Origin of the sequence: Microtetraspora sp. AC03309 (genome assembly GCF_020826795.1) — a bacterium.
Lineage (GTDB): Bacteria > Actinomycetota > Actinomycetes > Streptosporangiales > Streptosporangiaceae > Microtetraspora > Microtetraspora glauca.
The window spans coordinates 1-56524 of record NZ_JADDIL010000006.1; the positions used below are offsets into that span (position 1 = coordinate 1).

The 56524-nt window shown below is 69.9% G+C and carries 50 protein-coding genes and 1 pseudogene (1 of these 51 cut by a window edge); 20 read left to right on the top strand and 31 right to left on the bottom strand.

The features are described 5' to 3' along the window. Positions 1 to 533: 533 nt before the first annotated feature. Together IMZ11_RS04680 and IMZ11_RS04685 are read left to right on the top strand one after the other, a co-directional pair. Positions 534 to 1598: an AI-2E family transporter gene (locus tag IMZ11_RS04680; protein WP_228637831.1), complete on the top strand. Its 1065-nt coding sequence runs from the start codon at positions 534 to 536 to the stop codon at positions 1596 to 1598. A 61-nt stretch (positions 1599 to 1659) separates the two neighbouring features. Then, complete coding sequence (locus IMZ11_RS04685; protein ID WP_228637833.1) at positions 1660 to 2070, top strand: hypothetical protein; 411 nt, start codon at positions 1660 to 1662, stop codon at positions 2068 to 2070. Positions 2071 to 2131: 61 nt separating this feature from the next. Here the strand turns inward: IMZ11_RS04685 and IMZ11_RS04690 are convergent, their stop codons facing one another. Next, complete coding sequence (locus IMZ11_RS04690; protein ID WP_228637835.1) at positions 2132 to 3427, bottom strand: hypothetical protein; 1296 nt, start codon at positions 3425 to 3427, stop codon at positions 2132 to 2134. Positions 3428 to 3546: 119 nt separating this feature from the next. On the opposite strand from IMZ11_RS04690, the gene IMZ11_RS04695 reads away from it, so the two are divergent. Further along, on the top strand, positions 3547 to 3729 hold the full coding sequence (locus tag IMZ11_RS04695) for a hypothetical protein (RefSeq protein ID WP_228637837.1): 183 nt from the start codon (positions 3547 to 3549) through the stop codon (positions 3727 to 3729). Here IMZ11_RS04695 and IMZ11_RS04700 read toward each other — a convergent pair. From IMZ11_RS04700 to IMZ11_RS04730, 7 genes are all read right to left on the bottom strand, one after another. After that, on the bottom strand, positions 3687 to 5276 hold the full coding sequence (locus IMZ11_RS04700) for a cellulose binding domain-containing protein (RefSeq protein ID WP_228637839.1): 1590 nt from the start codon (positions 5274 to 5276) through the stop codon (positions 3687 to 3689). The genes IMZ11_RS04695 and IMZ11_RS04700 overlap by 43 nt on opposite strands. 34 nt (positions 5277 to 5310) lie before the next feature. Beyond that, positions 5311 to 6918 carry a chitinase gene (locus tag IMZ11_RS04705; protein ID WP_228637841.1) on the bottom strand — a complete coding sequence of 536 codons (1608 nt, stop codon included), beginning with the start codon at positions 6916 to 6918 and terminating at the stop codon, positions 5311 to 5313. Between the two features lie 5 nt (positions 6919 to 6923). After that, positions 6924 to 7088: a hypothetical protein gene (locus IMZ11_RS04710; RefSeq protein ID WP_228637843.1), complete on the bottom strand. Its 165-nt coding sequence runs from the start codon at positions 7086 to 7088 to the stop codon at positions 6924 to 6926. Positions 7089 to 7638: 550 nt separating this feature from the next. After that, a complete protein-coding gene (locus IMZ11_RS04715) occupies positions 7639 to 8262 on the bottom strand; it encodes a Uma2 family endonuclease (protein WP_228637845.1) in 624 nt (207 codons plus the stop codon). A gap of 191 nt (positions 8263 to 8453) precedes the next feature. Continuing rightward, on the bottom strand, positions 8454 to 9494 hold the full coding sequence (locus IMZ11_RS04720) for an MvdC/MvdD family ATP grasp protein (RefSeq protein WP_228637848.1): 1041 nt from the start codon (positions 9492 to 9494) through the stop codon (positions 8454 to 8456). Between the two features lie 232 nt (positions 9495 to 9726). Beyond that, positions 9727 to 10329, bottom strand: coding sequence for a hypothetical protein (locus tag IMZ11_RS04725; protein ID WP_374462105.1), 603 nt, complete (start codon positions 10327 to 10329; stop codon positions 9727 to 9729). Next, positions 10326 to 11714 (bottom strand): selenium-binding protein SBP56-related protein, encoded by a 1389-nt coding sequence (locus IMZ11_RS04730; RefSeq protein WP_061259113.1) that lies wholly within the window; start codon positions 11712 to 11714, stop codon positions 10326 to 10328. Before IMZ11_RS04730 ends, IMZ11_RS04725 begins: the two co-directional genes overlap by 4 nt. 179 nt (positions 11715 to 11893) lie before the next feature. Between IMZ11_RS04730 and leuE the strand changes: the two genes are divergently transcribed. Together leuE and IMZ11_RS04740 are read left to right on the top strand one after the other, a co-directional pair. Further along, complete coding sequence (gene leuE / locus IMZ11_RS04735; protein ID WP_228637850.1) at positions 11894 to 12547, top strand: leucine efflux protein LeuE; 654 nt, start codon at positions 11894 to 11896, stop codon at positions 12545 to 12547. A 236-nt stretch (positions 12548 to 12783) separates the two neighbouring features. Next, on the top strand, positions 12784 to 13428 hold the full coding sequence (locus tag IMZ11_RS04740; protein WP_228637852.1) for a VC0807 family protein: 645 nt from the start codon (positions 12784 to 12786) through the stop codon (positions 13426 to 13428). 425 nt (positions 13429 to 13853) lie between these two features. On the opposite strand, the gene IMZ11_RS04745 is transcribed toward IMZ11_RS04740, so the two are convergent. Together IMZ11_RS04745 and IMZ11_RS04750 are read right to left on the bottom strand one after the other, a co-directional pair. Further along, positions 13854 to 14522 carry an SDR family oxidoreductase gene (locus IMZ11_RS04745; protein ID WP_228637854.1) on the bottom strand — a complete coding sequence of 223 codons (669 nt, stop codon included), beginning with the start codon at positions 14520 to 14522 and terminating at the stop codon, positions 13854 to 13856. A gap of 85 nt (positions 14523 to 14607) precedes the next feature. Next, on the bottom strand, positions 14608 to 15867 hold the full coding sequence (locus IMZ11_RS04750; RefSeq protein ID WP_228637856.1) for an FAD-binding oxidoreductase: 1260 nt from the start codon (positions 15865 to 15867) through the stop codon (positions 14608 to 14610). An 86-nt stretch (positions 15868 to 15953) separates the two neighbouring features. Here IMZ11_RS04750 and IMZ11_RS04755 point away from each other — a divergent pair, with 86 nt between their 5' ends. Further along, positions 15954 to 19145, top strand: a complete 3192-nt coding sequence (locus IMZ11_RS04755; protein WP_228637858.1) for an AfsR/SARP family transcriptional regulator — start codon at positions 15954 to 15956, stop codon at positions 19143 to 19145. Positions 19146 to 19610: 465 nt separating this feature from the next. Here the strand turns inward: IMZ11_RS04755 and IMZ11_RS04760 are convergent, their stop codons facing one another. Beyond that, entirely contained in the window at positions 19611 to 20936 is a 1326-nt protein-coding gene (locus IMZ11_RS04760) for a hypothetical protein (RefSeq protein ID WP_228637860.1), read from the bottom strand. Between the two features lie 967 nt (positions 20937 to 21903). Here IMZ11_RS04760 and IMZ11_RS04765 point away from each other — a divergent pair. Continuing rightward, positions 21904 to 22125, top strand: a complete 222-nt coding sequence (locus IMZ11_RS04765) for a hypothetical protein (protein ID WP_228637862.1) — start codon at positions 21904 to 21906, stop codon at positions 22123 to 22125. A gap of 122 nt (positions 22126 to 22247) precedes the next feature. Here IMZ11_RS04765 and IMZ11_RS04770 read toward each other — a convergent pair whose 3' ends face one another. Further along, positions 22248 to 22658: a hypothetical protein gene (locus IMZ11_RS04770; RefSeq protein ID WP_228637864.1), complete on the bottom strand. Its 411-nt coding sequence runs from the start codon at positions 22656 to 22658 to the stop codon at positions 22248 to 22250. A gap of 147 nt (positions 22659 to 22805) precedes the next feature. On the opposite strand from IMZ11_RS04770, the gene IMZ11_RS04775 reads away from it, so the two are divergent. Both IMZ11_RS04775 and IMZ11_RS04780 read left to right on the top strand, forming a co-directional pair. Beyond that, positions 22806 to 23492 carry a TetR/AcrR family transcriptional regulator gene (locus tag IMZ11_RS04775; RefSeq protein WP_228637866.1) on the top strand — a complete coding sequence of 229 codons (687 nt, stop codon included), beginning with the start codon at positions 22806 to 22808 and terminating at the stop codon, positions 23490 to 23492. Positions 23493 to 23821: 329 nt separating this feature from the next. Continuing rightward, positions 23822 to 24484, top strand: a pseudogene (locus tag IMZ11_RS04780) (IS3 family transposase); the annotation flags it as partial. Between the two features lie 42 nt (positions 24485 to 24526). Here IMZ11_RS04780 and IMZ11_RS04785 read toward each other — a convergent pair. From IMZ11_RS04785 to IMZ11_RS04810, 6 genes are all read right to left on the bottom strand, one after another. Further along, positions 24527 to 25735 (bottom strand): ABC transporter permease, encoded by a 1209-nt coding sequence (locus IMZ11_RS04785; RefSeq protein WP_228637868.1) that lies wholly within the window; start codon positions 25733 to 25735, stop codon positions 24527 to 24529. Then, positions 25729 to 26412, bottom strand: a complete 684-nt coding sequence (locus tag IMZ11_RS04790; protein WP_228637870.1) for an ABC transporter ATP-binding protein — start codon at positions 26410 to 26412, stop codon at positions 25729 to 25731. The genes IMZ11_RS04785 and IMZ11_RS04790 overlap by 7 nt, the downstream gene beginning before the upstream one ends. Continuing rightward, positions 26409 to 27506, bottom strand: coding sequence for a peptidoglycan-binding domain-containing protein (locus tag IMZ11_RS04795; protein WP_228637872.1), 1098 nt, complete (start codon positions 27504 to 27506; stop codon positions 26409 to 26411). The genes IMZ11_RS04790 and IMZ11_RS04795 overlap by 4 nt, the downstream gene beginning before the upstream one ends. Positions 27507 to 27517: 11 nt before the next feature. After that, a complete protein-coding gene (locus tag IMZ11_RS04800) occupies positions 27518 to 28036 on the bottom strand; it encodes a hypothetical protein (RefSeq protein WP_228637874.1) in 519 nt (172 codons plus the stop codon). Between the two features lie 174 nt (positions 28037 to 28210). After that, positions 28211 to 29719, bottom strand: coding sequence for a cell wall metabolism sensor histidine kinase WalK (locus IMZ11_RS04805; protein ID WP_228637876.1), 1509 nt, complete (start codon positions 29717 to 29719; stop codon positions 28211 to 28213). 14 nt (positions 29720 to 29733) lie between these two features. Further along, entirely contained in the window at positions 29734 to 30444 is a 711-nt protein-coding gene (locus tag IMZ11_RS04810) for a response regulator transcription factor (RefSeq protein ID WP_228637879.1), read from the bottom strand. A gap of 818 nt (positions 30445 to 31262) precedes the next feature. On the opposite strand from IMZ11_RS04810, the gene IMZ11_RS04815 reads away from it, so the two are divergent. Continuing rightward, positions 31263 to 32231: a pirin family protein gene (locus IMZ11_RS04815; RefSeq protein WP_228637881.1), complete on the top strand. Its 969-nt coding sequence runs from the start codon at positions 31263 to 31265 to the stop codon at positions 32229 to 32231. 109 nt (positions 32232 to 32340) lie between these two features. Here IMZ11_RS04815 and IMZ11_RS04820 read toward each other — a convergent pair whose 3' ends face one another. After that, positions 32341 to 32865 (bottom strand): hemerythrin domain-containing protein, encoded by a 525-nt coding sequence (locus IMZ11_RS04820; RefSeq protein WP_228637883.1) that lies wholly within the window; start codon positions 32863 to 32865, stop codon positions 32341 to 32343. Between the two features lie 297 nt (positions 32866 to 33162). On the opposite strand from IMZ11_RS04820, the gene IMZ11_RS04825 reads away from it, so the two are divergent. Continuing rightward, positions 33163 to 33387 carry a hypothetical protein gene (locus IMZ11_RS04825; RefSeq protein ID WP_228637885.1) on the top strand — a complete coding sequence of 75 codons (225 nt, stop codon included), beginning with the start codon at positions 33163 to 33165 and terminating at the stop codon, positions 33385 to 33387. A 179-nt stretch (positions 33388 to 33566) separates the two neighbouring features. Then, positions 33567 to 34292 (top strand): SDR family oxidoreductase, encoded by a 726-nt coding sequence (locus IMZ11_RS04830; RefSeq protein ID WP_228637887.1) that lies wholly within the window; start codon positions 33567 to 33569, stop codon positions 34290 to 34292. A gap of 17 nt (positions 34293 to 34309) precedes the next feature. On the opposite strand, the gene IMZ11_RS04835 is transcribed toward IMZ11_RS04830, so the two are convergent. Continuing rightward, a complete protein-coding gene (locus IMZ11_RS04835; RefSeq protein WP_228637889.1) occupies positions 34310 to 34966 on the bottom strand; it encodes a response regulator transcription factor in 657 nt (218 codons plus the stop codon). Then, a complete protein-coding gene (locus tag IMZ11_RS04840) occupies positions 34963 to 36549 on the bottom strand; it encodes a sensor histidine kinase (RefSeq protein ID WP_228637891.1) in 1587 nt (528 codons plus the stop codon). The genes IMZ11_RS04835 and IMZ11_RS04840 overlap by 4 nt, the downstream gene beginning before the upstream one ends. 134 nt (positions 36550 to 36683) lie before the next feature. Between IMZ11_RS04840 and IMZ11_RS04845 the strand changes: the two genes are divergently transcribed. The 6 genes from IMZ11_RS04845 (at position 36684) to IMZ11_RS04870 (ending at position 43086) form a co-directional block, all read left to right on the top strand. Continuing rightward, the gene (locus tag IMZ11_RS04845; RefSeq protein ID WP_228637893.1) at positions 36684 to 37361 is read left to right on the top strand and encodes a DedA family protein; all 678 of its coding nucleotides are present in this window, start codon (positions 36684 to 36686) and stop codon (positions 37359 to 37361) included. Positions 37362 to 37488: 127 nt separating this feature from the next. Beyond that, positions 37489 to 38346, top strand: coding sequence for a DMT family transporter (locus IMZ11_RS04850; RefSeq protein ID WP_228637895.1), 858 nt, complete (start codon positions 37489 to 37491; stop codon positions 38344 to 38346). Positions 38347 to 38370: 24 nt separating this feature from the next. Next, positions 38371 to 39618, top strand: a complete 1248-nt coding sequence (locus IMZ11_RS04855; RefSeq protein ID WP_228637897.1) for a glycosyltransferase — start codon at positions 38371 to 38373, stop codon at positions 39616 to 39618. Beyond that, positions 39615 to 40295 carry a DUF998 domain-containing protein gene (locus IMZ11_RS04860; protein WP_228637899.1) on the top strand — a complete coding sequence of 227 codons (681 nt, stop codon included), beginning with the start codon at positions 39615 to 39617 and terminating at the stop codon, positions 40293 to 40295. The genes IMZ11_RS04855 and IMZ11_RS04860 overlap by 4 nt, the downstream gene beginning before the upstream one ends. Before the next feature lie 9 nt (positions 40296 to 40304). Further along, the gene (locus tag IMZ11_RS04865; RefSeq protein ID WP_228637901.1) at positions 40305 to 41186 is read left to right on the top strand and encodes an aryldialkylphosphatase; all 882 of its coding nucleotides are present in this window, start codon (positions 40305 to 40307) and stop codon (positions 41184 to 41186) included. Positions 41187 to 41211: 25 nt separating this feature from the next. Beyond that, positions 41212 to 43086, top strand: a complete 1875-nt coding sequence (locus IMZ11_RS04870; RefSeq protein WP_228637903.1) for a propionyl-CoA synthetase — start codon at positions 41212 to 41214, stop codon at positions 43084 to 43086. A 45-nt stretch (positions 43087 to 43131) separates the two neighbouring features. On the opposite strand, the gene IMZ11_RS04875 is transcribed toward IMZ11_RS04870, so the two are convergent. The 6 genes from IMZ11_RS04875 to IMZ11_RS04900 form a co-directional block, all read right to left on the bottom strand. Beyond that, the gene (locus tag IMZ11_RS04875) at positions 43132 to 44526 is read right to left on the bottom strand and encodes an FAD-binding oxidoreductase (RefSeq protein WP_228637905.1); all 1395 of its coding nucleotides are present in this window, start codon (positions 44524 to 44526) and stop codon (positions 43132 to 43134) included. Positions 44527 to 44679: 153 nt separating this feature from the next. Further along, complete coding sequence (locus IMZ11_RS04880; protein ID WP_228637907.1) at positions 44680 to 45459, bottom strand: ABC transporter permease; 780 nt, start codon at positions 45457 to 45459, stop codon at positions 44680 to 44682. After that, on the bottom strand, positions 45456 to 46319 hold the full coding sequence (locus IMZ11_RS04885; protein WP_228637910.1) for an ABC transporter permease: 864 nt from the start codon (positions 46317 to 46319) through the stop codon (positions 45456 to 45458). Before IMZ11_RS04885 ends, IMZ11_RS04880 begins: the two co-directional genes overlap by 4 nt. Next, on the bottom strand, positions 46316 to 47575 hold the full coding sequence (locus IMZ11_RS04890) for a spermidine/putrescine ABC transporter substrate-binding protein (protein ID WP_228637912.1): 1260 nt from the start codon (positions 47573 to 47575) through the stop codon (positions 46316 to 46318). Before IMZ11_RS04890 ends, IMZ11_RS04885 begins: the two co-directional genes overlap by 4 nt. A 27-nt stretch (positions 47576 to 47602) precedes the next feature. Further along, positions 47603 to 48745 carry an ABC transporter ATP-binding protein gene (locus IMZ11_RS04895; protein ID WP_228637914.1) on the bottom strand — a complete coding sequence of 381 codons (1143 nt, stop codon included), beginning with the start codon at positions 48743 to 48745 and terminating at the stop codon, positions 47603 to 47605. Between the two features lie 48 nt (positions 48746 to 48793). After that, the gene (locus IMZ11_RS04900) at positions 48794 to 50227 is read right to left on the bottom strand and encodes a gamma-aminobutyraldehyde dehydrogenase (protein WP_228637916.1); all 1434 of its coding nucleotides are present in this window, start codon (positions 50225 to 50227) and stop codon (positions 48794 to 48796) included. A 222-nt stretch (positions 50228 to 50449) separates the two neighbouring features. Between IMZ11_RS04900 and IMZ11_RS04905 the strand changes: the two genes are divergently transcribed. Next, entirely contained in the window at positions 50450 to 50938 is a 489-nt protein-coding gene (locus IMZ11_RS04905; protein WP_061259087.1) for an Lrp/AsnC family transcriptional regulator, read from the top strand. Positions 50939 to 50982: 44 nt separating this feature from the next. Here the strand turns inward: IMZ11_RS04905 and speB are convergent, their stop codons facing one another. From speB to IMZ11_RS04925, 4 genes are all read right to left on the bottom strand, one after another. Beyond that, positions 50983 to 51933: an agmatinase gene (gene speB / locus IMZ11_RS04910; RefSeq protein WP_061259086.1), complete on the bottom strand. Its 951-nt coding sequence runs from the start codon at positions 51931 to 51933 to the stop codon at positions 50983 to 50985. A 67-nt stretch (positions 51934 to 52000) separates the two neighbouring features. After that, the gene (locus IMZ11_RS04915; protein ID WP_228637918.1) at positions 52001 to 52672 is read right to left on the bottom strand and encodes a cyclase family protein; all 672 of its coding nucleotides are present in this window, start codon (positions 52670 to 52672) and stop codon (positions 52001 to 52003) included. Between the two features lie 45 nt (positions 52673 to 52717). Then, positions 52718 to 54244 carry a cytosine permease gene (locus tag IMZ11_RS04920; protein WP_228637920.1) on the bottom strand — a complete coding sequence of 509 codons (1527 nt, stop codon included), beginning with the start codon at positions 54242 to 54244 and terminating at the stop codon, positions 52718 to 52720. Positions 54245 to 54757: 513 nt separating this feature from the next. Further along, complete coding sequence (locus IMZ11_RS04925) at positions 54758 to 55555, bottom strand: MHYT domain-containing protein (RefSeq protein ID WP_228637922.1); 798 nt, start codon at positions 55553 to 55555, stop codon at positions 54758 to 54760. Between the two features lie 278 nt (positions 55556 to 55833). On the opposite strand from IMZ11_RS04925, the gene IMZ11_RS04930 reads away from it, so the two are divergent. After that, positions 55834 to 56524: the beginning of a PucR family transcriptional regulator gene (locus IMZ11_RS04930; RefSeq protein WP_228637924.1), read on the top strand. It continues 764 nt past the right edge of the window; the window shows 691 of its 1455 coding nt (coding positions 1-691); it begins with the start codon at positions 55834 to 55836; its stop codon lies beyond the right edge, outside the window.

Consider the following 56524-nt stretch of genomic DNA (forward strand, 5'->3'; position numbering starts at 1 on the left):
TTGTGCATCATGCACTGGCTTTTAGCACACTGTTGAGTTCTCAAGAAACGGACGCGACCACCATCACCTCAGACTCGAAACCGAGCCATCCGCTCCGGGGCGTTTACGCTTCATTCTGTTTTGCTTTGTTCTTTACTCTCGCTATTCTTTCAGGCCGCCCGGTCCGTGTCAAACCGTCCCATTTCGGAACACTTGACCCGAACCCTGCAACCCGAGAGGAATCGCAGCCGCCCCGTCTCCGGGGCAACCCCTCTAACTTACCAGGTTCCTGTCCGCTTCGCGAACCAACTACCAGAAACTGATCGTTTGAGGAGGCTTGTCGAGTTTAGCCCACGCCGTCCCATGCCTGAACCGCTAAGCGGAAGGGGAGGGAAGGCGCCGGGCTGCGCCGACTGGACAAGATTAACAGCTCGCTCAGAGTGATCGAGCCGCGAAACGCCGGGACAGGTCGGGCGACAGCCGTACCTGCCGGGAGGAACCCGCGGACAGGAGCACCGATCGATCTTTCCTTGTGGATCAGGTAGAAACAGGTAGTGGCTGAACAGCGGTTACCTCGTGCCCTGATCGTTCTGGTCTGCACGGCTGCCGCCGTCATCGTTCTGGCCGGCATTCAGGCAGTCCAGTCGATCGTCGGGCCGGTGGTCCTCGCGCTGACCCTCGTGATCGCCGTCTCTCCGCTCCGCGACTGGCTCTACCGCCGCAATGCCCCCGTGTGGGTGCTCGTCGCGGCCCCGTTGCTGGTCCTGCTGGTGGTCCTCCTCGGCATGGTCGCCGTTCTCAGCTTCGCGGCGGCCCAGTTGGCCATCCTCACGCCGACGTACGCCAACCAGTTCAACGAGCTCATCGCGAATCTCCAGAAGTGGGCCGCGTCGCTCGGCTACGGCAGCGAACAGATCAACAAGGCCCTGGCCTCCTTCGACCCCGGCAAGCTGATCGAGCTGGCCCAGAGCGTGCTCTCCGGCCTGCTCGGCGTGTTCTCGCTCCTCTTCCTCATCGTGGTCATGCTCCTCGCCATGAGCCTGGACGCTCCGATCTACTCGAGGATCCTGACGGCCGCCCGTGCGGAGCGCCCGGCCCTGGTGAACGCGTTCACCACGTTCACGCACAAGACGCGGCGTTATCTCATCGTCTCGACGATCTTCGGGGTTATCTGCTCGGCCTTGGACATCGTGGCGTTGTACGCCTTGAGCGTGCCGCTTCCCCTGCTCTGGGGAGTCTTCGCGCTGATCACGAACTACGTACCGAACATCGGATTCATCCTGGGGCTGATCCCGCCCGCCCTGTTGGGGCTGCTCTCAGGCGGCCCGAAGACGATGGTCCTGGTGATCGTCGCCTACATTGCGATCAATGTGGTGATCCAGTCCTTCATCCAGCCGAAGTTCCTTGGAGACGCGGTCGGCCTGTCCACCACGATGACGTTCCTGTCGCTGATCGTCTGGACCTGGGTGCTCGGACCGCTGGGCGCCCTGCTGGCGATCCCGCTCAGCCTGCTCGTACGCGCGTTGCTCGTCGACAGCGACCCCAACGGCAAGTGGGCGGCCTCCCTGGTGTCCGGACGGTTGCCCTCGGACGACGGGTCTCCGGGCTCCGCCGCCTGACCTCGCCGGACGTACGGCGGGGCCGCACAGACGCCGCACCGGCGACGCGTATGGTCGAACCATGCGGCGATGGGACATCGACGAGCGGCAGACCGGGATCGCGAACGGCTCGGCCATGGATCCGCAGGTCCAGCGGCTGACGGACTGCATGAGACGGGACGGCTGGGTCACCGAGGAACCCGAGGTCCATCTGCTCCCGCACCTGCGCCGGGCCTGCGGTTCCGAGTGGCTGCTCACCGGGCAGCGGCTCCTCCAGGACGGCGTCTACGAGGTCACGGTCTCGCTGGCCGGTGACCGGGAGGGCGTGGACGTCCACCGTGACGCGATCCGCCTGCTCTCCTCGATCGCCGAGACCGCCTTCTTCGTACGGCAGAGCGAGCCCGGCGTGTTCGACTGCGTCACCGGGGTGCTGGACGGCGATCCGCCCGGGTTCAAGAGCCACGGGCACCTGATCCGGCTGATCGTCAGGTGACGGCCTGACGATCAGGGTGACGTCCGACCCTCCGGAGCGGCCGTGACCCCGGACCGCGCCGTCACGCGAGCCTTCCCTCCATCGCGACGCGCCGACGCCACGGCATCCCCGCGATGAGCAGCGGGAACAGCACTATGGAGCTGATCGCCCATGGAGCGTGCAACTCGCCCCACTCGGCGCCGGTGAACTGGGTGAGCACGAGATACCCGACGGCCGCCCAGAGGGTGCTGCCGATGATCACCGGCCAGGCCCAGCGGGTGGGCCGCGCGACGAGGAACGGCATGAACCACATGAGGTACTGCGCCCCGAGCCTCGGCGTGAAGATCATGAAAGCCAGCACGATCGCGATGGTGACGTCGATCGGGTCGGCCTTGCGCCACCAGATCACGCAGGCCACGAGAGACGCGTAGATGAGGTACTGGCCGATTTTGAGCGAGGTCGGGCTGAGCACCCAGTCGCCACCGTTGAGCACCGCCGTCCAGCCCCAGTCACCGGTGATCGGCCGGACGTCGCTCGGGCGCAGACCGATCGTCTTGAGCACCTCCGGAAGCTGGTTCCACGCGGTCCACCCGCCGATCGGCAGAGTGAGCAGGAACAACACCGGGGGTACGCCGACGGCGATGAGGGAGACCACGCGGGAACGCAGCCCGGGCAGGAGCATCAGCATCCCCGGCACCAGGATCACCGGCCAGCTCTTCGCGCAGAGCGCCATCCCCATGAGCACGCCCGCCCAGACGGCACGCCCGGTCGCCGCCCGGTCCGCGTCCGTCGGATGGATGAGGCGGCTCAGGAAGTCGGCCGGCCGCGTCCACGGCAGGGGGGCGGGGAGCGTCCAGCCGTTCGGGCCTCGGGCCACGACGTACGCGGCGACGGCGAACACCAGCGAGACCGGCTCGACCTGGCCGTGCACGGAGGCGACGAGGACCGCGAGAGGGTTGCAGGCGTACTGGAACGCGCGGAGTCTCTCGGTCGACCCGCCCGCCAGCTTGCCCACGAGCGGGATCAGCACGATGTCGGAGACGACCGTGACCAGGCGGCCCGCGACCTCCCAGGGGATGCCGAACCAGAGCAGCAGCCCGTACACGTACGGGATCGTCGGGAGGAAGTGCCAGCCGCCGTTGCTCTCCAGCACCGGATCGCGGTGGTTCAGGATCGCCTCGCCCGCCGGCCGGAAGCTGTTCACGAAGTCGATCGGCTGCCAGCTGTCCTTGGCCGACAGCACCATGATCAGGACTCGGAAGCCGATGCCGATCGCCAGGGTGACGGTGAGCGACGGTTTCCATCCTTTCCGTTGTGCGAGCAGAGCAAGGAGCACACCGGAGACGAGAACGAGGCCCGTGGGAATCGCGTAATCCATAACGGTCCCAAGACTGCCCGATGGGTGGCTCTGTCGGCCACTTGGGGAAGGAAGATTTCGGGGATTTCCGCGACAGAGTGTCGCGTCACGGATGCGAAAAGTGATATCGGGGAGAAGTCATGAAACTGCGGTTGTGGATCGTGCTCGGAGTCGCGACCTTCGTCGGCATGGTGATCGGTTTCCTGTCGCCGTCGCGGAGCGACCGGCACGATGTGGGGCGCTGGGCCGCCTACCGTGCCGGTCGCCGTACCGCGTTCGGTCAGAATCCCGCGGTCACCTTGGTGAACTCCCAGTCCGCCTGAGCGATGCCGCTGCAGTTCTCCGCCACACCGCCGCCGGGGCAGCCGCGGTCACGGTTGACGGACCAGAAGGCCAGCCGGCCGAGCCCCTTGGAATTGGCCCAGTCGCGGATCTGGGTCCAGGTCGCCACCGAGGTCAGCTCCTGCTGGTCGGACAGACCGTTCATGCCGGAGATGCCCATGTGGGCGTAGGCCTGCGCGTCGGTCCAGCCGTTGGCGGACTTCAGCGCGTTCTTCAGGCCCTCGGCGGCGTTGACGGTGTTCTGGTACATGTTCGCGCCGCCGCCGAAGTCGAACGGCATGATCGTGTAGTTGTCGATGTCAACGCCGAGCGCCTTCGCCTGGTTGATCAGCCGCGTGCCGTAGTACGTCGGCCCGGTGGTGCTGGTCCCGAAGGTGACGACGACCTTGACGTTCGGGTTGTTCTGCTTGACGATCTTGAGGGCGCCGAGAATGCGGTCCTGCACCGTCGTGTTCTCGAACTCGTCGGTGTTCTCGATGTCGAAGTCCACCGCCGCGGGGGCGTAGGCGTTGATGACCTGCTGCACCGCGGAGGCGTAGGCCGCCGACGACGAGCAGTTCGGGCCGAGCTTGTTGCCCTGCCAGCCGCCGAAGGAGATCTGTACGTTGCCGCCGGCGGCCTTGATCGTCGAGATCGCCTGCGCGTCGACGCCTCCGGTCAGCGGGCGCTGCCCGTCCCAGGCGGGCGTGCAGCCGCCCCCGGACAACATGAACGCCATCGTGAACGCCTTGACGCCGGTGGCGTTCATGACCGTGGTCGGGCTCGGCGGATTGCCCCAGCCTTCGTAGAGGTACGGCGCGCCGGGGAGCTTTCCGCTGGTCGAGCAGCCCGTCGTGGTCCCGGTCGCCGCCCCGCTCGCGGCCGACTCGCCGTTCGCGTTGTACGCCTTGACGGTGTAGGTGTGCGACGAGCAGGCGGACAGGCCGGAGATCGTGGCGGACGTACCGGTGACCTGGGCGACCTGCGTGCCACCCTCGTAGACGCGATAGCCCGTCACGGTGCCGCTCGACGCGGACCAGGACAGCGAGATCGACGCGTTCGTGCCGCCGGTCACCGTGGGCGTGCCGGGCGTGCCGGGAGCGCCAGCGGACGGGGACGGGGAGGGGCTGGAGGTGCCGCCGCCGCAGGACGCGCCGTTCAGCAGGCAGTTCGAAGGGGTGGCCCCCGCGCCGCCCGGACTGCCGTTGAAGCCGAAGCTCGCCGTGCCGCCGGCCGGGATCGTGCCGTTCCAGCCGACGTTCGTGAACGTGAAGTGCTGGCCGTTCCGCGTCATCGCGGCGTCCCAGAACGAGCCGACGGTGGAGCCGGCGGGCAGGTCGAACTCGACCTTCCAGCCGCTGATCGAGGAGGACGTGCCGTTGGTGATCACGTACTTGCCCTCGAAACCGGTTCCCCAGTCCTGGGTCTTGGTGAACACGGCGGTGGCCGACGCCGCGTCCGCGGGCGCCGCGGCGATGACGCCGCCGACGAGGGCGAGCGCGACGGCCGCGACCGCGGCTCTGACGCGCGTGCTTGATCGGAATCTCATCGTTCCTCGCAAGGATGGTGGGGGGTGGGGATCATCAGAGCGCGTCGAGGTACGCCCGATGGCTGCGAGAGAACTCGTAGCCGTTGTACTTGTCCCAGTTGACGGACCACGTCATCAGGCCGCGTAGGCCGGGGAAGACGCCGTGCGGCCGGTAGGAGCCGCAGCCGGTCCCCTTCGCCAGGCAGCCGAACGCCTTCTGGACCTCGGCGACCGTGGTGAAGCCGTTCCCGGCGTAGGGCGCGGCCGGTAGGCCGATCGCCACCTGGTCGGGACGGAGCGCGGGGAAGGTGGTGCCACCGGCCACGGGGAAGCCGGTGAGCAGCATGTCGGTCATCGCGACGTGGAAGTCGGCCACGCCCATCGTGTGGTACTGGCCGTCGAGGCCCATGATCGGCCCCGAGTTGTAGTCCTGCACGTGCAGCATGGTCAGGTCGTCCCGCATGGCGTAGATCACCGGGAGGTACGCGCCGGAGCGGGCGTCCGCGGCGCCGTTCGGCCCCGGGCCGTAGAACTGGTAGCCGAGCTGGACGAAGAAGGTCTCGGGCGCCATCGTCAGGACGAAGCCCGAGCCGTACCTGGCCTTGAGGGTCTTGAGGGCCGAGATCAGGTTGACGATCACGGGCGTGGTCGGGTTCCTGAAGTCGTTGTCGCCCGAGTTGAGCGACAACGAGTGACCCTCGAAGTCGATGTCGAGGCCGTCCAGGCCGTACTTGTCGATGATCGCGGCGACGGAACGGACGAAGGCGTCGCGGGCGGCCGTGGTGGTCAGCTGGACCTGGCCGTTCTGCCCGCCGATCGAGATGAGGACCTTCTTGCCCGCCGCCTGCTTGGCACGGATGGCCGCGATGAAGTCGGCGTCGCTCTCGACGGTCGGGCATTCGGCCACCGGGCAACGGGTGAACCGGATGTCCCCTGAGGTGACGGAGGTGGGCTCACCGAAGGCCAGGTTGATGAAGTTCCATTCGGCGGGCACATCGGCCATCCGGACATATCCGGATCCGTTGGCGAAGGACGCGTGGAGGTAGCCCACCAGCAGCCTGCCACCGAGTGGGGGGCTGGTGGGAGACGCGCTCGGGCTCGCTGAAGGGCTCGCCGAGGGACTGGCGGACGGACTCGCTGACGGGCTCGCCGAGGGACTCGCCGACGGGGACGGACTGGTCCCCGGCCCGTCCAGCACCACATCGTCGGCGTAGTACGCGCCCTGGCCGTACCAGCCGTTGACATAGATCGACACGTTGCTGGTCGAGGATCCGGTCGTGAACGACGTGGTCACCTGTGTCCACGCCGCACCCGGCGCCGCCCAGGTCTGAACGTTGACGCCCGTGCCCGTCGCACCGAGGAACACGTAGTTCCCCCGCACCCACGCCGACAACGTGTACGCCGTGGACGGCTTGACCCCGATCGACTGCTCGCAGCGGGCCGTGTCACTACCCGCCGGAGAAGCGGACAGCGCCTTCGACCCGCCATGCACAGGGGTGGAAACCGCCTGCGCTCCCGACGTGGCCGAGCAGGTCCAGCCGGACAGCCCCGACTCGAACCCGGGATTCACGGCGATGTTGTCGGCGTACGCCGTACCTGACGTGGAGAGGAAGCCGGCGGCGGCGAGCAGCATGGCCGCGCCGATCGTGATCAGTTTCTTCATGGGCGTCATCCCGTGTACGAGGCGAGGATCGTGGAACGCGTGTGGCGTGGCCGCGCGACGTCGGCGCGTCCGCGGAGCGCGCCGGTGCGCCCGCGTCGGCCGGGGATCATCTCCCTGAACGTGGACAGGAGGGACGCACCGGAAAGCGCCGGGGTGAGCGCGGTCGTCATGGCACGGCCTCTGATCGAGTGGGGAGGTTCCTCGGATCGGCGGCGTGTGGTGCGGAATGCGGGCGGAGAACGCTTCTGACAGGAGTCGAAGGGTGTCGTCGGGGGGCGGAGTGAAGGATTCTTTTAATAAAGTTTCCTAAGAGTTGTGGGGATCGTAGCTCCGCGTACGACCAGCCACAAGGCCTAATTCGCCGGGCACTGCCGACCGGAGTCCAGTCATCGCAGCCGGCATGTAACAAATGACGTAGACCGCCCGCTATTTCGGGCGGTCTACGTCAAGCTCATACGGCCGCTCGTGGATCTTCGGCCGGAGCGGGCGTACGCGCGCGAAAAGAGCCGTCGGCCGACACTGGGGAGCCTCGGACCGAGGACATGTACGCCCGAGCGCCGAACGGCAGGCGACACCTGACAACGTGGAGCGAATCAGCCGGGAGCCTCCGTCGATCGAGGCGAGTCGGGCGGAGTCCACGATCAGACTGCAGAGCAGGAGTCAGGCGGCGACCGGCACCAGATCTCAAGCCAGGAGTCGGGCGGAGCCCCGGACCAGACCTCAGGCCAGAAGCTGGGCGGTGTCCAGAACCAGATCGAACGGCGCAGGCAAGGAGAGCTTCTCTCCGAGAGGAACCTTCACTTCGTCGTCATAGCCGTCCTCGGTCGGCTGACTGAGCAACCGCACGATCTCCTGAGCAGGATCGATCACCAGGTAGAGCGGAACCTTGCCCTTGGCGCACCGCCCCGGCTTGTACTCGTGGTCGTCCTGAACGCTGCTGGGCGAGACGACCTCCACGACCATCAGCGCCTCGTCCGCATGGACGTGGTCATCGCTCCACATCCGCGGCTCACGCGGTACGACCGTGAGGTCCGGACGGAAGCGGTCCTCATGGACGCCGAAGAACAGGGTGATGTCCCCCCAGCCTTCCCAAGCCCTCTCCGCGAGCAGCGGCATCAAGACCCTGAGCAGGGCGAACACGATCTGATTGTGGATCTTGCCGGGCATGGGTTTGATCACCACCCGGCCGTCGACGAGCTCGATCCGACGCTCCGGATAACGCTCGACCGCGTAGGCCCACAACTCCACCGGCGGCGACACCACCTCGACGGGTTTCGAAGCCGGCAACGGCGACCTCCTGAAACGATGGATCGAGTGCTTGCGCTTGACCACGAGCCTGGCCATGCGTCCATCATCCCCTCTCCCCCTTGCAACGCAACGCATTCAATGCCTCACGCAAGGTATCCGACCCCGCCGACACTCCCGCTGCGCCCGGACAGCCCAGGTGAAGGCTTCTCCCACCGGGAGTAATCCGTACGCGGATCGCCCCTCTAGCGGGCAGCGTGCGGGCGGTCGCACGGACACCGAGGCCGCTCTCAGGAACGGTCTGGCACCTCATCGCCGGCTTCGGCTCCCCGGCCCTGTTCGGCGTCCCGGCTTTGTCCGGCGTTCCGCGCGGCGGTCGCCAGCCAGTCGGCGACGGCGTCGCTGATCGGCAGGCCGGTGTTCGTCTCCAGCCAGCCCCATTCGCCGTTGGGGTCGATCTCCAGGAAGACGTACTCGCCGTCCGGCCGCAGGATGAGGTCGATCGCGCCGTAGGCGAGTCCGAGGTCCACGACCAGGTCCACGCAGCGCCGTTCGACGTCCGCGGGCAGGGTGTGCACGGCGTACCGCACGCGGGTGTCGTCGTGGTGCCGCCGGTCGTCGTGGGCCGCTCGCGCGTTCCGCGCGTCGATCTCGACGGCGAACACGCGGTCACCGACCACCGTGACACGCAGTTCCACGGCCTTGGGAACGTACGGCTGCAGGATGACCGGCTCATGCTGTACGCGGTGACGGGAGGTGAGTTGCCGTCGGGTCACCGCGGTGGTGTGGACGCGGTGGTCCTGCCCGTCGAGCAGGAACCGATGGGAGTCGAAGAGCTTGGCGATCAGGTGGCCGTCGCTTCTCGCGTACGCGGGGACCAGCGCGGCCGGATCGTTCGTCATCACGGTCTCGGGGATCGTGAAGCCCAGCCGGACGGCCCGGTCCAGGTGGACGAGCTTGTTGTGCGCCCTGTCCACGGCGGGTGGGCGCGCGGGGAACCATGGGACGGTCAGGAGGTCCCAGAGCCCGGCCATGAAGAACCGGGAGACCCGCTCCACGTGCGCGCGCTGCGTCGGGTCGGTCATGTTCACCGCCGCCGTGGGCGCGTTCGGCCGCCTGACCCACACGGCGGTCACGTCGCCCAGGTCGAGGTCACGGTCCTCGGTGGCCAGCAGGAACGAGGGCTCGTCGCCCTGGAAGGTCACGGTGACCCGGCCTCCCGAGGGGAAGTCGCCCGGATCCCACCACACGACCGGCAGGCCACGGCTTTCGATCTTGGGGAGGACCATGTCCACGGTGACGTCGCCGCGGTCGCTCAATATCAGCAGCATGTCGCTTTCCCTAGCCTTCGCGCTCCGCCCCGGCGACGACGCGCGGTGCCCGGGGAGGCCCTTCTCCGCCGCCCGAGGACCTCGGCGTCCACGTTCCTCCCATACGGCGAGAAACTGACACCACCCGATGGCCCCGCTGATCGGTTGAGCACCTGAGGAGAAACCTAGAGATCACACCTTGGCCCGGACTGCGTCATGACTTGGATCACACTTGGGAACGGCTGCACGCCTGTCACCAGGTCGCCTGGACGAGGGTGACCACCCCGGCGCCGACCAGTGCGGCGGCCCACATCCTGTCGAGGTTGAACCAGGCCCTGCGCAGGATCGCGAGTCCGGCGAACTCGTACACCGCCAGGGCGACGGCGCCCGCGGTGAGGAACATGGCGAGCGTGTGCACGCCGGCGACGAACAGGCCGCCGGACAGGGCGTGGCCGTGGTGACCGGCCGGGATGCGGGTCAGGACGGGCAGCAGCATGAGGCCGGCCCCGTGCGCGGAGGACATCAGGAACGACCACGCGGCGAGCTGGCCGAGCGACAACCGCATCCCGACCCAGCGGAAGTGCCGTTTCGACAGCAGGCGCCACAGGCCGAAGGCGACGAGCACCACGCCGGCGCCGATCGACAGCGCGGTGCCCGTCACCAGGGACCCGGTGGCGCCGACCACCAGCGCCACCAGGGCCACGGAGGCCAGATGCCCGAGCGCGATCGCGGGGAGGGACTGCAGCAGCCGGTCGCGGCTGCGCTCCTGCAAGCCCCTCGCCACCGCGAACAGCCACCCCATCGCGGGGTTGATCCCGTGGAAGGCGCCCAGCAGGATGACCGCCGTCAGCGTCACGGGTAGCAGTAGGAGTCGGAGGAGGCGTCGCCGCCCTGCAGGCGGGTCTGGTGCGGGCGCAGGCCGCGGAAGTCGTCGCCGTGCGGGAAGAACCGCTCGTCGAAGGTGAACGAGTCCGTGTCCACCTTGGCCATCCACGCCCCGACCCCGTCGGGATAGAACTGGTCGTCCCAGGCGCCGTACAGCGAGTTGGTGACGTAGACGCGCCGGCCGTCCCGGCTGATCTCGACCATCTGCGGCCCGCCCGCCAGCCGCTCGGACGGCGCTGCCGGGTGGGCGGTTCGCCGTACGACGCCGCCGATGCGCAGGGAGCCGGTCTCGACCGGCGCGAAGGGATCGGAGACGTCGTACCGCTTCAGCTCGCCCGTGCCCCAGCAGGACACGTAGAGGTTCCGGTCGTCGACGGACAGGTCGATGTCGGTGACCAGCGGCGGGACCGCGCCGAACGGTTTGAGCAGGTCGGGGAGATCGTCCGGGGACGCGGGTTCCGCCGGGATGTCGATGATCTTCTTGACCGCCCAGCGGGAGCCGTCGCGGTACCAGACCCAGATCGAGGCGGACAGGTCCTCCACGCTGGTGACGACTCCGACGAATCCGTACGTCTTGGTCGGGTCGTGCGCGGGACGCAGTTCGAGGGGCATCTGGTACTGGTCGCCGAGGTCGATCTCCTGGACGTGCCTGCGTTTGCGCAGGTCCCAGAAATGCAGGCGGTGGCCGTACTTGCGGCCGAGGAGCAGCTCGCCGACCAGTCCGTCCTCGATCATGGACGGCGTGCCCCACTCGGAGCTCACCAGCACGTCGTGGTTGATGTGCCACCAGAAGTCGTAGGCGAGGTACTGCGGCCCGCGGTCGGCCTCCCACCTGCCGAGCACCTCGAACGAGGTGTGGTCGAGCAGCGCGATGCCGCCCGGCCCGTCCTCGCCGAACCCGCCGAGCGCCGAGACGTACAGCCCCTCGGGCCCGCAGTGCACGGTGTGCGGACGGGAGTATCCGGCGCGTTTGCCCAGTTCCTCGGGCTCGATCACCTTGACCAGTTCGGGGCTGGTCCGTCCCTTGGTGTCGTAGACGTAGATCCGCGATGAGCGCAGTCCCGGCACGATCAGGTAGCGGCGCTCGACGTGCGGATGCGGCGCGTTGGGGCACAGCGCACTGCTGCATGCGTTCCAGCCGAAGTGGTGGAGCTCGTCCCCCGTGTACGGAAGGTCGGTCCAGCCGACGACGGTCCCGTACGCCGGGGACTCGGGGTCGGTGTCGAGGACGGCCAGCGCGTCCGGCCTTTCCGCGGACCGGTCGAAGGCGGCGACGTAGGCGAGCTTCTCCCGGGGAGCCGCGGCGGCGTCCCGAGGCGACGGATAGAACGTGGGATCAGGCGTCCAAAGGCTCATGCGTCCAGAGTCTTCCTATATTTCCCACAGGGTCAATAGGTAATACTTCTCTCCCTTCCCAGGGGCTCCAGCATTCGCCCGGGGCGCCGCGCAAGCATCGCGGGATACCGTGATATGTCATCTTTTGCAATAGCGGCGGGCGGGTCATCGGCCCCCGAACTCGGATGGAAGCGCGCCTCATGTTCTTCGGCATCACCGACATCTGGTCGTACGTCATCGGCGCGTTCCTGATCATCCTGCTACCGGGGCCCAACTCGCTCTACGTGCTGTCCACGGCGGCGCAACGCGGTGTGCGAGAGGGCTACCGGGCCGCCTCCGGGGTCTTCCTCGGCGACTCGGTACTCATGGTGCTGTCGGCGGCCGGGGTGGCGTCACTGCTGAAGTCGACGCCGATTCTGTTCAACGTGGTCAAGTACGCCGGAGCGGCCTACCTGGCGTGGATCGGGTTCGGCATGTTGCGCGCGGCCTGGCGCGGGTGGCGGACCCGCAGCCTCGCCGAGGCGCTCGCGTCCCAGGAGCCGCCCGTCACCGGCGATCCGTTCCGCAAGGCTCTGGTGATCAGCCTGCTGAACCCGAAGGCGATCCTGTTCTTCGTCTCGTTCTTCATCCAGTTCGTGGACCCGTCGTACGCCGCGCCGGCCGTCTCGTTCCTCATCCTGGGGACGATCGTGCAGATCTTCAGCGTGCTCTATCTGACGATGCTGATCTTCGGAGGCACGTTCGTCTCCGCCCAGTTCCGGAGGCGGCGCAGGCTGACGGCGGGGCTGACATCGGGCGTCGGCGCCCTCTTCCTCGGCTTCGGGGCCAAGCTGGCGACGACGAGCCTGGGCTGACCCTCCCCTGGAGGGGGCCTTGGCGGGCAGTTTTCCGGAATAGGGGTAGATTTGCCGACGTTTAACCGGACAGGCGGGGATATTTCCATACAAAAGCACCCCCGCTGACGCAGGCCGTCGCCTCTGGTCGAACGCCGTGGGCCGACGCCGCAAGGCCGCCCCGGAGACGATGCGTACCACGCCTCGCGGGCGACCACCGAGGTCACACGGGTCTCGCCGCCAGTCCAGGGAGTGTCATGGACCATCCACCCTTCGCACTGCCGCACCTGCCGTCTCTCCTCAGGCAGGCGGTGCCGATGCTGGTCGAAGGTGTACTCGCCCCCCTCGCCGTCTTCTACGCGGCGCTCAGCCTGGTCGGCCTCAACGGGGCCCTCTGGGCGGCCATGGGCTGGGTCTACCTCGGCATGTTGTGGCGCGTCGTACGCCGCAAGCGGGTTCCGGGCACGATGGCGCTCACCGCCGTCGCGATCACGGCGCAGGCCGCGCTCGGGTTGTGGACCGGCAGCGCGATCGTCTACTTCATCCAGCCCGAGGTCGGCACGATCTGTCTCGGCATGGTCTTCCTCGCGTCGGTGCGACTACGGCGCCCCCTGCTGGCGAAACTCGCCCAGGACTTCGTCCATCTGCCGTCGTTCGTGCTCCGGCACGAGCGGGTCCGGCAGTTCTTCGTACGCGTCACGCTCCTGTGGGCGTTCGTACTGATCGCCAACTCGGCCGGGAACATCTGGCTGCTGCTGAACCAGTCGATCGGCAGCTTCCTGCTGCTCCGCACCATCGCCATGGTGGCTGTCACGGGCCTGGCGATCGCCGTGTCCGTGTGGGGCTTCCGTCGGGCGCTGCACCGCCTCCACCTCGATACTCCCGCCGCCATCAGTACATAAGCGGCAAATCCATATTTCATGCCGTTTGTCCGGTTTGGTGGTGGAAACTGGACAGGCATGAGCTCGAAGTCGAAGAAGCGCGGCACCGCGTCCACGCCGGAGCCCACAGCGTCCAGGGCGGAATCCGTACCGGAGAGCGAGCGGGGCACCGCTCGCCCGGGCACGACATCGCCTCAGCGGACACCGCCTCCGCAACGGAGCCAGCCGCCACAGCCGCAGCCGCGCCAGCGGGGCCGCACCGATCTTCCCGGCCAGCCGCACAGCCACGTGAACAGCAAGGCCGTCGCGGCCAACAGGCACTCGGCGGCGAAGGGATCCCTTCCGCTCCGCCGCGGACAGCGCGGCTGACCGCCCCGTCCGCGACGTCAGCCGGTAACTCAGCCGGTAACTCAGCCGGTAACTCAGCTGGAAAGTCCGCTGGAAAGTCAGCGGAACAGCAGGATCCGGATCGCCAGCGGGATCGGAGTGCCTCCCCCGACCACCTCGAGGACCCGATGCCTGGTCTCCGGCGTGTCCAGAAGCGCCGCGACGACGGCGGCGACGTCGTCCCTGGACACGGGGTCGTGCTGCGACAGCGGCACGTCCGCGAGGGTCACCAGGCCGGTCCCCTCGTCGTCGGTGAGCCGTCCGGGCCGGAGGATGGTCCAGTTGAGGTTCGGCCGGGCTCGGAGGTCCTCCTCGGCCGCGGTCTTCGCGTTGATGTAGGCCGCCCAGACCTCGTCGCTCCCCGGTGGGGGCGGTTCGCCCGCCCCGATCGAGGAGATCTGGACGAAACGGCGCACGCCGGCCCGCTCGGCGGCGTCCGCCAGCAGGACCGACGCGCGGTGGTCCACCGTCTCCTTGCGCGCCGCGCCGCTGCCCGGCCCCGCGCCCGCGGCGAAGACCACCGCCCCGGCCCCGAGCAGGATCTCGGCCAGTTCCCCGGGCCCGGTCCGCTCGAGGTCGCACAGCACGGGCTCCGCGCCGGCCGCGCGGACGTCGGCCTCATGGCCGGGATCGCGCACCAGGCCGACCGGTTCGTCCCCACGTGCGGCGAGCAGCCGTTCGAGCCGTAGTGCGATCTTCCCGTGGCCTCCCGCGATCACTACGCGCATGTGGCTCACCCCCGCCGATGATCCTCGCACGGCCTCCCGAGCCGAGGCTTCGAGGCGCGGCGGCACCACCCCTGTTCATCCCTCGTCATTCCTCCACCGGGTAGCCGAAGCGGAAGACGCCCGAGGGATCGTAGGCACGCCGGATCTCCGCCAGCCGCCGGATCACCTCCGGCCTCCACGCCACCCGGAGCTGCTCGCGTAGCGCGTCCCCCGTCAGTCCCAGCAGGTTGACCTGCGCGGGCCGGGGTCCGGCGACCTCCATCAGGGCGTCACCCGCCTTGATCGCCTCCGGGGCGCAGACCGCGTGGACGGACAGGCTGTACGCGGCCTCCCGCCCGCCGACGGCGTTCCCGACGTTCCCGGCCTCACGGGCCATCGCTCCCCCGAGGTGGCGGATCTCGACGACCGTCAGCGACTCGTCGGCGGCGGCCAGCACCGCGTCCGCGTCCACGTCGTCGAGCAGCACGCCCCTCCCCCACGAGGGCAGCGGGCCCTCGGGGTCGTTGTAGACCGTGTGCGTGTCGCGGTACGGCATGTCGGCGAGCGTGTCGGCCAGGATCGGCGCCGCCGCCCGCATGGGCGCGACCACCCGTTCGCCGCCGGCACCGGCGTGGACGACGCGGACCGCCACGACGGGCGGCGCGCCCGGCGGCCTGAGCAGGGCCACGGACGTGGTCGTCGCCTCGGGCAGGCCCCGCGTCCAGTCGAGGTACGCCGTGAAAACCTCGCGCGCCGAGTCGCCCGGGTAGATCAGGCTGCCGCCGAACACGTGGGCGTGCGGCAGCAGATCGAACGTCATCGACGTGATCACGCCCATGGTGACCTTGCCACCTCGCAGCGCCCAGAACAGGTCGGGCTCGTGCACGGCGCTCACGTGCCTGAGCCGCCCGTCCGCCGTCACGATCTCCAGGCCGCGCACGCGGTCGGCCGCGAAGCCGTACGCGCGGGACATCAGGCCGATCCCGCCGCCGACGGTGTACCCGATCACGCCGACGCCGGGGGACGACCCCGAGAGCGGGGCAAGGCCGTACGCGGAGGCCGGACGGATCACGTCACCCCAGCGGGCGCCCGCCTGGACCCGCGCGGTCCGCGCGGCGGCGTCGATCGTGACGTTGCCCATCCGCCGTGTGGTGACGAGCAGCCCGCCGTCCGCCGGCAGGCCCGGCCCGTGTCCCGTACTCATGATCGCGATGGGCAGTCCCGCGTCCGTGGCGTGGCGGATCGCGGCGATCACGTCCTCGGCCGACTCGGCGGGGACCACCACGTCGGGACGGTGCGTGACCGCGAGATTGAATCCGCCCGTCTCCTGCTCATATCCGGTGTCTCCCGGCTTCAGAATTCTCATGGGGACGACAGTGGCCGACGCCGATTGTGAATCGCTGAATTCCCCGCACTAGCGAGAGCCAAGCCAGACCCCGTTCAATGACCGGTATGTCACTGTCGTTCCGCCTGCTCGGCGATCTGGAGGTCTGGAGCGCCGATCGGCGGCTCGGCGTCACGGCCCGGATGCGCCGCGCGCTGCTCGCCCTACTGCTCGTGGACGCCGGCCGGGCCGTCCCCGCGGACGTCCTGGTGGAGCGGCTGTGGGGCGACCATATGCCGTCCGCGCCCTTCGGAACGCTCCAGGCGTACGTCGCCCAGCTTCGCCAGACGCTGGAGCCGGAACGCAAACCCCGCGTCGCCCCGGCCGTCCTGCTGACCCGGGGCACCGGATATCTCCTCGACGTCGCCCCGGAACAGATCGACGCACTCGCCTTCGAGGCTCTGGTGGCCGCGGGCGAGCTGGAGCGGGCGTTCACCCTGTGGCGGGGTGAACCGCTCGCCGAGTTCACCGACTTCGCGTGGGCCGTGCCGTACCGGACCAGGCTGATGGAGATCTACGAGGCCGCGACGGAGGACCGGGTCGAGGCGTGGCTGACGGACGGGCGGCACGAGACCGCCGTGGCCGAGCTGGAGAGCATGATCGTGCGCCAGCCGCTGCGCGAGCGCCGCTGGGCCCAGCTCGTACGGGCGCTCTACGCGGGCGGGCGGCAGGCCGACGCGCTCACGGCCTACCGCAGGTGCCGTGCGCTGCTCGCGGAGGAGCTCGGCATCGAACCAGGGCCGGAGCTGCGCCGCCTGGAGGTGGCGGTGCTCAACCAGGACGCCTCGCTGCTCGCGAGCCACGGGGCCACCGTCTCCCCCGCGTCCGCCGCGCCCGCCGCCGTCCCCGTGGTCCGGCCGGACGAGCTGATCGGCAGAGAGCGGGAGCTGGCCGTGCTGCGCGACCGCGTGGACGGCGTCAGGTCCACCGGGGGCTGCCTGCTGCTGGCGGGCGAGGCGGGCATCGGCAAGACGACCCTGGCGGAGGCGGCCCGCCGCTTCGCCGCCGCGTCGGGGATCGCGACCACCTGGGTGCGCTGCGTCGACGCGACCAGCGCCCCCGCGTACTGGCCGTGGGCGCAGGTCCTGCGCGACCTCGGCGGCCCGGCCGCGCGGACGGCGCTCGACGTGATCACGGGGGAGCGCCCGCTACCGGGTGGCGACCGCTTCCAGGTTTACGAGGCGGTCCTGACCGCGCTCGCCGCCGTGGCCGAGCACCGGTTGGTGGTGCTGGAGGACGCGCACGGAGCGGACGCGTCGTCACTGGAGCTGCTCCGGCTGATCGCGGGTGACCTCGCCCGGCTGCCGCTGCTGTTCGTGGTGACCACGAGGGACGCCACCGGTCTCGCCGCTCCCGCCGTCGAACGGCTGACCGTGGGAAGCCTGCCCGAGGAGGCGTGCGCCCGATACGTCGAACGTGTCCTCCCCGGCGAGCCGGAGCTGGCCTCGGAACTGGCCAGGCGCAGCGGCGGCAACCCGTTCTTCCTCGGCGAGCTGGTGTCCCTGCTGCGCGGCGGCGGCACCGTGAGCGGGGTACCGGAAGGCGTGCGCGACGTGATCGCGCAGCGGGTCGCCGCGCTGCCGGACCGGACCCGCGAGGCGCTCACGCTCGCTGCGGTGGCGGGCGAGGCACTCGATCCTGCCGTACTCGCCCAGGCCGCCCGGATGACGGGCGAGGAACTGCTGGTGGCGCTCGAACCCGCGCTCGGCGCCGGGCTTCTGGTGGAGGACGCCGACTCCTGGGGGTACCGCTTCCGCCACGGCCTGATCAGAGACGCTCTCTACGACTCTCTCGGCAGGGTCAGGCGCGGCGGTCTGCACGCGCGGATCGCGGGCGCGCTCGAAGCCACCGGCGCGGGCGTCACCGCGTTGTCGCTGCACTACCTCGCCGCCGGGCCGCTCGGCGACCCGGAGAAGGCCGTCCGGTACGCCAGGGCGGCCGCCGCGCTCGCCGTACGGCAGACGGCCTGGTCGGAGGCGGTCGGCCACCTGCGGGACGCGGCGGGCGTCCTCATCGGGAGCGCGGAGCTGCCAATGCGCTGCGACGTGCTCGTCGATCTGGGACGGGCGCTGCGGGACGCGGGCGAGCACGCCAAGGCGCACGACGCCATCGAGGAGGCCGTCGCACTCGCCACCGCCCTCGACGACCCCGACCGGGTGATCGCGGCCGCCACGGCCTTCGGCGGGGTCACCACGTGGGGCAGCCGCGAGTACGGAGATCATGATCCCGCCGTGGTGGGGTTCCTGGAGAGCCAGCTCGACGCGGCGGCCGGGGACGACGCGGCCAGGGTTCGGATCCTCGCGACGCTCGGCCTGGAGATGCGCTACAGCAGCCGGCTCGCCGACGGCGCCGCCTACGCCGAGCGGGCGCTCGATCTGGCCAGGCGGCGGGGCGATCCCGAGTTGCTCGCGCTGGCGTTCAACGCCTATCTGCACTCGTGCCACGGGCCGTCCCATTTCGGCAGGACGGCCGGCGTGACGATCGAGGCGATCGGCCTGGCCACCCGTCGCGGCGCCGTCCGGGACGAGTTCGCGTTCCGGTTGCAGCGGGTCAGCGAGGTGGCCAGGGCCGGGGACCTCGCCGGGCTCGACGCGCAACTGGCCCGCTGCCGCGATCTCGCCGCCGAACTGCGTTCCCCCGAGCTGAGCGGTCAGTTGCGGCTCGCGGAGGCGGCCGTGGCCCTCATGTCCGGGCACTGCGACGACGCTGAGACGCTCCGCGAGGAGGGACTGCGGATGATCGGCCTGACCGGAGCGCCCGGCCTCACCTGGTCGAGACTGGCCATGGAGATCGCCATCGCACGAGTCCGGGGGACGCTGGCCGCGATGTCCGGTTCCCTGCTGGGAATGGCGGAAAGCCTGCCGTGGAGCTTTCCCATCAGCCGCCCGGCGGCGGTGCTCGCGCTCGCCGAGTCGGGGCGGGAGGGCGAGGCACGCGGTCTCGCCGCCCGATGGTTCGCCCCGCCCCCGGAGGACTGGACGTGGATGTTCCCCATGGGGCTGTGGGCCTCGGTGTCGGCCCGGATCGGCGTCCCGGACCCTGCTCCGCTCTACGAGCGGCTGCTCCCCCACGCGGAGGAGATCGCCGTCGCCGGGGCGGGGCTCGACTGCGGCGGCTCCGTCCACGGCCTGCTCGCCGGGCTCGCCGCGGCGATGGAGAACCGGGACGCGGCCCGTGACCACGCCCGGCGCGCGGTCGAGACAGAGGAACGCCTCGGCATGGTCGCGTGGTCGCCGCGCAGCCGGTGCTACCTGGGTTAGCGCTTTCACCGCGTTCTGTCATCAGATGCCGGTGACAAGCGACTCGATGTTCATCGAGACCGAGATGGCGGCCGCCACCTCCGCGCGCGTCGGGGTGCCGGGCGCGCCTCCACCTGGTCTCTCTCCGGCCACGCGGCTCCCCGCGACCCGATCGCTGATCGGGCCGCGGGGAGGGACCGGCTCAGGTCCGCGAGTGGCGGCGCCGGCACCTGAGGGTTGGCCGGCATCTGGGGGTTGGTCGGCCAGGTGCCGTCTCGTATCTGTCTGTGGACGTCGGGGCCGGTGAAGAAGAGGCTGTGATCCCTGCCTCTTCTCCAGCGGCCCCGTCCGTCCTCTGGGACGCACCGGCGCCGAGGCGATGTCGCGTGCCTACGTGGCGGTCGTCACGCTTCCGACCAGTGGCAGCTCACGCGCTCGCCGTCCGGGAAAGTACCCCAGCAGTTGAGCCTGGGACTCGGACAGGGCCTACCGCCGCCCCCTGCCGCCGTGCTCGTGGGAGCCGTGCTCGCGGAAGCCGCGCTCGTGGGAGCCGCGCTCGTGGAAGCGGTGCTCACGGAAGCCGCGCTCGTGGAAGCGGTGCTCACGGAAGCCGCGCTCGTGGAAGCGGTGCTCCGCGATGAAGTGCCTGCGGAGCCTCGGCCGCTCGGCGATCCCGCGCTCGACGAAGTGCCGGCGAAGCATCGGCCGCTCCACGAAGTGCCGACGGAGCGCCGGACGCTCCACGAAGTGCCGGCGAAGCACCGGACGCTCCACGAAGTGCCGGCGAAGCACCGGACGCTCCACGAAGTGCCGGCGAAGCACCGGACGCTCCACGAAGTGCCGGCGAAGCACCGGACGCTCCACGAAGTGCCGGCGAAGCACCGGACGCTCCACGAAGTGCCGGCGAAGCACCGGACGCTGGACGAAGTGCCGGCGCTCCACGAACGCCCGACGCATCCGCGGATGCTCGACGAAGTGCCGGCGAAGCATCGGACGCTCCACGAAGTGCCGGCGGAGCGCCGGACGCTGGACGAACGCCCGCCGCTCCACGAACGCCCGACGCATCCGCGGATGCTCGACGATCCGCCGCTCTACGAAGTGCCGACGGAGCGCCGGACGCTCCACGAAGTGCCGGCGAAGCACCGGACGCTGGACGAAGTGCCGGCGCTCCACGAACGCCCGACGCATCCGCGGATGCTCGACGAAGTGCCGGCGAAGCATCGGACGCTCCACGAAGTGCCGGCGAAGCACCGGACGCTGGACGAACGCCCGCCGCTCCACGAACGCCCGACGCATCCGCGGATGCTCGACGATCCGCCGCTCTACGAAGTGCCGACGGAGCGCCGGACGCTCCACGAAGTGCCGGCGAAGCACCGGACGCTGGACGAAGTGCCGGCGCTCCACGAACGCCCGACGCATCCGCGGATGCTCGACGAAGTGCCGGCGAAGCACCGGACGCTCCACGAAGTGCCGGCGAAGCACCGGACGCTGGACGAACGCCCGCCGCTCCACGAACGCCCGACGCATCCGCGGATGCTTGGCGACGCGGACTTCCTTGACGTACGTCCTGCGGAACCTCGGCTTCTCGACGTAGAGGCGCTCCTGGACGAGCACCCTGCGGACCCGCGTCTGACGATGACGGCAGGTCTCGCAGCCCTTTCCTGACCAGCAGCCGACTGCGGAACTCGTGACGTTCGACGCGGCGATCGCAGAGGGGGTGACGGCCGCGTTCGCGGGCTGGGAGGAGATGATCATCGGAACGGAGAGGGCAGAAGCCACCATTACGCCGGTGGCGAGAGCTTGTCTGAGCATGAAGATCACTCCGTGTGGTGGTGATGGTTCCACGCTCCCGCTCATACGCGGGGCTGTGTCTCACGTGACACCGGGCCTGCTGGATGCTCGGCCTGGTCTCAGTCACTACTGATTGACGGAGCGTCGAATCGGTCTTCCGGGAAGACGCCGAAACGGCGTATTGACCTGTCCTCACGGTAGAGGGCACCACGCCGAGCCGGACACCCGTAATAGGCAAAGGGCTCGATTGGGGCTGATTACCTCTGTTCGTAAACAGAATTCGGGGCTCCGGCACATCGGCACGGTTCCGCACCGTTCTGAACGGGGCGATCACGTCGCCCATGTACTGATAACCACCTGTCTCACCAAATGTTCTCATCCATGCGGCTCAAAATGATCAACCGGAGCTATGCAGGCCGATCTGGAAAGTCCTGCGCGGGTGGCCCCTGCGGTGGGCACGCCGGCCGGAGTGGGACGAGGACACGGGAAACGGCGCGGCACAGGCGGCAGCAGTTCCCAGGCACCACGCGATCGTGGTCGGCGCGCGCCCCTCGGGGAGCTCACCGGGTCATGCCATCGGTCGCCCATGCCGTTCGCGACGGACCGCGACCCGCTTCGCCGGGGCGAAAAAGACTCAGGGACGATCAGCGTTACGACACAGGAAAGTCTCGCCTGTGAAAAAGCGCATCGGCGAAGCTCGATTCACCTTTCACCGCAGGGCTCCGGTGTAGTCGCGGTTTGATGCTTGATGTCCGGATCTTGGCAGGTAGTTCTGGAGAAACATGCGAAAGGGCACAGCCTTCGCGATCATGAGGTTGTCGAATCATCGATCGTGAGAGAAGACCGTGCCCGCCCCCACATGATCCCCGATCTTCTGTGGATGACCAACATCGCCCAGGCCAACCGCCGTCATGCTCACGACCCCGGACGCTGTCTCGCCACTCTCGGAATCACGTCCACGCACATTTCATCGGGTCCAAGGGGACGAATGGAGCGCGTCCCCTCCGGAAGCGGTCCGGAACCCGTGGCCGTGGTGGGAGCCGTCCTCGCCCAGCCTGGCAGCGGCGCTGTCGGCGGCGGGCCGTTTCTCGTGCAGCGCGGCCGCGTCCCCGGCGACCGTGAACCCGCCCACGTCCTGCACGACAAGGGGGGTTCGGCGCTGGGCGACTTCTCGCTGCGCTCGATCCATCCATGCGCCCCGGCACCGTGAAGAACAAGGCCCTGTCAACGCGCGTCACACGCGATGACTACCGCCGCAGTGAGCCCGGGCGAGATTTCCGGCGCGGCCGCGGGCTTAATGAGGGCGCGAGCCTCTGACGCTCGGGTGCGCCGCTACGGCTGTGACGTGGAGGCGATCGGCGGCGCCTTCACCGGCTTGGGGTACCAGCCGACGTAGGTGAGCCAGATGCCGATCAGGGCTAGCAGGCCGAAGAAGACGCGCGCGAGAGTCAGCAAGGTGGGGTCGAGCGTGGCGGTCTCGGCGATGTCTTGCACCGCTGAGGTGGTGGCGACCAGCCCGACGCCGCGCAGCAGCACGAACCAGCCGAACACGGAGATGGCGATCGCGGCGGGGCCGCGCCAGTTCCGGTGTCCGCCAATGATCACCAACCCTCCTCCGACCATGACCGCTCCAAGGATCCACGCGATCGCCGGATTTGCGAACAGGCCGTCGATAAGTCCCGTGGCCGTCGGTAAGCGGATCGCGAGGATCGTGGTGAAGATGGCGATGTAGGGGCCGATCACCCGAGCGAACGCCCGGGTCCGCAGATGGGCATCAAGGTCCATGGCTGACATGGAAGAGTCTCCATTCACAAACCGCTGGTCGGTTTATGAAAAAGCTACGCTGACGGTCATAGCCTGTCAACGGACGTCCGCGAGGTGGAGTAGCGCATGGCCCGTCGAGTCAAACCGGAGGAGTACGCGGCTCGACGTGCTCAGATTCTCGCGACCGCTCTTGAGCTGATCTGGGAGAAGGGCTACCAGGAGATGACCATCTCCGATGTGCTGACGACCCTCAGCATCTCCAAAGGCGCCTTCTACCACTACTTCGACTCCAAACGAGCCCTTCTTGACGGCATCGTGGAGATGTTCGCGGCAGACTTCAGCACCGCCGCCCAGCACGCCGTGTCGGACCCGGCGCTCGACGCGATGGCCAAGCTGCGCACCTACCTGCTCTCCGCCCTCGACTGGAAGGCGGAGCGCAGCAGCGAACTCGCGGCGATCGCGCGCATGTGGCGGCACGAGGACAACGCGGTGCTCAAGCAGCGCATCAGCCAAGCATCCGTGCGGATTCAGAGTCCGCTGCTGGCCGCGATCATCCGGCAAGGATGTGCGGAGGCAGTGTTCGACGTCACTCACCCCGACGAGGCGGCCCTCATCATCGCCGGCATGGGGCTGCAACTCGGCGACGCTCTCATCGACGCGTTCACCGAACCCGCGGACCACACCTCTCTGGAGGACCACCGCGCCGTACTCGTCGAAGCTCACCTTGAGGCCCTCGAGCGCATCCTCGGAGCCACGCCGCGAGCACTGACCGTCCTCTCGCCTCAGATCGCAGGTACGTCATTCCCGAGCTGACGAGTGAACGGTGTGATCATTCCTGGAGTGGTTGCCTGTGTCAGGGGTCCCAGAAATAGCCGTCCCGAAAATGCGTTTACGGGACGGTTCCACGGCGCCGGAGTCGTCTCCGCGGATTCCCAGTTCAGACGATTTTGATCCATGCCCTGGCCGGGATCGTGGGCGGGGTCGGCTTCTTGCGGAACCGGCCTGGGTTGGCCGCATAGGCGGCCTCCAGGGTGACGGCACGCTGCTCGCGGATCTCAGCTTGATCTTTAACCTGTGCGTTGTTGCCGCGCGGTCATGCTGAAGCGCTCCGGCTTCGGTGGAGGCTCGTTCAATCAGCGGAGCTGAAGCGGCTGCGGCGAGAGAACACCGAGCTGCGCCGGGCGAATGAGATCCTGAAGGTTGCCTCGGCTTTCTTCACGGCCGAGCTCGACCGGCCACACACGCACTCGTGACCTTCCTCGACGAACACCGCGAGCTGTTCGGTGTCGAGCCGATCTGTCGTGTGCTGACCGAGCACGACCTGTCGATCTCGCCCAGCACCTACTACGCCGCCAAGACCCGGCCGGCCTCGGCACGGGCGATCCGCGATGCCGAGCTGGACGAGCACATCCAGCGGATCCACACCGCCAACTACGGCGTCTACGGCGTCCGCAAGGTCTGGCGGCAACTGATGCGCGAGGGCCACCAGGTTGCCCGGTGCACGATGGAGCGGCGGATGCGTGCCCTGGGCCTGCAAGGGGCCCGCCGCGGCAAGAAGATCCGCACCACCACCTCCGACCCTGGACATCAGCGGGCCGCCGACCTGGTGAAACGGGACTTCACCGCATCTGGGCCCAATGCCGTGTGGGTCGCGGACTTCACCTACGTTCCCGCCTGGTGCGGCATCGTCTACGTCGCCTTCGTCGTGGACGTGTACTCCCGGGCGATCGTCGGCTGGTCAGCCTCGATGTCCCAAGCGCACCACACTGGTGCTGGATGCCCTGGACATGGCGTTGTGGCGGCGCGACCGCTAGGCACGACCGGTCTGAGGCCGTGTGCCCAGGCGGTCACGGCGTGCTGAGCGCCTCGGTAGGCGACATGCGGGCCGCGCGGACCGCCGGATAGAACCCGGCGATGCCGCCGATCAGCAAGGTCGCGATCATCGCCCCGGCCGTCGCCCACGCCGGGACGACCGTCCGCCAGCCCTGATACGCGGCGTACCCGGCGGTCACCCCGATGCCGAGTAGTACGCCGCCCGCGCCGCCGAGCGCGGACAGCAGCTGGGACTCGGCGACGAACTGCAGCCGGATCTGGCCCCGTGTCGCGCCCAGCGAACGGCGCAGCCCGATCTCTGCGCGCCGCTCCAGCACGGAGATGACCATCGTGTTGGCCACCCCGACCCCGCCGACGAGCAGCGCCACGCCGCCCAGGCCGAGCAGCAGCGCGCCGAGCGTCGCGTCGGTGGCCTGCTTGGCCGCGAGCGCGTCGGAGGGGCGGGACACCTGCACCTCGGTGGAGTGCTCCGGGTTGGCGGTGGCGGCCAGGACGGCCCGCACATCGAGCACGTGCCGCTCCTCGGCTCGGGTGTAGACGGTCGTCGGATACCCGTCGAAGCCGAGCCGTTCCCGCGCCACTGGCCAGCCGACGAGCGCGGAGGTGTCCAGTTCGGGCGCGAGCGGCGCCAGGCCGAGCACGCCGACAACGGTGAACCAGCGGCCGCCGAGCCAGACCCGCTGGTCCGGTTCGGCCCGGGTGACGCCGAGCCGGTCGGCGGCCTTGGCCCCGAGCACCACCGCGGGGTAGCGGTGGGTGACCTCGTTCAACCAGGTTCCGCTGACCACCGCGGCGCCGGCGTCGCGCAGGAGGTTCAGCCGGGCCGCCTGCACCGAGATGCCACCCGACTCGCCCGGGGGCACGCGGTCGTTCCGGTACACCTTGGCCTGGGTCATGCCGGTGGCCGTCACCGACGTGACCGTGCCGATCCGCCCGATCATCCGCTCCGCCTCGGCCGGCAGGTGCGATGCCTTTCCGAACAGGTCCTGGCCGGGAGAGACCGTGAGCAGGTTGGTGCCGAGCGCGGCGAGTCGCCGGTCCAGATCCTCCCGGCTGGAGGCGGAGATGCCGACCACTCCGAGCATCGCGGCGATGCCGATCGCGATGCCCAGCGCGGAGAGGAACACCCGCAACGGCCGGGACCGCAGCCCTGCCCCGCCCACCCTGATCACGTCGCCCGGACTCAGCCGGGCGGGGACGAGCGCCGCCGGGTCCGTCAGCATGCCGGCGTCCGTTCCCTCAGGTCGCGCAGCACGCGCCCGTCCAGCATCTCGACCCGCCGGGGCAGGCCCGCGGCGATGTCGCGATCGTGCGTGATGACCACGACGGTCGTGCCGCCGCGGTGGAACTCGCGGAGCAGATCCATCACCCCCGTGCCCGACCTGGAGTCGAGATTGCCGGTCGGCTCGTCCGCCAGCAGCAGCGACGGGTGGCCGACGATCGCGCGGGCGATGGCCACGCGCTGCCGTTCCCCGCCGGACAGCTCGTGCGGCCGATGCTGGAGGCGGTGGCCGAGGCCGACCCGCTCCAGCGCCTCCGTCGCCCGGACACGCCGCCGCCGCGCCGGCACGCCGGAGTAGACCAATCCGTCGGCCACGCTGTCCAGCACCGGAACGCCCGGGGTGAGATGGAACTGCTGGAACACGAAACCGATCGCGGCGGCGCGCAGCGCCGACAGCCGCCGATCGTTGAGCTTCGCCACATCGTGGCCTCCGACGCGGACGATGCCGCCGGAGGGCCGGTCCAGGGTGCCGATCATGTTCAGCATGGTCGACTTGCCGGACCCCGACCGGCCGACGATGGCGACCAGCTCGCCGTACCCGATCTCCAGGGTGACGTCGCGCAGCGCGGTGACCTCGCCGCCATAGCGCTTGGTGACGCTGGTGAGCTGGACGATCATGTCGGCACCACCACCGTGGTGCCCTCGTCAATCCCGGTGATCTCGACCTTCCCGTCGGCGAACATGCCCGTGCGCACCGGCACGGAACGGGTTACCGCGCCTTGCACGACCTCCACGCCGTACCCGCCGCCGGGCAGCGCGATCAGCGCGTTGACCGGTACGGCGAGCACGTTCTCGCGCTGCTCGGCGACGACGGCGACCTTCACCGGCGCCGTGTCGAACACGCGGAGCTTTCCGCGCGCACGCCGTTCGCGGACGGAGACGACCACCTCGACGGTGATGACCGTCTCGCCCTGCTCGGTGCTTTCGTTTGCGACCTTGCCGATGCCGGTCACCACACCGGGCACGGTCGCGCCGCCCGGCAGTTTCACAGTCGCCTTCATGCCCTTCTTCACCAAGTGCCGGTCGGCCGCGTCCAGCGGGACGGTGACCCGTTTCGTCGTGCCGGTGTACGCGAGCACGTGCCCCGGCGCGGAGCCGCCGAGCGTGGTTTTCAGCTCGGCGACCCGGATCGGACCGGGATGCACGAAGACGTCACCGGGCTCCACCCGGCCGGTCACCGGGACGCCGATGTTCCGCTGCCATCGCCGCACCGCCTCACGGGTGGCCCAGGTGAACTCCTCGTCCACGGTGATGCCGCGATATCCGAGCTTGGCGAGGTTCCGCTCCAGCAGCTCGACGTCCCGGCCCTTCACTCCCGTGCGCAGCGTGCGATAGAGGGGCATGTCACCGTACAGCAGCGGCACCTGGTCGGCGTTCACGCTGTAGACCGCGCGGCCCCGCCTGACCATCGCGCCGGGCGAGGGCAGCCAGGTGATCGTGCCCGACCGGCCGGCGGCCGTCAGCGTCTCCCGCGACCCATAGCCGAGAGTGCCGTCCACGCTCGTCGTCTCGGTCAGCGTCGTACGGATGACCTGGGCGGTCGCCGGAGGAGGCCGCCGGGGCGCGGCGGTTTCGGTGTCGCCTCCGAGGCTGACCGCGGCGGCGACCATCGCGGGAATGAGCACGGCGCAGCCCGCCATCAGTGCCGCCCGGCCCCGCCTGCGCCGCCGCGGTGGTCCCGCCCTCTCCGGGGGCGTCGTCTCGAGGGTCATCGTCTCCGAGGTCATCCCAGGAGCCCGCCGGCCTTGTCGCGGCAGGCCTCCTCGGCCTTCTTGTACGCGGGATCGTCCGGCCGCACCTTCATGCCGGGCCCGCCGACCGCGTACTGGCCGCCGCCCTGAAAGACCGGATCGGGCATGTCGACGCCGTTGTCCCGCATGCACTTGGCGTACGCGCGCAGCTGGTCCTTCTGCTCGGGGGACAGGTCGCCCCCGCCGCCGTTCCCGCCGCCACTGTTTCCGCCACCGGATCCGAGGATGGTGCCGCAGGCCGCCTCGGCCTTCTCCATGGTCGCCCGGTCGATGCCCCGGTCATCGGTCTGGATGGAGCCGTCGGGTCCCGGGTCCGGCATGTCGACGCCGTTGTCCCGCATGCACTTGGCGTACGTCCTGAGCCGTTCCTGCGGATCGAGCGAGGCGGCGGCCCGGGAGGCGGCCGCGGCGGCCTTGGAGGAGGACTCCGGAGTCTGTCCGCATCCGGCGGCGAGCGCGAGCAGCACCACCGCCAAGAGTGTCTTTCGCATGGACCGAAGCGTGTCGGCCGCCGATTGGAGCGAGCCCGGAACAACCTCGGAGCCACCTCAAGATCTCGTACACCGGTTCCGTACGCCCGGGTCCGCGCGTGCTCATGGGTTCACGGAGCTCAAGTGCGCCGCGCGGCTTCGGGGTCTCTTCGCGATCTCGGATCTCACCGGATCTCACCGGATCTCACCGGGATGTCTGAGCGGCAGCAGGACACGGAACGCGGAGCCCTCGCCGGGGGCGGTCGCCACCTCGACCCGGCCGACGTGCGCTTTGACGATCGCGGCGGCGATGGCCAGCCCGAGCCCGGCCCCGCCGTCGGCGCGGGAGCGGCTCTGGCTCACCCGGTAGAGCCGCTCGAAGATGCGCGTGACGTGCTCGGCGGGGATCCCCTGCCCGGTGTCGCGTACGTCGAGCACTCCCATGAGCGGCGAGCCCGGCGGGGCGGAGCCGACCGCGGCCGCCGGCGCCTCGGTCGGCCGCCCGGCGCCGACGGCGACCGTGACCTCGGTGCCGGGCGGGGTGTGGGCCAGCGCGTTTGCCACCAGGTTGGCCGCGACCTGCCGCAGCCGGGCCTCGTCTCCGGTCACGATGACCGGAGCCAGCGCGCCGTCCTGCCCGGTCATCCGGATCCGCCTTTCTGGCTGCCGGGCACGCGCGTCGCGCACCGTGTCGATCGCGATCTCCAGCAGGTCGACCGGACCACTGGCGAGCGGGCGTTCCTCGTCCAGGTGGGCCAGAACCAGGAGATCGTTGACCAGCAGGCCCATGCGGGTGGCCTCGTCCTCGATCCGGCGCATCGCCTCATCCACCGGCGCCCCGGGCGGGGTTCCGCCCTGCCGATGGAGCTCGGCGAAACCCAGCACCGAGGTCAGCGGGGTGCGCAGCTCGTGCGACGCGTCGGCCAGGAACCGGCGCATCCCCGCCTCCGACTCGGTGCGCGCGGCGATCTCCGACTCGACACGGTCGAGCATCACGTTCATCGCCACCCCGAGCCGGCCGGGTTCGGTGTCCGGCTCGCTCTCCGGCACCCGGCTGCCGAAGTCGCCGGCCGCGATCCTGGCCGCGGTCTCCTCGATCCTGGTCAGCGGGCGCATGCCCAGCCGTACCAGGGCGGTGGCGGCCAGGCCGAGCAGCAGCAGCACCACCGCGGTCACCGCCCCGTCGATCGCCAGCAGCCGTCGCTGGGTCGCCTCGACGTCCGCCAGCGACGCGGCCAGCACCGCGGTGCCGCCGTCCGGCAGCGCCGCCACCAGCACCCGCCAGGACGGGCCGCCCGTCCCCGGCACCGTGTACGGCCCGTCCCGCCGGAGGTCCCGGTACGGGCCGAGCACCGGCCGTTCGGCGGGCCGTACGGGGAACTCGCTGACGAGCCGACCCACCGAGTCGAACATGTACAGCCGTCGTTCGCCGACCATCCGTTCGACCAGCGTGTTCCCGATCACCACGAGCTGGACCGGCTCAGGGTCGTCCTTCGGCGGATACGCCGGGTTCCGGGTGACGGTGAACGTACCGGACGGGGCGCTCGGGACGCTCGCGCGCAGCTGGGCGTCCAGCCGGTCGATCAGGTAGCCGCGCAGCAGGGCGAGGCCCGCCGCGTTGGCCAGCACCAGCGCGACCGCGGTCAGCGCGACGGCCGCCGCCACCAGCCGGGCGCGCAGCGTCCACCGCCCCGGCGTCCTCATGTGGCTCAGGATTCTCATGTGCCTTGGGGGCCCCACGTGTCGCCTCCCCGGGGCAGCCGCAGCGTGTAGCCCACCCCGCGTACGGTGTGGATCAGCGGGGGATCCCAGCGGTCGATCTTCTTGCGCAGGTAGTAGACGTACGACTCGACGATGCTGGAGTCGCCGTCGAAGTCGTAGCGCCAGACGCTCTCCAGGATCTGCGCCTTGCTCACCACCCGGCCGGCGTTGAGCAGCAGGTACGCCAGCAGGTTGAACTCGGTGGGCGACAGGTCCACCGGGACGCCGCCCCGTCTGACCTCGTGCGCGTCCTCGTCCAGCTCCACATCGGCATATCTGAGCACGCGTTCGCCGTCCTTTTCCTCCGTCCGGGACCGGCGAAGGATGGCCCTGATCCGCAGCACCACCTCCTCCAGGTTGAACGGCTTGGTGACGTAGTCGTCCGCCCCCAGCGTCAGCCCTCGTACCCGGTCCTCGGGCGCGTCCCGCGCGGTCAGGAAGAGCACGGGCACCTCGCCCAGCCGCCGCGCCACCTCGAATCCGTCCAGGTCGGGCAGCATCACGTCGAGCACCACGATGTCCGGGCCGAACTTGGCGGCGGCGCGCAGCGCCTCCCTGCCCCGGTCCGCCGTTCTGACCTCGAACGACACCAGGCGCAGGGTCTGCGACAGCAGGGCGAGGATGTTCGGCTCGTCGTCGACGACGAGAACCTTGGCTGGCCGTTCCATGGCACCCGTTGTAGCGAAATTCGCTTGGAAACCGCTCAAAACGAAGGAAGGGATGCCCGATCCGTCCTGATCGCGATGACGGGCTTGTTCACGGTGGCGGGGCTGGCCGGCTTCGGGATGTGATCCAGGCGGGGCGTGGGCGGTCCGCGTGATTACGCATCAGCGCTTGACTTCCTGACGCCGCCGCCCGGCATCATCGATGGGAGTGCGACTTCGGGGCTCCTGGCTACAGGCCGGCCTGGCTGAGTGGCCGTTCGGCTGTCACCGCCGCTCATGGTCGAAGACTGGCCATGCGACGAAGGTCGCAGCCTGACCCGTGCCTTGCTGGTTTGGGACCTTGATGAGGACGAGTGGTTCTCCGATGGGCTGGTCCCAGGGGCCCGGCAAAGTCGGTTCAGCTGGCCTGTTCGCGTGATGCCAAGTGGCGCGAGGGGACGGGTGGCGTCCCGGCCGAGCCGGCGGAGGGCCTGGGCGATGTTGGTCTCGCCTGCCAGTCGTAGAGCGCTGATGGCCAGGTTGCGCAGCGTGGCCATAGCGCGGGGTGTGTTGCCGGTGCGGGTCTGGGAGTGGTCCTCGCCGTAGGCGACATCGCGGACATAGTGGAGCTTGTTCTCGATGGTTCAATGGCCGCGGATCCAGGTGGCCAGGTCGGCGGAACGGGCTTGATGCGCCGGAAGGCTGGTGATCGCGTAGACGGTCACGGTCCGCCATTTCGCGCCCGCGCGGATGGACCGGCACGCACCCCGGAGTACCTTGACCTGGTGCCGGAAGAGCGACGCGAGTAGTTCCGGCTCCCGGCCGAGAAGGGATGAGAACCAGTGAGCGACCTCGATCAGCGACCCGCCGTACGCGAGTGCGGTGGTCGTGCCGGCGTCTCCGCGAAACCCGTTCACGAGCTCCTGGAGCCCCGTGCGGTCCCGCTCGGTGGAAGCACCAAGGTCCGTCGGCTGCTGCCGAACCTCGGGCGGCGGATGGTCGGCGCCTGGTGTTTCGTCGATCACTACGGGCCTGACGACATCGTCGACCTGCCGGGCATGCAGGTGCCGCCCCACCCTCACATCGGCCTGCAGACCGTCAGCTGGCTGCACGCGGGTGAGGTCCTCCACCGCGACAGCCTCGGCAGCGAGCTGACGATCCGGCCGCGGCAGCTCGGTCTGATGACCTCCGGCCGGGGGATCTCGCATTCCGAGCAGTCACCGGCGGGTCACGGCCCGGTTCTGCACGGCGCGCAACTGTGGGTGGCGCTGCCCGACACCAGGCGCGACATCGCCCCCGCGTTCGAGCACCACGCCGACCTGCCCGTCATCACCGCCGACAGGCTGCGCGGCACCGTGCTGCTCGGCGAGGTGGACGGCGCCGTCTCGCCCGGGACGGCCCACACGCCCATCGTCGGGCTCGACCTCACGCTCGGCGACGGCGCCGAGGTGCGGCTGCCGGTCGAGCCCGACTTCGAGTACGCGGTTCTCACCATGTCGGGCAGCACCGAGGTCGACGGCGTCCGGCTGGATCCGGGCTCGATGCTCTATCTCGGGTGCGGCCGTTCCGAGCTGCCCCTGCGCGCGTACGGCGACAGCGGGCTGATGCTGCTGGGCGGCGAGCCGTTCGAAGAGAAGATCGTCATGTGGTGGAACTTCATCGCCCGCACCGGCGACGAGATCACCCGGGCCCGGGCCGACTGGATGTCGTCAGGCGATCGGTTCGGCGTCGTCCGCGGCTACGACGGCGATCCGCTCGCCGCCCCGTCCCTGCCCGACACCCCTCTCAAGCCGCGCGGCCGTACCCGCTGAGCCCCTTCGGGCGTCAGTCCGCGAGGGGCGGCGTTCCGGTGATCCACTCCGTCGTACAGCCGACCACGAGACGACCCTCCCGGTGGCCGCGCGGTGCCCCGGGAGCCGGTCAGCGCTCCGCGTCGTCGGTGTGCAGGAAATCGGGCCGGGAACGGTTCCAGCCCGGCGCGTTCAACGCGTTGAGCGCCGAGACGATGCGTTTCTCCTCGTAGACGAAGTGCGTCTCCATCAGCGCGGCGAGGCTGTCCAGCTCGGTCCGCACGCCGACGGGGTCGGCGTGCCGGTCCAGGCCGCCGAGGAGAGCCTCCAGGCGTTGGAGGGAGTCCTCCACCAGCCGGTGGTCGCGGCGCAGTTCGTCCAGGACCGGGCGCAGCTCGGGAAACCGCTCGGCCAGCCTCGGGAACGCGTCGGCGTCCTCGCCGGTGTGGTGCCTGGTCAGAGCGGAGCAGAAGGTCAGGCAGTGGGTCCGCAGCTCGCGCGGGCGCAGGCCGCCGGCGAGATAGGCGTCGACGCCCTCGCGCAGTGCGGCCAGCTCCTCGCGGAGCCAGTGGTGTACGTCGATCAACTGGTAGCCGAAGGCGGTAAGGCGCTCGTCGGGTGTGTCCATGGTCGTCCCATGTTCCGGCGCCTCCATGCCCTCGATGATCTCTTTACCGGGTGCACCGCGACGCTGGCGGGAACTTCATCATCGTTCCGACGATCAGTCAAGCCGACGATCGGGATCAGCATGCCGACGATTCGTGGGGGTCCGCTGAGCGGTCGGTTGGGCTCGCAAAGGCGGCCGACCGGGCGGCCTGAACCGGCCGGTATTACTTGGGGTAGCGCCTTTACCGCGTTCTGTCATCAGATGCCGCTGGGAAGCGACTCGATGGGGAAAGGTCTGATCAGTGCCCGGCGTTCCGGCCGGGCGGGGACATCCACGGGGGTAGTCATGGCGGTTACTGCGGACCTGGCCAAGCTTCTGGACAAGGAGTACGAGAACAAGTCCATCGCGGACCTGATGAAGGCCCCGGTCTCCGCGCTGTCGGGGGTGAGCGAAGGCGACGCCCGGCTGCTCAAGGAGGCCTTCCACATCAACACGATCGGCGACCTCGGCCACAACAAGTTCTTCCGGGTGGCCACCGCGATCGCCGACCTGGCCGACAGCGCCAAGTAGGCCCGCGACCGGCCCCGGGGACCTCCACCGCCCTGCCGGGTGAGTACCGCTCTGTGAAAGGCTCCTCCAGAAGGCGGAGGAGATCACCGCAGCCGGGGCCGCGCTCGACCGCGGACGCTCCGCGCGGCCCGCCCGCGTGAGCGTCGCGCGGCGGTTCCTCCCGAAATGAGAGGAATCCGATGGGGACCGCACTCGTCACCGGCGCATCGCGGGGTCTCGGCGCGATCATCGCCGAGCGGCTCGCGGCCGACGGCTGGGACGTCGCCGTGAACTACGCCCATGACACCGCCGGGGCCTCCGCCGTCGTCGAGCGGATCCGGGCCAAGGGCGGCTCCGCACGGCTCGCCCGCTTCGACGTGACCACCGAGGAGTCCGTACGCCAGGGCGTCGCGGAGATCGGCCGGGTGGACGCCGTGGTGAACAACGCGACCGGCCCGCAGCCGATGATGCCCGTGGAGAAGCAGACCTGGGACGACCACCTCGACCAGCTGCGGTTCTTCGTCAAGGCCCCGCTGCTCATCCTGCAGGCCGTACTGCCCGGCATGCGGGAGGCCGGGGCGGGGCGGATCGTCAACATCGGCAGCGAGGTCACCGATCTCGGCAACCCCGAGTTCGGCCACTACGTGTCCGCGAAGGCCGCGCTGCACGGCCTGACCCGCTCCTGGGCGCGCGAGCTCGGCCCGTACGGGATCACCGTGAACACGGTGGAGCCGGGATGGATCCCGGTGGAGCGGCACGCCGACATCCCCGCCGAGGACTACGACGGCTATCTGAACGGCGTGGCCACCGGCCACATGGGCGTGCCCGCCGACGTCGCCGCGGCCGTGGCCTTCCTCGCGTCACCCGGCGCCCGATTCGTCACCGGGCAGCGCCTCGCGGTCAACGGCGGCAAGACGATGAGCTGACCCCTCCCCGAGGGGCGTCAGCTCTCCCGCACCAGACCGGCCTCGTACGCGACGATCGCGGCCTGGACCCGGTTGCGCACCTCCAGGCGCGCGAGGATCTCGCTGACGTACGCCTTCACCGTGCCCTCCACCAGGTGGAGGCGCGCGCCGATCTGGGCGTTGGACAGCCCGGCGCCGAGCAGCGCGAGCACCTCACGTTCTCGTGGGGTGAGCCGCGTGATCCGGCTCCGGGCATCCGCCCCGCGGGTCATCCGGCTGCCGCCGAGCTCGGTGATCACCCGGTACGCCACGGGCGGCGAGAGGTAGGCCCCTCCCCCGGCGACCGCGTGCACCCCGGCGACCAGCTCTCTCGGATCACCCGACTTGAGCAGGAATCCACCGGCGCCTCCGCCGATCGCGCGGGCGATGTAGTCGTCCTCGCCGAAGGTCGTCAGGATCACCACCCCGGTGTCCGGGGCGACCCTGCGGATCTCGGCTGTGGCGGCGATGCCGTCGAGCCGGGGCATCCTGATGTCGAGCAGCGCGACGTGCGGCCGGTGGGCGCGGGTCAGTTCGACCGCCTCCCGCCCGTCCGCGGCCTCGGCCACCACCTCGATGCCGGGGTCGGTGGCCAGGATGGCCCGTACTCCCGCCCGGATCATGGCCTCGTCGTCGGCCAGCAATACCTTGATCAAACCGGTCCTCCCTGGGCGTGCGCTTCCGGCGCGGACGCGTCACCCGGCGGTCCCGGCTCTGCCGCCGTGAACCGTGACGCCGTGAACCGTGACACGGTAAGCCCTGATGCGGTGAACTGCGACGGCGCGAACGGTGACGGCCCCGACCGGAGCGCGGGGCCGGACCGGAGCGGCACGCGGGCGGTCACCTCGAACCGGCCGCCCCGCGCGCCCGCGGCGAAGACGCCTCCGGCCAGATCGACCCGCTCGGCCAGCCCGATCAGCCCGCTGCCCTCCCCCGCGGGCGTTCCCGGCGCGGGATTGGTGACGGACACGGTCAGCTCCCGGTCCGTACGGCCCAGCGTGACCGTCACCGGGGCGCCGGGGGCGTGCTTGGCGGCGTTGGTGAGGGCCTCCTGGACCACCCGGTGGACCGCGCGATGCGCCGCCCGGCGAGCCGCGTCACCGGCCGCGTCATACGCCGGGCCGCGGGCCGAATCGCCGGTCTCATCACCGGCCGTCCCATGAGTCTCATCACCGGCCGGATCATGGGACCGGTCGCGGGACGGATCACGGGACCGGTCGCGGGACGGGGGTTCCGTCCAGGAGGGGTCGTGCGCGTCCCCTCGCAGCTCGATCGTCATGCCCGACGCCGCGGCCCGGTCGATGAGCGCGGCGACGTTCTCGTCCGCCGGTGCCAGCGGCGCCGTCTCCGCGTCGTCGCGGAGCAGGCCGATGATGCCGCGGAGCCGCTCGGTGGTGGCTCCGGCCGCCTTCCTCAGCTCGGCCGCCGCGGCGCGGCTGCGGTCGTCGAGGTCGGCGGACATCTCCAGCGCGCCGGCCCGGAGCGCGATGAGGGCGAGTTCGTGACCGAGGGAGTCGTGCATGTCCTGCGCGATGCGGGCTCGTTCCCGCAGCCGTGCCCTCTCCGCGGTCATCCGCCGCTCACGGTCCCGCCGTTCCACCCGCTGCCGCAGGTGGTGGCCGACGGCCCAGGGCAGCACGCTGGTGAGCAGCACTCCGGTCAGGATGGGGACCCACACCTGCCACACGTGATCGTCGGTCGGCTGGGGGCCGCACGTCGAAACGAGCGCGAGCAGGACGCAGGCGCCGAGGATCCCCGCGAACTGCCGCGACGCCATCCGGGAACCGGCCATCCTGCGGCCCGCCAGATAGCTGAACACGACGATCGCCAGGGAGAAGCCGTTCACCGGGCCGACCTTGACCGTGGTGTTCAACGGCCACAGCGAGACGGTCGCCAGCGCGTCGGTCGTGGCCCACGGGCCCATGACGAGCACGATCAGCATGGAGGCGAGCGGGGCGGCCCGGCTCACCAGCACGGCGAGGGCGAGCACCGCCGTACCGGCGACGATCACGCCGGCCAGGAGGTGCCCGGTGAGCGGCTCCCAGTCGTAGGGATCGCCGGGAGCCGCGACCATGGGCAGGCAGAGCACCACCCAGAGCAGCAGGTCGAGCCGCGTCTGCCGCCGGTCCGCCCTCCGCGACAACCGTCCCACCGCCGCGCGCACCCGCGCCGGGGCACGGCCGCGGCGCCCGGACGGGAAGCGGCGTTCCGCCCTGATCACCCGCGCCTTCCACAACACACCCGAGACGCTACAAGCCGGGCCGGGTGCCCGCCTCCGCCTGAAGGAGCAGGCCGCCCCCTGACGAAGGTCAGGGGTGACCGGTGCCGATCGTGCGCGGCGGCCCGCCCGTCCCCGCTCCTAGCGTCGAGCCCATGACAGACGCGATCCTCGACGGCCTGCACCAGGCCATGACCTCGCCGTGGGTGTATCTCGCGATATTCGCCCTCGCGGCACTCGACGGGTTCTTCCCCGCCGTACCGAGCGAGACCGCGGTCATCACGGCCGGCGTGTACGCGGCGTCGGGCGCGCCCGACCCGATCCCGGTCATCGTCGTCGCCGCGGTCGGCGCGTTCGCCGGAGACCACGTCTCCTACCTCATCGGACGTACCGCGGGCACGCGGCTCCTGCGGCGGTTGAAGCCCGGTGGCAGGAAGCGGGCGGCCTTCGGCTGGGCGGAACGCGCGCTCGCCGAACGCGGCGGGCTGCTGCTCGTCGTCGCCCGCTACATCCCCGGAGGCCGTACGGCGGCCACGATCACGATGGGCGCGGTCCGGTTCCCCATGCGCGCGTTCTCGCTGTTCGACGCGGTCGCGGCGATCTCGTGGGCCGTCTACTCGACCATGGTGGGCCTCGTCGGCGGCATGGCGTTCGAGCGGGACCCCTTCAGGGGCCTGCTGCTGGGGCTGGGCATCGCCCTGACGGTCACGGTCATGACGGAGATCGTCCGCCACGTCCGACAACGCGGGAACCGACAGGGGAACCGACAGGGGAACCGACAGGGGGACATCCCCGAGACCGATACCAGGGAATCCACGCCCATTTCAGGGTGATCCCCGATGGCTGGGCCCCCGCGGCGTGGAGCACGCTCGGGATTGGTCTCACGTTCCCTTTCCGGCCGTCCACGCGAGGTGTTCCGGCCATGTCCCCGTGTCGTCATACAAGCGAGAGGAGTAGCCCATGATCGTGCTGGCGGCGGCCGTCGCGTTGCTGGGCTCCCTGTTCTTCGCACTGGGCGCGGCGCTGCAGCAGTTCGAGGCGGCCCGTGCCGGAGAATCACGCCTCCGCTTCCTCCTCCGCAGGCCGCGCTGGCTGCTCGGCGGCGTGTCGGTCCTGACCGGCGGCGCGCTGCACATCGTCGCGCTGAGCCTGGGACCGCTGACCGTGGTGCAGCCGATGGGCGTGGCCAGCCTCCTGTTCGCGCTGCCGATCGCCGCCGCGCTGCACGGCCGCAGGCCGGCGCGCGCCGAACTCGTCGCCGCGTCCGTGGTGGCCGCCGGGCTGATCGGCCTGGTCCTGCTGGTCCCCGCCCCCACCGGTGCCCCGACGCTCACCGGGCCGGGCGGGGCAGCCATGCTCGCCGGGGCCGCCCTCGCCGCGCTGACCTGCTTCGCCGTCGCCCGTCGTGCCGCTCCCGCGCTGGGCACCGCGTTGCTGGCGGTCGGCGCGGGCGTCATGTACGGCGCGACCGCGACGATCACCCGGGTCCTGGTCGACCGGGTCGTGGTCCACGGGAGCGGATGGGACCCGTGGCTGCTCGCTGCGCTTCCGCTGCCCGCCCTGGCCGCGCTGATGCTGCTCCAGCGCGCGTACGCGACGCCCTCCCGCGACCCGGAGGCGGGCGGGTACTTCCCCGTGGCCTTCGCCACGCTGCAGGTGACCGACCCGCTCACGGCGGTGACCTTCGGCGTGCTCCTCCTCGGCGAGCCGCTTCCCGTCAACACCCTGGCCGCCGTGGCGGCCGCCGTACTGGCCGGGGCGGGGACCGTCGCGCTGGCCCGCACCACACCGCTCTCCCGGGCGGCCGCCCCCTCCTGACCACCGCACCCATCGGAGAACCCCATGACCGCCGTGCACATCCTGAACTCGCCGAACACGGAGAACGCCGGCCCGGCCTCCCCCGCCGGACCGGGACGCCGCGTGCTGATCGCGACGGACACCTACCCGCCGGACGTGAACGGCGCCGCGTACTTCACCCACCGGCTCGCGGCCGGGCTGGCCGCGAGGGGGGACGACGTCCATGTGGTCTGCGCCTCCGACACGGGGCCGCCGCGCGGCGATTCCGCCGACGGGGTGACCGTTCACCGGCTGCGGTCGGCGCCTCTCCTCGTCCACCCCACGATGCGGGTCAGCGTCCCCGCCGGGCTCGGCCGTACGATGTCGCGGCTGATCGAGCGGGTGCGGCCCGACGTGGTGCACGTCCAGGGACACTTCGTCGTGGGACGGGCCGCCGTCGGCGCGGCCCGGCGCGCCGGGCTCCCGGTGGTCGCGACCAACCACTTCATGCCGGACAACCTCTTCCAGTTCGCGCACGTCCCCGCCGGGCTGCGGGACCGGGTGGGCCGGATGGCCTGGCGGGACTTCACGCAGGTGTTCTCCCGCGCCGACCGCGTCACCACGCCCACCCGGATCGCCGCCGGGCTGCTCTCGGCCAAGGGGTTCACCGGTGAGGTGGAGGCCGTCTCCTGCGGCATCGACCTGCACCGGTTCCAGCCCCGGCCGTGGGACCGGAGCCGGGCGCTCGAGCGGTTCGGGCTGCCCGACCTGCCGACCGTCCTCTTCGTCGGCCGCCTGGACGAGGAGAAGTGCCTGGACGACCTGGTCCTCGCCCTGCCGCAGGTGCTGAACCGGGTGGACGCGCAGGTCGTACTGGCCGGGACCGGTGGGCGAAGGGCCACCCTGGAGCGGCTCGCGGCCAGGACCGGGGTCGGCGAGCGGGTGCGCTTCCTCGGGTTCGTCCCCGACGCCGATCTGCCCCTGGTCTACGCGGCGGCCGACGTCTTCGCCATGCCGGGGATCGCGGAACTGCAGAGCATCGCCACCCTGGAGGCGATGGCGAGCGGCCTCCCGGTCGTCGCCGCGGACGCGATGGCGCTGCCGCATCTCGTGGACGGCAACGGCCGTCTGTACGCGCCGGGCGACGTGCGGGCCATGGCCCGGCACCTGGCGGCGATCCTGACGGACCCGGGGCTGCGGGCCGCCATGGGACGGGCGAGCCTCGCCCTGGCCGCTCCCCACGACCATCGACGGTCGCTCGCCCGATTCGAGGAGATCTACACGGAACTCGCGACGAGGAGTGTGCGAACGTGACCGGAACGGGCAGGCGGATCGCGGTCGCGGGCCCGATCCTCACTCTCAGCGTCATGATCTGGCTGCATGTCGCCTTCCCCGGCACCGTCGACCCGATGGACGCTGTGATCAGCGACTACGCCTGGGTGGACGGCGCGGGTCCCCTGTTCGCGCTCGGCGTCCTGTCGCTGGGGGCGGGCACGGCCGGCGTGACGTACGTGCTGGCCAAGGTGGAGCCGGCACGGAGCGCGGCGGCGCGGGTGCTGCTCGCGGGTATCACGGTGGCGCTGGCGCTGACCGCGCTGTTCCCGACCGATCCCTCGATGGGCGTCAGTTCGGCCACCGGCGAGATCCACCGCTGGTCCACGGCGCTGGTGTTCACCGGCCTGCCGTGCGCGGGATGGATCCTGGCCAGGCAGACGAGGGCACTGCCCGGCTGGAGGAACATCGGCCGTGTGCTCACCGCGGCCAGCATGGTCTCCGTGCTCATCCTGGTCGTGTTCCTGCTGAACCATCCCGGCTCCCCGGTCGCCACGCTGACCGGCGGCGCCGCGTTCTACGGCCTCGTCGAGCGGTTCCTGGTGATCTCCGAGGTCGTGCTGGTGCTCGCCATGGCGGCGGGGGCCACGCGAGTCCGCCCGTCCGCGATCAGGCGGTCCACCCCCTCTAGGTCGCTCGCCAGGGGAAACATCCGCTAGTGTCCCCGCATGTCCGAGGCGTACTTCCCCCGTGTCCAGACCGTCACGGGCGCCCTGCCCGTCTCACTGATCGAGGGGCCCGTCCTCCCCGGTGAGCATCTGCGCACCGACACGCGCTGGGGAACGGGCGGCGAGTCCGACCCGTACCGGTGGCTGGACGAGGAGGCGCACGTCACCTCGGAGCTGACGGATCTCGGCCGGGAACAGGCGCTCGCCCTGGTCGTCGAGCACACCTGCCTCGGCATGGGCCGCGACGTCACCTCGCTGGCGCGCGTCGCGACCGCGGCGAGGGTCGCCGTGGTCGCCGCGACCGGGTTCGCCGCCGAGCCGTTCAGCGGGGAGCTGATCCGCCGGTACGGCGTGGACGATCTCACGGCCGACCTGCTCAGGGAGATCGGCACCGGCCTCGACGGCACGGCGGCGCGCCCCGGGATCATCGTCGCGGCGGCGTGGGGTGAGACCCCCACCCCGGCCGAGGCGCGCGCGATCACCGCCGCCGCCCGGGCGTCCACGCGCACCGAACTGCCGGTGGCCGCCGAGGGCCTCGACATCCTGGAGAGGCTGCTGGCCGAGGGCGTTCCCCCTGGCCGGCTGAGCGCGCGCGCCGCCGATCCCCTCATCCAGCGGAAAATCGCCGAGTCGGGGGCGTACGTCGCCGTGACCGACGCCGAGCACGCGCTGGCCCTCGTCGAGGCGGGCCACGCCGCGCGGATCCTGCTCAGCAGCGGCGTCTCCCGGCAGGGGGACGTCCGGGCCTACGGCGGGCACGGGTACGGCCGGCTGTTCGAGGAGCTCCTTCCCGCGCTGCGAGCCGCGGGGACGGGCGAGGACACCCTCGCACTGATCACTCACCGCAACCCGCTGCGTTGGCTCACTGGGCTCGACCGCTGAACGCGGCCGGGGCGAAAATGGCGCTATGCCGTACGCCGACGTCCATGCGCGCAGTGTCGAGGATCCCGAGAGCTTCTGGAGAGAGGCGGCGGCCGCCGTCACGTGGTACCGCGAGCCCGAACGCGCCCTCGACTCCGCTCGCCCGCCCTTCTACCAGTGGTTCCCCGGCGGGGAGCTGAACACCTGCTACAACGCCCTCGACCGGCACGTCGAAGCCGGCCACGGCGACCGTCTCGCCCTCGTCTACGACAGCCCGATGACGGGGGTCTGCCGCGGCTACACCTACGCGGCGCTGCTCGACCAGGTGGCGCGGTTCGCGGGGGTGCTCCGCGACTCCGGCGTCTCCAAGGGCGACCGGGTCGTGATCTACATGCCGATGGTGCCGGAGGCGGTGGTGGCGATGCTCGCCTGCGCCCGCCTCGGAGCCGTCCACTCCGTGGTCTTCGGCGGCTTCGCGCCCAAGGAGCTGGCCCTCCGGCTGGACGACGCGCGGCCCAAGGTCGTCGTCTCCGCGTCGTGCGGCATCGAGCCGAACCGGATCATTCCGTACAAGCCGATGCTGGACGCGGCGCTGGAGCTCTCCGGGCACACGCCGGACAGGTGCGTGATCCTGCAGCGCGAGCAGGAACGCGCCGAACTGCACGAGGGACGCGACCTGGACTGGGACGCGGCGATGGCGTCGGCCGAGCCCGCCGCCTGCGTGCCGGTCGCGGCCACCGACCCGCTGTACATCCTCTACACCAGCGGCACGACCGGAAAGCCGAAGGGCGTCGTGCGGGACAACGGCGGGCACGCCGTCGCGCTCCTGTGGAGCATGCGCAACGTCTACGACACGCGTCCCGGCGAGGTGTTCTGGGCGGCCTCCGACGTCGGCTGGGTCGTCGGGCACTCCTACATCGTGTACGGCCCGCTGCTGCTCGGCGCGACGACCGTGCTCTACGAGGGCAAGCCGGTGGGCACCCCCGACGCCGGGGCGTTCTGGCGGGTGGTCTCCGAGCACGGGGTGAACACGTTGTTCACGGCGCCGACCGCGATCCGGGCGATCAGGCGGGACGACCCGTCCGCGGTCCTGCTCGAGAAGTACGACATGTCGTCGTTGCGCACGCTGTTCCTGGCCGGGGAGCGGCTGGATCCCGACACCTATCACTGGGCCGCGGAGAAGCTCGGCATCCCGGTGATCGACCACTGGTGGCAGACCGAGACGGGCTGGGCCATCGCCTCCAACCTGCGTGGGCTGGATCCCATGCCGGTCAAGCCGGGCTCGCCGACGGTGCCCGTCCCCGGATACGACGTGCGCGTCCTCACCCCGCTCGGAGAGCCGTGCGGTCCCGGTGAGGAGGGCGCGATCTGCGTACGGCTGCCGCTCCCGCCGGGCACCCTGCCCACGCTCTGGGCGGACGACGAGCGGTACATCGCGTCGTACCTGTCCGCGTTCCCCGGCTACTACCTGACCGGTGACGGCGGCTATCTCGACGAGGACGGCTACCTGTTCGTCATGGGCCGTACGGACGACGTCATCAACGTCGCCGGGCACCGGCTGTCGGCGGGCGCCATGGAGGCCGCGCTCGCCACCCATCCGGCCGTGGCCGAATGCGCGGTGATCGGCGTCACCGACCAGCTCAAGGGTCAGGTCCCCCGCGGCTTCGTGGTGCTCAAGAGCGGCGTCACGACCGATCACGACGCGCTGTGCGCCGAGCTGGTCGCGCTGGTCCGCGAGCAGGTCGGCGCGGTCGCCGCGCTGAAGCGGGTGGACGTCGTCGCCGGGCTGCCCAAGACCAGGTCCGGCAAGATCCTCCGCAAGACCATGCGGGGCATCGCCGAGGGCGCCGACGAACCGGTGCCCTCCACCATCGAGGACGCCGCGGTCCTCGACGCGCTCCGCTCGACCCTCGGTCTGTAGCGAGCCGGCGCTCCCCCCGGCGGGGGGGGAGCGCCGGTCACGCCGTCAGGAATCGAAGCCGAGTCCCATGGCGTCGAGCGTGCGCAGCCAGAGGTTGCGCCGCCCCTGATGGGCGTCGGCCCGCGCTATCGACCAGCGGGTGAGCTGGATGACCCCCGACCGCGCCGGTTCCGGCGGGAACGGCACCGGCTTGGTCCGTACCATGCGCAGCCGGGTCCGCTCGGTGCTCTCGCCGCCGAGCAGGTCCAGCATGACGTTCGCCCCGAACCTGGTGGCGCCGACCCCCAGGCCGGTGTACCCCGCCGCGTACGCGAGGCGGGAGCCGTACGCGGTGCCGTAGAAGGCGGTGAACCGGCTGCAGGTGTCGATCACCCCGCCCCACCTGTGGGTGAAGCGAATGCCGTCGAGCTGCGGGAACGTGGTGAAGAAATGCCGCGCCAGCTTCTCGAAGGTGGCGTCCCGCTGGTCGTATCCCGGTTTGATCAGACCGCCGTTGTGATAGACGGCGTCGTAGCCGCCCCACAGGATCCGGTTGTCGTCGGTCAGCCGGTAGTAGTGGAACTGGTTGGCGGAGTCGCCGATGCCCTGCCGGTTGCGCCAGCCGATCTCGGCGAGCTTCCGGTCCGGCAGCGGCTCCGTCATCAGGACGTAGTCGTACACCGGGACGAGGAAGTGCCGCAGGCGCCGGAGCAGCGGCGCGAAGACGCCCGTGCCGAGGGCGACGTTGCGGGCCCTGACGGTCCCGTGCGGGGTGACGATCTCCAGCCGCTCCCCGCCGTCGGTGATGGACCGGGCCGGGGTGTGCTCGAAGATCCGCACCCCCATCCGGAGGCAGGCGTCCCGAAGGCCCCAGGCCAGTCGGGCCGGATCGACCATGGCGACGGAGTCCCGCTGCCACATCGCGCCCAGGTATGTCGGGGAGTTCACCTCGGCCCGCACCTCGTCCCGGTCGAGGTAGCGGACGTCCGTCCCCAGTTCCCCGGCGGCCCGCTCGGCCGAGCGCAGCCCGTCGAGCTGCCACTCCTCGGTGGCGACGTTCAGTTCGCCGGTCCGCTCGAACGAGCAGCTGATGTCGTACCGGTCGACGGACGCCTCGATCTCGTCGAGGTTCTCCCGCCCGAGGCGTTCCAGAGTGGCGATCTCCTCGGGCCAGCGCTCCATACCGTTGGCGAGCCCGTGGGTGATGCTGGCGGCGCAGAATCCTCCGTTGCGCCCGGAGGCGGCCCAGCCGACGCTCTTGCCCTCCAGCAGGACGACGTCCCGCGATGGGTCTCTCTCTTTGGCCATCAGCGCGGTCCACAGACCGGAGAATCCACCTCCGACGACGGCCAGGTCGGCGGTGATGTCATTGGTGAGCCGCGGCGACGGCTCCGGTGCCCCTGACTGGTCCAGCCAGTACGGCGTGCGCTCCGCGTCAGCAAGAGCCTTCAGCGGATCCACAATTCCACTTCCCTACGTTTTGTTCAGTTGATTGGTTGCGCGATCCCGTGTACGGCCGATCGCGCGCGGGTTCCCCCTCGCTCTGATCTCACCTCTCCCTGAGTGCGGATGCGGCGGAACCCCCTCGCGCGCGGCGAGGGGGTTCCGGTCGGGCTATCGGCGGCGGCGTGCGACGACCGCGTTGCCCACGGCGATCAGCAGGCCGACCGCGAAGATCAGCGTGCCCATCACGTTGACCTGGGGCGGGATGCCCACGCGGGTCGCGCCCCAGATCCACAGCGGGAACGTCACCTTGCCGCCCGAGTTGAAGTTGGTGATGACGAAGTCGTCGATGGACAGCGCGAACGCCAGCATCGACCCCGCCATCACACCCGGGAAGATCATCGGCAGCGTCACCAGCCGGAACGTCGTCCAGGTGCCCGCGCCGAGGTCCCTGGCCGCCTCCTCCAGCGAGGCGTCCAGCGTCATCACGCGCGCCCGGACCGTGATGGCCACGAACGAGATCGAGAACATCACATGGGAGATCACGATCGTCCAGAAGCCGAGCGGGACGGCGAGGGTGACGAACAGCGAGAGCAGGGACGCGCCCATCACGATCTCGGCGCAGGAGATGGCCGCGAACATCATGACGTTCATCGCGCCGGCCCCGCGGAAGCGGTAGCGGCCGAGCGCCAGACCGATGAGCGATCCGAGCACGCCCGCGATCACCATCGTCAGCACGGCGATGAGCAGCGAGTTCACCAGCGCCTCGGTGAGGTCGCCGATCTCGAAGAGCTTGCCGTACCACTTGAGGGTGAAGCCCTGGAACGAGGTGTTGTACCGGCCCTTGGTGTCGTTGAACCCGAAGAGGATCATCACCGCGATCGGGACGACCAGCCAGGCGATGACGAGCCAGGTGTAGATCTGCAGCCCGCGGCCACGGAAGATCTTCATCGCGCCGCCACCTCCAGCACGTCCTCCGTGCCGAGGGCCTTCGCGTAGGCGAAGATGCCGAGCAGCAGCAGCGCCATCAGTGTGAAGGACAACGCCGACGCCGTCGGATAGTCCTGGGTGACGAGGTACTGGTTCTGGATGACGTTGCCGATCATCGTGGTGCTCGTGCCGCCCAGCACGGACGCGTTGACGTAGTCCGAACTGGCCGGCACGAACGTCATCAGCACCCCGGCGAACACGCCGGGCAGTGACAGCGGCAGCACCACGCGGAGGAACGTCTGGAACTTACCGGCGTACAGGTCGTTGGCCGCCTCCAGCACCCGCGGGTCGATGCGCTCCAGCGCCACGTACATCGGCAGCACCATGAACGGCAGGAAGTTGTACGCGAGTCCGCCGATCACGGCGTACGGCGTGGCCAGGATGCGGAAGTCGTCCGGCAGCAACCCGATGTTCTTCAGCGGGCCGAGCAGCATGCCGTTGTCCGAAAGGAGGAACTGCCACGAGATCGTCCGCAGCACGAACGACACGAGGAACGGCAGCAGCAGAAGGAACAGGTAGATCGACTTGTGCCTGCCGCCCTTGAACGCGATCCAGTACGCCACGGGGAAGCCGATGACGATCTGGATCACGGTCGCGGCCAGGCCGTAGACCAGCGAGCGGATGATCTGGTCGTGGTAGTTCGTCAGCCCGTCGACGTACGACTGCCAGTTCCAGGTGAAGACGAACCCGTCGGCGACGTTGCCGGACTGGAGCGACAACGACAGCATGACGACCGTCGGGACCACGAAGAAGATCGCGAGCCAGACACCGCCGGGGAAGATGAGCGCGTACGGCGTCAGCGCCGCCCTCACCCTGCTCATGACGTGGTGATCGGCTGGAAGGTGCTCTCGAACTGCTTCTGCTCGGTGGCGTCCGCGAGCGTCCTGTAGGTGCGCAGCTTGCTGTACACCTCGGGGCTCGGGAAGACCAGCGGGCTCTCGGCGATCATTTCGAGCGTCTTCTTGTCGTCACCGGAGGCCTTGGCCGCGTCGGCGAGGATGAACTCCTTGGCCGTGGGGACCGGCGGGACGTAGTTGATGTACTCCGCCAGGCTGGCCGCGTTGACCGGCTCGTAGAAGAAGTCGATCAGCGTGATCGCGTCGACCGGGTTGGCGGCCGTCTTCGGGATCATGAAGTTGTCGGTCCAGATGGTGGCGCCCTCCTCGGGGATCACGAACTTCAGGTCCGTGCCGTCGGAGAGGTTCTTCTGGAAGACGTCGCCCGACCATGCCTGGCAGAGCCAGATGTCACCCTTGGCCAGCGGATCAATGTACGACTGATCGTAATATTTCCGGACGATTCCGGAGTCGCGCTGCTCCCTGAGCTTGGCCGCCGCCTTGTCCCAGTCGGCCGGGGTCGACTTCTCCGGGTCGATGCCGAGCAGGAACATCGCGAAGTTGGCGATCTCCTGGGAGTCCGACATCATGCCGACCTTGCCCTTGTACTTGGGATCCCACAGCGCCGCGTAGCTCGTGGGCGGCGTGTCGACGTACTTCGGGTTGTAGGCGATGCCCGTCATGCCGGAGGCCCACGGGACGGTGTAGACGTTGCCCGGGTCGAAGGCCTCGTTCTTGTAGCGCTCGCCGACGTTCTTGGTGAAGTTCGGCATCTTGGAGTGGTCGAGCGGGACCAGGTAGCCCAGCTTGATCAGCTGGGTGAGCTGGATGCTGTTGGTGACCACCATCAGGTCGTAGTCGATGGACTGCCCCGCCGCGAGCTGCGGCTGGATCTTGGCGAACCAGCTCGGGGTCTCCTGGATGACCTCCTTGTAGGTCACCGTGATCCCGGTCTGCTCGGTGAACTTCTTCAGCTCCGGCTGCTTGGGGTCCATGTAGAGCGGCCAGTTGGCGAAGTCGACGTGGCCGTTCTTGACCTTGTCCGCCCAGTACTTCTCCACCTCGGACTGTGCCTGCGCGGAGGTCGTCGGCCGGGCCACGCCCTTCCCCTTCACCCCGCAGGCGGCGAGAGCGAGCCCGGCCGCGGAGAGTCCGGCCACGCGAAAGGCGTCGCGGCGGCCGAGACGGGGCTGGGTCAGACCACGGAGGAACGAGGGGTCCTGCATTGAGGGGTTACTCATGGGGTTCGTGCTCCCGTTTCGAGAGTGTTACTGCAGCGCGTAGGAGTGCTGCGGCTGCCAGGACAGCCAGACCGTGTCGCCTCGCTCAGCCGTGGTGGTGCTGTCGTGCGCGTTCTGCTGGAAGACGGTGATCTCCGCGCCGCCGGCGAGGGCGACCGCGTAACTGTTGTAGGTGCCGAGGTAGACCACCTCGGAGACCGTTCCCTCCACCATGCTAAGGTCCCCGCCGGGTTGCTCGGTCGAGATGGTGATCTTCTCCGGGCGCACGGTCAGTTCGACCGTGTCACCCTCGGCGACGGCACTCTGAACCGGCACGACGACACGGTCGGAGGGCCCGAGCGCGAGCACGGCGGAGGCACCGTTCACCGCACGCACGACACCGCCGAGCAGGTTGGACGTCCCGATGAATCCCGCGACGAACTTGGTCGCGGGCCGCTCGTAGATCTCCCGGGGGCCGGCGAGTTGTTCCACGAGACCGTCGTTCATGACGGCGATGCGGTCGCTCATCGTGAGCGCCTCGCTCTGGTCGTGCGTCACGTAGACGAACGTGATGCCGACCTCGCGCTGGATGCGCTTGAGCTCGATCTGCATGTGCTGGCGGAGCTTGAGGTCGAGCGCTCCGAGGGGTTCGTCCAGCAGGAGCGCGCGCGGCCGGTTGACCAGGGCGCGGGCGAGGGCGACGCGCTGCTGCTGGCCGCCGGACATCTCGCGGGGGCGCCGCTTCTCCCGGCCGACGAGGTCGACGATCTCGAGCATCTCGCCGACGCGCTGTCTGATCTCACCGTCGGGGATCTTCTTGCGTTTGAGCCCGAACGCCACGTTGTCCCACACGTTCATGTGGGGGAAGAGCGCGTAGGACTGGAACACCATGTTGATGTCGCGCTTGTTCGGGGGGACGTTCGTGACGTCCTGCCCGTGGAGCCTGACCACGCCGCGGGTGGGCTCCTCGAAGCCCGCGATCATGCGCATCGAGGTGGTCTTGCCGCACCCTGACGGACCGAGAAGGGAGAAGAACTCGCCTTCGCCGATGGCCAGGCTGACGCCCTTGACGGCCTGTACGACCTCACCGTGTGAGACGTACTCCTTGACGACCTCGTCGAGTTCGATGGCGGGCACCTGGTCGGAGGCAGCCACACCGGCTGCCCCCGTACCCGCCTGGATCTCTGTCATTCCAGGCATATCCCTCTTTCAGGAGGCCGTACGGCTGTGCCGACCGGCCTATTCGCCGATGTAGTGCATCACGTGCTTGACGCGCGTGTAGTCGTGCAGTCCGAAGACCGAAAGGTCCTTGCCGTAGCCCGAGTGCTTGAAGCCGCCGTGCGGCATCTCCGACACGAACGGGATGTGGGTGTTGACCCAGACCACGCCGAAGTCGAGGCGCTTGGACATCCGCATCGCGCGGCCGTGGTCGGTGGTCCACACCGAACCCGACAGGCCGTACTTGACGCCGTTGGCCTTGGCCAGGGCGTCCGCCTCGTCGCTGAACGTCTGGACGGTCATGACGGGGCCGAAGACCTCGTTCTGCACCATCTCGTCGTCCTGCTGGAGGCCGTCGACGACGGTCGGCGCGAAGAAGTAGCCCTTCTCGCCGACGCGGTGGCCGCCGGTCAGCACGGTGGCGTGCTCGGGCAGCCGCTCGAAGAACGACGAGACGCGCTCGAGCTGGTTCGCGTTGTTGAGGGGGCCGAAGTAGGCCTCCTCGTCGTCGAGACCGCCCATCCGCGTGGCGGCCGCGGCCTCGGCCAGCGCGGCGGCGAACTCGTCGTGGATGCTCTCCTGCACCAGCACGCGGCAGGCGGCGGTGCAGTCCTGGCCGGCGTTGTAGAGACCGGCTCCCGCGATCGCCTCCGCGACGGCCTTGATGTCCTTGACGTCCTCGAACACCACGACCGGGGCCTTGCCACCGAGCTCCAGGTGGACACGCTTGAGGTCCTCGGCCGCCGACCTGGCGACCGCCATGCCGGCGCCGACGGAGCCGGTGATCGCGACCATCGACGCGTCGGGGTGGCTCACCACGAGGCTGCCGGTCTCCCGGTCGCCGGTGACGACGTTGAAGACGCCGGCGGGGAGGACGTCACCGATGATCTCGGCGAGCTTCACCGTGGAGACCGGGGTGGTGTCCGACGGCTTGAGGACGATGGTGTTCCCGGCGGCCAGCGCCGGTGCGATCTTCCAGACCGCCATCATCATGGGATAGTTCCACGGGGTGACCTGACCGATGACACCGATCGGCTCATGCCGGATCATTGAGGTGTGGTCGGCGAGGAACTCACCGGCGGTGGGGCCCTCCAGCGTCCGGGCGGCACCGGCGAAGAAGCGGAAGTGGTCCGCCGCGACGGGCGTCTCGTCCTCCGCCATCCGGGCGCGCGGCTTGCCGGTGTTGCGGCACTCGGCCTCGTTGATCTCGTCGGCCCGCGCCTCGATCGCGTCGGCGATCTTCAGCAGCAGGGCGGAGCGCTCCGCGGGCGTGGTCTGACCCCAGGTCTCGAAAGCGGCGGTCGCGGCGGCGTAGGCCGCGTCGACGTCCTCCTGGCCCGAGATCGGGGCCTGCGCGTAGACCTCACCCGTTGTGGGATCGATCACATCGGAGAAACGGCCGCTCACGGCGTCGACGAACTTCCCATTGACGAAGTTCTGCAGACGGGTGGTCACCTATGACCTCCTGGAGGTGTGCTGGTTGTCGCGACTCTGACAGAATAACTTGGCCTTAACAAGGGATTTCGTGGTGAAGATACCAAACCGCTACGAAATCGCTTGACACAAGCGCCGGAACTGACAACATGTAACAACAGGAAGGCAACATGTCAGGAACCGCCTCGTAACACAGGCGCGTTACGCCTGACGCAGCCCCTCCGAGAGAGGAACTCCCCCGGGATGACGACTCCACCCAAGGTACGCGCGACCGGCAAATCCGGTCCGGTGGTGCTCGACGACATCTCCAAGCAGATCGTCGAGCAGCTCCAGATGGACGGCCGCAAGCCGTACGCCGCCATCGGCAAGGCGGTGGGGTTGTCCGAGGCGGCCGTACGGCAGCGCGTGCAACGCCTGCTCGACCTCGGCGTCATGCAGATCGTGGCCGTGACCGACCCGCTCACGCTCGGCTTCCCCCGCCAGGCCATGATCGGCATAAAGTGCGAGGGCGACCTCGACATCGTGGCGCAGGAGCTCTCCTCCATAGAGGAGATCGACTACGTCGTGCTGACCGCCGGATCCGTCGACATCATGGTCGAGGTGGTCTGCGAGGGCGACAGCCACCTGCTGGAGATCCTCGGAAAGATAAGGGCGATCCCCACCGTGCGGGCGACCGAGACATTCGTCTACCTCAAGCTCCACAAGCAGACGTACACCTGGGGCACCCGCTAGGGCGGAGCCGCCATGATCACCGCATATTCGGTGATCTCTCTGCCTCAGGCCCGCTTCTCGTTGAGAGCGAGCAGGCTGACCAGGTCGTACGCCACGTGGGACGCCGCGACCGACGTGAGCTCGGCGTGGTCGTACGCGGGGGCGACCTCGACGACGTCCGCGCCGATCAGGTTGCTTCCCGCGAGGCCGCGCAGGATCTCCAGCAGCTCACGGCTGGTCAGGCCACCCGCCTCGGGAGTCCCGGTGCCGGGCGCGTGCGCCGGGTCGAGCACGTCGATGTCGATCGACAGATAGAGCGGCCGGTCGCCGATGCGCTGACGGAGCGCGTCCACCACCTCGTCCACGCCGCGCCGCATGACGTCGGCGCTGGTGACCACGCCGAAGCCCATCCGCCTGTCGTCGTCGAGATCCTTCTTGGCGTACAGCGGACCGCGGGTGCCGACGTGGCTGAGCGCCTCGGTGTCGAGGATGCCCTCCTCCACGGCGCGGCGGAACGGCGTGCCGTGGGTGTACTCGGCGCCGAAGTAGGTGTCCCAGGTGTCCAGGTGCGCGTCGAAGTGCAGCAGCGCGACCGGCCCGTGGAGCCGGGCGGCGGCGCGCAGCAGCGGCAGCGCGATGGTGTGGTCGCCGCCGATCGTGACCAGCCGGGTCCCGTCCGCGGCCAGGCCGGACGCGGCCTCCTCGATGGTCTCCACGGCCTCGTTGATGTTGAACGGGTTGCACGCGATGTCCCCGGCGTCGGCGACCTGCTGGGTCGCGAACGGCGAGACGTCCAGGCCCGGGTGGTACGGCCGGAGCAGGCGGCTGGCCTCACGGACGGCCGAGGGGCCGAACCGCGCGCCCGGGCGGTAGGAGACTCCGGTGTCGAACGGCACGCCCACGACCGCGACGTCGGCGCGTCCCACCTCGTCCAGGCGGGGCAGCCGGGCGAAGGTCGCCGGGCCGGCGAAACGCGGAACGCGGGAGGAGTCGACAGGCCCCCGAGGCTCGGTCATTCTGGTCGGTCCTTTCACTATCGACAGGTCACACGCGCGGATCACACGGGCGGATCACACGGGCGGATCACACGGGCGGGTTCGTGCGGTCGTGGTGCGGCCCCACCCGGGCCACGGCGCGCACGGGCGCGCCGTCCGCGCCGGGCAGGCGCAGCGGAAGCAGCGAGACCTCGATCTCGTGGCCCGCCACCTGGTGGTCCACGAGCCGGTCGAGGTGGCGCAGGTTCTCGGCGATGACGGCGTGCGCGCCGCACAGCACGCGGTGGGCGGGAAAGTCCTCCGCGGGCGTCGGGTCCACGCTCAGCGCGTCGATCCCGACCGTGCGGACCCCCGACCGGATGATCAGCTCCGCCGTCTCCTCGGTGAGATACGGATGGGCGTGGTAGTCCTCGCTCCCCCAGCGGGACGCCCATCCCGTGGCGATCAGCAGGATCGTCCCCGGCCGGAGCGCGCGGGCCACGACCTCGATCGGGACGGGCGAGCGGGGCGGAAGCCCGCGAGCGTCGGCGATCGACGCCGGGCCGAGGAAACGGTCGAGCGGCAGGTCGTCCAGTGTGGGGAGCGCGTCGTCGACGTGGAACGGCGCGTCCACGTGGGTGCCCGACTGCGACCCGAGGTGCAGGCCGAGGACGTTGACCCCCTCGGCCGCCACGGTGAGCGCGGGCCCGATCTCGACCTTCGGATCGCCGGGATAGACCGGCATCCCGGTCACGATGGGCACCGACAGATCGATGATCACGCTGTCCCCCTGGGTCGCGGCAGGGCCTGATGCGCCGGACACGGCCTACGCCTCCGCGAGGGCCCTGTCGGCGTCCACGATAGGCGGCACCGGGGTCTCGGCCGCGCGCACCAGGCGCGGGCCGGCCGGGCCGTACACCGCGCGCGGCTCGGGGAAGGCGGACAGCAGGCCGAGATAGAGGAGCGCCGCGAGCGCGAGGCCGAGCGGCAGCGAGATGTCGATGCCTCCCGCGATCTCGCCGAACGGTCCGACGAACTGGCCGGGGATGTTGGTGAACAGCACGGCGGTGAGCGCCGCGACCAGCCACGCGGAGATGCCGCGCCAGTTCCAGCCGTGGGTGAACCAGTAGCGGCCGCCGCGCTGACGCCGGTTGAAGACCTGCAGCGCCTCCGGGTCGTACCAGCCGCGCCGGGTGACGTAACCCAGAATCATGATCACCATCCAGGGCGCGGTGCACGTGATGATGAGGGTGGCGAACGTGGAGATGCTGGCCGTCAGGTTCGCGGCGAACCGGCCGATGAAGATGAAGATGATGGACAGCGTGCCGATGAAGACCGTGGCCCGTACGCGCGTGAACTTCGGGAAGACGCTGGCGAAGTCGAGGCCCGTGCCGTACAGCGAGGTGGTCCCGGTGGACATGCCGCCGATCAGGGCGATGAGGCAGACGGGAAGGAAGTACCACGTGGGCGCGATCGCGAGCAGCCCGCCCACGTAGTTCGGAGCCGCCAGGTCCAGGTACGGCGCCGCCTTCGTGGCGATGATCGACGCGGTGGTCAGCCCGAAGAAGAAGGGCAGCACGGTCGCGATCTGGCTGCAGAACGCGGCGATCATCACCCGCTTGCGCGGCGTCGAGGCCGGGATGTACCGGGACCAGTCCCCCAGGAACGCGCCGAACGACACCGGGTTCGACAACACGATCAGGGCCGCGCCGATGAAGGACGGCCAGAACATCGGGTCCGCCGTCGAGGCGAACGTGCCCGGGTACGACGGGTCGAAGTCGCCGGCGAACGCGAAGACGCCGAGGATGAACAGCGCCGAGGCCGCCGCTACCGCGATCTTGTTGACGAACAGCATGAAGCGGAAGCCGTACACGCAGACCGTGAGGATGAGCGCCGCGAACACGGCGTAGGCGGCGGCGTAGCTCAGCTCGTTCTCCGGCAGCCCGGCCAGCCGGGCGGCGCCGCCGACGAGCGCGTCACCGGAGGACCACACCGAGATCGAGAAGAACGCGATGGCGGTGAGCAGGGACAGGAAGGAGCCGACGATCCGCCCGTGCACGCCGAGATGTGCCGAGGAGGAGATCGCGTTGTTGGTGCCGTTCGTCGGTCCGAAGACCGAGAGCGGCGCGAGGAGCAGCGCGCCCACGACGAGGCCGAGGAGCGTCGCGGCGACACCCTGCCAGAACGACAGCCCGAACAGGATGGGGAACGCGCCCAGCACGCATGTGGCGAAGGTGTTCGCACCGCCGAACGCCACCCGGAACAGGTCCAGCGGCCGGGCCGTACGGTCGGCGTCGGGGATGCGCTCGACCCCGTATGTCTCGATCTCGGTAATCGACGGCGCCTCGGCCACGGCCTCTCCTATGAGGGTTACAGGATGCAAAGTTCCTGGTCAGGACAGCGATCCCTCAAGTCTCGGCGAACCCGTCACCAATCGACAATTGGGGCAGACACGGAGAATCGCCGTGGAGTTGTGGCCGACGACAAGCCGACCGCGCCCCCCGACGCTCGCGGACATGCCGGACGCCGGGCCGAACGGCTCACCACCCGCCCGGCGGCGCCGACCAGAACGCCGACCAGAACCCCGACCGAACGCCGACCAGAACGCCGACAGAAGGCCATCGGGAGGACCGAGCGGCCACGTCCCGACCCGCGGAACACGTGAGGTTGATTACGCGTAACGATTCAGCATATCCGTCGCACAGGCGAGGAAATTCCCCGGAAACCCGCGCCGCGGTCCGACATGTAATGCCGGGGGACCATTTTCAATACAGCGAACTGTAATAACTTCTGCCTCACTGATCCCTCCTTGCACCGGTGCCGCGCGGAACGGCCGGCACCGATGCCGCTGCGAAGAACGTGGAGATCAGCTCAGCCAGTCGGAGGTGCGTCGCCGCCGGGCCGCGATCAGCGCCTCGAGTTCCGCCTCCTCACGAAGCTCGCGCGACGACGGCGAGAGGAACAACACGAGCAGCAGGCCGATGGTGAGCAGGCTGATCCCGACCAGGAGGGGAAGCAGGAAGTCGACCGCCTCGGCCCCGCCCGGCAGGACGCCGGTCGCCAGGGGCTCGACGCTCAGCGAGAACATGCCGATGTAGTGCATGGCGTTCACCGCGATCCCCATGAGCAGGGCGGCACCGACGGTGGCGCGGACCCCATCCACCCGGACGGCGAACCAGAGCGCCGCGATGGCCGCCGCCACGGCGACGAGCACGGAGACCACGACGATCAGCGGGTCGTAGCTCGCGTGGGCCGACATGTTCATGGCCGCCATGCCGAGGTAGTGCATGCCCACCACGCCGAGCCCCGCGAGCAGGCCCCCGAGGACCAGGGCACCGGCCCGCCCGCCGCCCGAGGAGACGAGCACCAGCCCGCCGCCGACGGCCACGATCGCGATCAACGCGGACACGATCGTCAGGGACACGTCGTAGCGGATCGGCGTGCCCGCGACCTTGAAGCCCAGCATCGCGACGAAGTGCATGACCCAGACGCCGGTCCCGCCGATGGAGAACGCCGCCCCGGTGAGCCACCACAGCCGGGACGTGCCCCCGACCGACCGGGCGCGCGCCGCCATCAGGAGGCCGATCAGCGAGCCGAATACCGACATCACGTACGCCAGGGCGGGCGTCGTGAAGCCGTGGGAGAAATGATCAATATGCGACACGGAGCTACTCATTTCAAGGAGATGATCGGCGACATGATGGCAAAAGATCGTTTCTCACCTGATCGCCGGGGGCGCCGTTTCCACTCCGGAAAGCGCCATTTCCGGTCCTGCTTCGCGGCGCAGAGGGAGAGGAGCGTGAATTCGCTGACAATATGCAGCCCGATTTTGCATTTTGTCGGAACCTCGGGCATGGCTTTCGGCCTCCCGCGGCGCTCCCGCGCGGCCGCCGCGAGGGTACCCGGGCGACCGGCACGGGCACGGAGAACTAGCGTGTGATTGTGGGTGACAACAAGCTGACAGTGGAGGATCTGGTCCGGTTCCCCGCACTGCAGCTCCGGGTCCTGGCCGGCGAGCACGGTCTCGGGCGGTCGGTCTCCTGGGCGCACGTGAGCGAGCTGGAGGACCCCACTCCGTGGCTGCTCGGCGCGGAAGTGATCATGACGACCGGCATCGGGGTGCCCCGCGGCGCCGCCAAGCAGCGGGCGTACCTGTACCGGCTCGACGACGCGGGTGTCGCCGCGCTCGCGCTGAGCGCCGGGCTGCACGTGCCGCCGCTCCACCCGGCCTTCCTGGAGGCGGCCGAGGAGCGCGGCTTCCCGATCCTGGAGGTGCCGCTGGCCGTGCCGTTCATCGCCGTCGCGCAGGAGGTGGCGGCGGCGGTGCAGGAGGACGCGCGGCAGCGGCTCGGCGCGCAGTTGCAGGTGTTCGGCGCCCTGCGCTGGCTGGCCGCGGAGCGCCTCGACGCCGCCCAGCTCTTCAAGCGGCTGGAACGGCTGTCGGGATACGACGTCTACCTGAGCACCCCGCAGGGACGGCCGCTGCTCCCCGGCGTACCCGTCCCGCCGGACATCGCGTCGCTCCCGCCCTCCGTGGACGCCCCGCCCACCATCCCCGGCGGCTTCGCGGTCCCCGTGAACGCCCCCGGCGGCCCCGCCGGTTTCCTGGTGGCCTTCGAACGCGACGGCGCCC

Excerpts from the sequence above, each read along its gene's own strand:
- IMZ11_RS04685 (WP_228637833.1), top strand. The coding sequence starts at position 1,660 with ATGCGGCGATGGGACATCGACGAGCGGCAGACCGGGATCGCGAACGGC.
- IMZ11_RS04690 (WP_228637835.1), bottom strand. The coding sequence starts at position 3,427 with ATGGATTACGCGATTCCCACGGGCCTCGTTCTCGTCTCCGGTGTGCTC.
- IMZ11_RS04695 (WP_228637837.1), top strand. The coding sequence starts at position 3,547 with ATGAAACTGCGGTTGTGGATCGTGCTCGGAGTCGCGACCTTCGTCGGC.
- IMZ11_RS04700 (WP_228637839.1), bottom strand. The coding sequence starts at position 5,276 with ATGAGATTCCGATCAAGCACGCGCGTCAGAGCCGCGGTCGCGGCCGTC.
- IMZ11_RS04705 (WP_228637841.1), bottom strand. The coding sequence starts at position 6,918 with ATGAAGAAACTGATCACGATCGGCGCGGCCATGCTGCTCGCCGCCGCC.
- IMZ11_RS04710 (WP_228637843.1), bottom strand. The coding sequence starts at position 7,088 with ATGACGACCGCGCTCACCCCGGCGCTTTCCGGTGCGTCCCTCCTGTCC.
- IMZ11_RS04715 (WP_228637845.1), bottom strand. The coding sequence starts at position 8,262 with ATGGCCAGGCTCGTGGTCAAGCGCAAGCACTCGATCCATCGTTTCAGG.
- IMZ11_RS04720 (WP_228637848.1), bottom strand. The coding sequence starts at position 9,494 with ATGCTGCTGATATTGAGCGACCGCGGCGACGTCACCGTGGACATGGTC.
- IMZ11_RS04730 (WP_061259113.1), bottom strand. The coding sequence starts at position 11,714 with ATGAGCCTTTGGACGCCTGATCCCACGTTCTATCCGTCGCCTCGGGAC.
- leuE (WP_228637850.1), top strand. The coding sequence starts at position 11,894 with ATGTTCTTCGGCATCACCGACATCTGGTCGTACGTCATCGGCGCGTTC.
- IMZ11_RS04740 (WP_228637852.1), top strand. The coding sequence starts at position 12,784 with ATGGACCATCCACCCTTCGCACTGCCGCACCTGCCGTCTCTCCTCAGG.
- IMZ11_RS04745 (WP_228637854.1), bottom strand. The coding sequence starts at position 14,522 with ATGCGCGTAGTGATCGCGGGAGGCCACGGGAAGATCGCACTACGGCTC.
- IMZ11_RS04750 (WP_228637856.1), bottom strand. The coding sequence starts at position 15,867 with ATGAGAATTCTGAAGCCGGGAGACACCGGATATGAGCAGGAGACGGGC.
- IMZ11_RS04755 (WP_228637858.1), top strand. The coding sequence starts at position 15,954 with ATGTCACTGTCGTTCCGCCTGCTCGGCGATCTGGAGGTCTGGAGCGCC.
- IMZ11_RS04760 (WP_228637860.1), bottom strand. The coding sequence starts at position 20,936 with ATGCTCAGACAAGCTCTCGCCACCGGCGTAATGGTGGCTTCTGCCCTC.
- IMZ11_RS04765 (WP_228637862.1), top strand. The coding sequence starts at position 21,904 with ATGGAGCGCGTCCCCTCCGGAAGCGGTCCGGAACCCGTGGCCGTGGTG.
- IMZ11_RS04775 (WP_228637866.1), top strand. The coding sequence starts at position 22,806 with ATGGCCCGTCGAGTCAAACCGGAGGAGTACGCGGCTCGACGTGCTCAG.
- IMZ11_RS04785 (WP_228637868.1), bottom strand. The coding sequence starts at position 25,735 with ATGCTGACGGACCCGGCGGCGCTCGTCCCCGCCCGGCTGAGTCCGGGC.
- IMZ11_RS04790 (WP_228637870.1), bottom strand. The coding sequence starts at position 26,412 with ATGATCGTCCAGCTCACCAGCGTCACCAAGCGCTATGGCGGCGAGGTC.
- IMZ11_RS04795 (WP_228637872.1), bottom strand. The coding sequence starts at position 27,506 with ATGACCCTCGAGACGACGCCCCCGGAGAGGGCGGGACCACCGCGGCGG.
- IMZ11_RS04800 (WP_228637874.1), bottom strand. The coding sequence starts at position 28,036 with ATGCGAAAGACACTCTTGGCGGTGGTGCTGCTCGCGCTCGCCGCCGGA.
- IMZ11_RS04805 (WP_228637876.1), bottom strand. The coding sequence starts at position 29,719 with ATGAGGACGCCGGGGCGGTGGACGCTGCGCGCCCGGCTGGTGGCGGCG.
- IMZ11_RS04810 (WP_228637879.1), bottom strand. The coding sequence starts at position 30,444 with ATGGAACGGCCAGCCAAGGTTCTCGTCGTCGACGACGAGCCGAACATC.
- IMZ11_RS04820 (WP_228637883.1), bottom strand. The coding sequence starts at position 32,865 with ATGGAGGCGCCGGAACATGGGACGACCATGGACACACCCGACGAGCGC.
- IMZ11_RS04825 (WP_228637885.1), top strand. The coding sequence starts at position 33,163 with ATGGCGGTTACTGCGGACCTGGCCAAGCTTCTGGACAAGGAGTACGAG.
- IMZ11_RS04830 (WP_228637887.1), top strand. The coding sequence starts at position 33,567 with ATGGGGACCGCACTCGTCACCGGCGCATCGCGGGGTCTCGGCGCGATC.
- IMZ11_RS04845 (WP_228637893.1), top strand. The coding sequence starts at position 36,684 with ATGACAGACGCGATCCTCGACGGCCTGCACCAGGCCATGACCTCGCCG.
- IMZ11_RS04850 (WP_228637895.1), top strand. The coding sequence starts at position 37,489 with ATGATCGTGCTGGCGGCGGCCGTCGCGTTGCTGGGCTCCCTGTTCTTC.
- IMZ11_RS04855 (WP_228637897.1), top strand. The coding sequence starts at position 38,371 with ATGACCGCCGTGCACATCCTGAACTCGCCGAACACGGAGAACGCCGGC.
- IMZ11_RS04865 (WP_228637901.1), top strand. The coding sequence starts at position 40,305 with ATGTCCGAGGCGTACTTCCCCCGTGTCCAGACCGTCACGGGCGCCCTG.
- IMZ11_RS04870 (WP_228637903.1), top strand. The coding sequence starts at position 41,212 with ATGCCGTACGCCGACGTCCATGCGCGCAGTGTCGAGGATCCCGAGAGC.
- IMZ11_RS04880 (WP_228637907.1), bottom strand. The coding sequence starts at position 45,459 with ATGAAGATCTTCCGTGGCCGCGGGCTGCAGATCTACACCTGGCTCGTC.
- IMZ11_RS04885 (WP_228637910.1), bottom strand. The coding sequence starts at position 46,319 with ATGAGCAGGGTGAGGGCGGCGCTGACGCCGTACGCGCTCATCTTCCCC.
- IMZ11_RS04890 (WP_228637912.1), bottom strand. The coding sequence starts at position 47,575 with ATGAGTAACCCCTCAATGCAGGACCCCTCGTTCCTCCGTGGTCTGACC.
- IMZ11_RS04895 (WP_228637914.1), bottom strand. The coding sequence starts at position 48,745 with ATGACAGAGATCCAGGCGGGTACGGGGGCAGCCGGTGTGGCTGCCTCC.
- IMZ11_RS04905 (WP_061259087.1), top strand. The coding sequence starts at position 50,450 with ATGACGACTCCACCCAAGGTACGCGCGACCGGCAAATCCGGTCCGGTG.
- speB (WP_061259086.1), bottom strand. The coding sequence starts at position 51,933 with ATGACCGAGCCTCGGGGGCCTGTCGACTCCTCCCGCGTTCCGCGTTTC.